General features: G+C 59.2%; 49 protein-coding genes, 1 tRNA gene, 1 other RNA gene and 1 pseudogene (2 of these 52 cut by a window edge). 25 read left to right on the top strand and 27 right to left on the bottom strand.

The window, feature by feature from the left end; all coding sequences use genetic code 11:
• From ACVW0B_RS03440 to ACVW0B_RS03430, 3 genes are all read right to left on the bottom strand, one after another.
• Positions 1–1176, bottom strand: the 5' portion of a protein-coding gene (locus ACVW0B_RS03440) for a DUF815 domain-containing protein (protein WP_457490952.1). The gene continues 75 nt to the left of window position 1, outside the view; 1176 of the gene's 1251 nt are visible here — the first part of the coding sequence; the start codon lies at positions 1174–1176; the stop codon falls past the left edge of the window.
• Between the two features lie 90 nt (positions 1177–1266).
• Positions 1267–1557 carry a hypothetical protein gene (locus tag ACVW0B_RS03435; protein WP_011433810.1) on the bottom strand — a complete coding sequence of 97 codons (291 nt, stop codon included), beginning with the start codon at positions 1555–1557 and terminating at the stop codon, positions 1267–1269.
• Between the two features lie 65 nt (positions 1558–1622).
• The gene (locus tag ACVW0B_RS03430; RefSeq protein ID WP_457490951.1) at positions 1623–3494 is read right to left on the bottom strand and encodes an FAD-dependent oxidoreductase; all 1872 of its coding nucleotides are present in this window, start codon (positions 3492–3494) and stop codon (positions 1623–1625) included.
• 87 nt (positions 3495–3581) lie between these two features.
• Here ACVW0B_RS03430 and metG point away from each other — a divergent pair, with 87 nt between their 5' ends.
• A complete protein-coding gene (gene metG, locus ACVW0B_RS03425; RefSeq protein WP_457490961.1) occupies positions 3582–5138 on the top strand; it encodes a methionine--tRNA ligase in 1557 nt (518 codons plus the stop codon).
• On the opposite strand, the gene ACVW0B_RS03420 is transcribed toward metG, so the two are convergent.
• The 4 genes from ACVW0B_RS03420 to ACVW0B_RS03405 all read right to left on the bottom strand — a co-directional run bounded on the left by ACVW0B_RS03420 (position 5135) and on the right by ACVW0B_RS03405 (position 9866).
• Entirely contained in the window at positions 5135–5683 is a 549-nt protein-coding gene (locus tag ACVW0B_RS03420; protein WP_011433807.1) for a hypothetical protein, read from the bottom strand. The two genes, metG and ACVW0B_RS03420, sit on opposite strands and share 4 nt — an antisense overlap.
• On the bottom strand, positions 5680–6051 hold the full coding sequence (locus ACVW0B_RS03415) for a YtxH domain-containing protein (RefSeq protein ID WP_011433806.1): 372 nt from the start codon (positions 6049–6051) through the stop codon (positions 5680–5682). The genes ACVW0B_RS03420 and ACVW0B_RS03415 overlap by 4 nt, the downstream gene beginning before the upstream one ends.
• A 99-nt stretch (positions 6052–6150) precedes the next feature.
• Positions 6151–8589, bottom strand: coding sequence for a primosomal protein N' (priA, locus tag ACVW0B_RS03410; RefSeq protein WP_457490950.1), 2439 nt, complete (start codon positions 8587–8589; stop codon positions 6151–6153).
• 8 nt (positions 8590–8597) lie between these two features.
• Positions 8598–9866, bottom strand: coding sequence for a hypothetical protein (locus ACVW0B_RS03405; RefSeq protein ID WP_457398004.1), 1269 nt, complete (start codon positions 9864–9866; stop codon positions 8598–8600).
• A 685-nt stretch (positions 9867–10551) separates the two neighbouring features.
• Here ACVW0B_RS03405 and ACVW0B_RS03400 point away from each other — a divergent pair.
• The gene (locus ACVW0B_RS03400) at positions 10552–12105 is read left to right on the top strand and encodes a TolC family protein (RefSeq protein ID WP_457490949.1); all 1554 of its coding nucleotides are present in this window, start codon (positions 10552–10554) and stop codon (positions 12103–12105) included.
• Positions 12106–12263: 158 nt separating this feature from the next.
• Here the strand turns inward: ACVW0B_RS03400 and atpC are convergent, their stop codons facing one another.
• A complete protein-coding gene (gene atpC, locus ACVW0B_RS03395) occupies positions 12264–12677 on the bottom strand; it encodes an ATP synthase F1 subunit epsilon (protein ID WP_011433800.1) in 414 nt (137 codons plus the stop codon).
• A gap of 304 nt (positions 12678–12981) precedes the next feature.
• Here atpC and ACVW0B_RS03390 point away from each other — a divergent pair, with 304 nt between their 5' ends.
• Entirely contained in the window at positions 12982–13620 is a 639-nt protein-coding gene (locus tag ACVW0B_RS03390; RefSeq protein WP_414342684.1) for a Crp/Fnr family transcriptional regulator, read from the top strand.
• Between the two features lie 80 nt (positions 13621–13700).
• On the opposite strand, the gene ssrA is transcribed toward ACVW0B_RS03390, so the two are convergent.
• Positions 13701–14102, bottom strand: a transfer-messenger RNA (tmRNA) gene (gene ssrA, locus ACVW0B_RS03385).
• 100 nt (positions 14103–14202) lie between these two features.
• Between ssrA and ACVW0B_RS03380 the strand changes: the two genes are divergently transcribed.
• A tRNA-Lys gene (locus ACVW0B_RS03380) sits at positions 14203–14274 on the top strand.
• A gap of 2 nt (positions 14275–14276) precedes the next feature.
• On the opposite strand, the gene gatC is transcribed toward ACVW0B_RS03380, so the two are convergent.
• The 3 genes from gatC to ACVW0B_RS03365 form a co-directional block, all read right to left on the bottom strand.
• The gene (gene gatC, locus ACVW0B_RS03375) at positions 14277–14570 is read right to left on the bottom strand and encodes an Asp-tRNA(Asn)/Glu-tRNA(Gln) amidotransferase subunit GatC (RefSeq protein WP_414400282.1); all 294 of its coding nucleotides are present in this window, start codon (positions 14568–14570) and stop codon (positions 14277–14279) included.
• A 97-nt stretch (positions 14571–14667) separates the two neighbouring features.
• Positions 14668–15189, bottom strand: a complete 522-nt coding sequence (locus ACVW0B_RS03370) for a photosystem I assembly protein Ycf3 (RefSeq protein ID WP_414350803.1) — start codon at positions 15187–15189, stop codon at positions 14668–14670.
• A 173-nt stretch (positions 15190–15362) separates the two neighbouring features.
• Positions 15363–15647 (bottom strand): chlororespiratory reduction protein 7, encoded by a 285-nt coding sequence (locus ACVW0B_RS03365; protein ID WP_414375195.1) that lies wholly within the window; start codon positions 15645–15647, stop codon positions 15363–15365.
• 123 nt (positions 15648–15770) lie between these two features.
• Here ACVW0B_RS03365 and trpS point away from each other — a divergent pair, with 123 nt between their 5' ends.
• Positions 15771–16766, top strand: coding sequence for a tryptophan--tRNA ligase (gene trpS / locus ACVW0B_RS03360; RefSeq protein WP_414375193.1), 996 nt, complete (start codon positions 15771–15773; stop codon positions 16764–16766).
• A 22-nt stretch (positions 16767–16788) separates the two neighbouring features.
• Here the strand turns inward: trpS and ACVW0B_RS03355 are convergent, their stop codons facing one another.
• The gene (locus ACVW0B_RS03355; protein ID WP_414399901.1) at positions 16789–17805 is read right to left on the bottom strand and encodes a DMT family transporter; all 1017 of its coding nucleotides are present in this window, start codon (positions 17803–17805) and stop codon (positions 16789–16791) included.
• A 77-nt stretch (positions 17806–17882) separates the two neighbouring features.
• Between ACVW0B_RS03355 and truB the strand changes: the two genes are divergently transcribed.
• Both truB and apcB read left to right on the top strand, forming a co-directional pair.
• On the top strand, positions 17883–18800 hold the full coding sequence (gene truB, locus ACVW0B_RS03350; RefSeq protein ID WP_457465677.1) for a tRNA pseudouridine(55) synthase TruB: 918 nt from the start codon (positions 17883–17885) through the stop codon (positions 18798–18800).
• A 239-nt stretch (positions 18801–19039) separates the two neighbouring features.
• Positions 19040–19543 carry an allophycocyanin subunit beta gene (gene apcB, locus ACVW0B_RS03345; protein WP_011433791.1) on the top strand — a complete coding sequence of 168 codons (504 nt, stop codon included), beginning with the start codon at positions 19040–19042 and terminating at the stop codon, positions 19541–19543.
• Between the two features lie 22 nt (positions 19544–19565).
• Here the strand turns inward: apcB and ACVW0B_RS03340 are convergent, their stop codons facing one another.
• Positions 19566–20330, bottom strand: coding sequence for a TIGR03943 family putative permease subunit (locus ACVW0B_RS03340; RefSeq protein WP_457465679.1), 765 nt, complete (start codon positions 20328–20330; stop codon positions 19566–19568).
• A gap of 461 nt (positions 20331–20791) precedes the next feature.
• On the opposite strand from ACVW0B_RS03340, the gene ACVW0B_RS03335 reads away from it, so the two are divergent.
• The gene (locus tag ACVW0B_RS03335; RefSeq protein ID WP_414355744.1) at positions 20792–21583 is read left to right on the top strand and encodes an ABC transporter permease; all 792 of its coding nucleotides are present in this window, start codon (positions 20792–20794) and stop codon (positions 21581–21583) included.
• Between the two features lie 324 nt (positions 21584–21907).
• On the opposite strand, the gene metH is transcribed toward ACVW0B_RS03335, so the two are convergent.
• Positions 21908–25582, bottom strand: a complete 3675-nt coding sequence (gene metH / locus ACVW0B_RS03330; RefSeq protein ID WP_457490948.1) for a methionine synthase — start codon at positions 25580–25582, stop codon at positions 21908–21910.
• A 648-nt stretch (positions 25583–26230) separates the two neighbouring features.
• Here metH and rpoD point away from each other — a divergent pair.
• The 4 genes from rpoD to ACVW0B_RS03310 all read left to right on the top strand — a co-directional run bounded on the left by rpoD (position 26231) and on the right by ACVW0B_RS03310 (position 29348).
• The gene (gene rpoD / locus ACVW0B_RS03325) at positions 26231–27442 is read left to right on the top strand and encodes an RNA polymerase sigma factor RpoD (protein ID WP_414417736.1); all 1212 of its coding nucleotides are present in this window, start codon (positions 26231–26233) and stop codon (positions 27440–27442) included.
• A gap of 84 nt (positions 27443–27526) precedes the next feature.
• A complete protein-coding gene (locus tag ACVW0B_RS03320) occupies positions 27527–27805 on the top strand; it encodes a hypothetical protein (protein WP_011433785.1) in 279 nt (92 codons plus the stop codon).
• Entirely contained in the window at positions 27802–28587 is a 786-nt protein-coding gene (locus ACVW0B_RS03315; protein ID WP_457490947.1) for an adenosylcobinamide-GDP ribazoletransferase, read from the top strand. The genes ACVW0B_RS03320 and ACVW0B_RS03315 overlap by 4 nt, the downstream gene beginning before the upstream one ends.
• Positions 28588–28889: 302 nt before the next feature.
• Positions 28890–29348, top strand: a complete 459-nt coding sequence (locus ACVW0B_RS03310; protein WP_457490946.1) for a molybdenum cofactor biosynthesis protein MoaE — start codon at positions 28890–28892, stop codon at positions 29346–29348.
• Positions 29349–29354: 6 nt separating this feature from the next.
• Here the strand turns inward: ACVW0B_RS03310 and ACVW0B_RS03305 are convergent, their stop codons facing one another.
• Both ACVW0B_RS03305 and ACVW0B_RS03300 read right to left on the bottom strand, forming a co-directional pair.
• Positions 29355–30287 carry a bifunctional riboflavin kinase/FAD synthetase gene (locus tag ACVW0B_RS03305; protein WP_414355748.1) on the bottom strand — a complete coding sequence of 311 codons (933 nt, stop codon included), beginning with the start codon at positions 30285–30287 and terminating at the stop codon, positions 29355–29357.
• 33 nt (positions 30288–30320) lie between these two features.
• Positions 30321–30806 (bottom strand): CGLD27 family protein, encoded by a 486-nt coding sequence (locus ACVW0B_RS03300; protein WP_011433781.1) that lies wholly within the window; start codon positions 30804–30806, stop codon positions 30321–30323.
• 184 nt (positions 30807–30990) lie between these two features.
• Between ACVW0B_RS03300 and ACVW0B_RS03295 the strand changes: the two genes are divergently transcribed.
• Positions 30991–32007, top strand: a complete 1017-nt coding sequence (locus tag ACVW0B_RS03295) for an FHA domain-containing protein (RefSeq protein WP_414355750.1) — start codon at positions 30991–30993, stop codon at positions 32005–32007.
• A gap of 107 nt (positions 32008–32114) precedes the next feature.
• Positions 32115–32552 carry an oxalurate catabolism protein HpxZ gene (hpxZ, locus tag ACVW0B_RS03290; RefSeq protein WP_457490945.1) on the top strand — a complete coding sequence of 146 codons (438 nt, stop codon included), beginning with the start codon at positions 32115–32117 and terminating at the stop codon, positions 32550–32552.
• Here hpxZ and ACVW0B_RS03285 read toward each other — a convergent pair.
• Entirely contained in the window at positions 32504–33616 is a 1113-nt protein-coding gene (locus tag ACVW0B_RS03285) for an ATP-dependent 6-phosphofructokinase (protein WP_414344504.1), read from the bottom strand. The two genes, hpxZ and ACVW0B_RS03285, sit on opposite strands and share 49 nt — an antisense overlap.
• 491 nt (positions 33617–34107) lie before the next feature.
• On the opposite strand from ACVW0B_RS03285, the gene ACVW0B_RS03280 reads away from it, so the two are divergent.
• Positions 34108–34467, top strand: a complete 360-nt coding sequence (locus ACVW0B_RS03280; RefSeq protein WP_414344503.1) for a pentapeptide repeat-containing protein — start codon at positions 34108–34110, stop codon at positions 34465–34467.
• Positions 34468–34496: 29 nt separating this feature from the next.
• Here ACVW0B_RS03280 and coaD read toward each other — a convergent pair whose 3' ends face one another.
• The 4 genes from coaD to bchB form a co-directional block, all read right to left on the bottom strand.
• Positions 34497–34976, bottom strand: a complete 480-nt coding sequence (coaD, locus tag ACVW0B_RS03275) for a pantetheine-phosphate adenylyltransferase (RefSeq protein ID WP_011433776.1) — start codon at positions 34974–34976, stop codon at positions 34497–34499.
• A 20-nt stretch (positions 34977–34996) separates the two neighbouring features.
• Positions 34997–35332 carry a divalent-cation tolerance protein CutA gene (gene cutA, locus ACVW0B_RS03270; RefSeq protein WP_414350043.1) on the bottom strand — a complete coding sequence of 112 codons (336 nt, stop codon included), beginning with the start codon at positions 35330–35332 and terminating at the stop codon, positions 34997–34999.
• Positions 35333–35393: 61 nt separating this feature from the next.
• Positions 35394–36398, bottom strand: a complete 1005-nt coding sequence (gene galE, locus ACVW0B_RS03265) for a UDP-glucose 4-epimerase GalE (protein WP_457490944.1) — start codon at positions 36396–36398, stop codon at positions 35394–35396.
• Between the two features lie 54 nt (positions 36399–36452).
• Entirely contained in the window at positions 36453–37985 is a 1533-nt protein-coding gene (gene bchB, locus ACVW0B_RS03260) for a ferredoxin:protochlorophyllide reductase (ATP-dependent) subunit B (RefSeq protein WP_457490943.1), read from the bottom strand.
• Between the two features lie 708 nt (positions 37986–38693).
• On the opposite strand from bchB, the pseudogene ACVW0B_RS03255 reads away from it, so the two are divergent.
• Positions 38694–38939, top strand: a pseudogene (locus ACVW0B_RS03255) (Mo-dependent nitrogenase C-terminal domain-containing protein); the annotation flags it as partial.
• An 80-nt stretch (positions 38940–39019) separates the two neighbouring features.
• Here the strand turns inward: ACVW0B_RS03255 and ACVW0B_RS03250 are convergent.
• The gene (locus ACVW0B_RS03250) at positions 39020–43852 is read right to left on the bottom strand and encodes a translocation/assembly module TamB domain-containing protein (protein WP_457490942.1); all 4833 of its coding nucleotides are present in this window, start codon (positions 43850–43852) and stop codon (positions 39020–39022) included.
• A gap of 296 nt (positions 43853–44148) precedes the next feature.
• Here ACVW0B_RS03250 and ACVW0B_RS03245 point away from each other — a divergent pair, with 296 nt between their 5' ends.
• From ACVW0B_RS03245 to ACVW0B_RS03225, 5 genes are all read left to right on the top strand, one after another.
• Complete coding sequence (locus tag ACVW0B_RS03245; RefSeq protein WP_011433770.1) at positions 44149–44562, top strand: STAS domain-containing protein; 414 nt, start codon at positions 44149–44151, stop codon at positions 44560–44562.
• 8 nt (positions 44563–44570) lie between these two features.
• Entirely contained in the window at positions 44571–45326 is a 756-nt protein-coding gene (locus ACVW0B_RS03240; protein ID WP_457490941.1) for a precorrin-2 C(20)-methyltransferase, read from the top strand.
• 826 nt (positions 45327–46152) lie between these two features.
• Positions 46153–46311: a hypothetical protein gene (locus tag ACVW0B_RS03235; protein WP_011433768.1), complete on the top strand. Its 159-nt coding sequence runs from the start codon at positions 46153–46155 to the stop codon at positions 46309–46311.
• Positions 46312–46637: 326 nt separating this feature from the next.
• Entirely contained in the window at positions 46638–47096 is a 459-nt protein-coding gene (locus tag ACVW0B_RS03230) for a GNAT family N-acetyltransferase (RefSeq protein ID WP_414344496.1), read from the top strand.
• A gap of 178 nt (positions 47097–47274) precedes the next feature.
• Entirely contained in the window at positions 47275–47796 is a 522-nt protein-coding gene (locus ACVW0B_RS03225; protein ID WP_457490940.1) for a peroxiredoxin, read from the top strand.
• 4 nt (positions 47797–47800) lie between these two features.
• On the opposite strand, the gene ACVW0B_RS03220 is transcribed toward ACVW0B_RS03225, so the two are convergent.
• Positions 47801–47986 carry a hypothetical protein gene (locus tag ACVW0B_RS03220; protein WP_011433765.1) on the bottom strand — a complete coding sequence of 62 codons (186 nt, stop codon included), beginning with the start codon at positions 47984–47986 and terminating at the stop codon, positions 47801–47803.
• 144 nt (positions 47987–48130) lie between these two features.
• Here ACVW0B_RS03220 and ACVW0B_RS03215 point away from each other — a divergent pair, with 144 nt between their 5' ends.
• Entirely contained in the window at positions 48131–48871 is a 741-nt protein-coding gene (locus ACVW0B_RS03215; protein ID WP_457490939.1) for a glycerophosphodiester phosphodiesterase, read from the top strand.
• On the opposite strand, the gene ACVW0B_RS03210 is transcribed toward ACVW0B_RS03215, so the two are convergent.
• Positions 48868–49602 carry a protein-L-isoaspartate(D-aspartate) O-methyltransferase gene (locus ACVW0B_RS03210; RefSeq protein WP_011433763.1) on the bottom strand — a complete coding sequence of 245 codons (735 nt, stop codon included), beginning with the start codon at positions 49600–49602 and terminating at the stop codon, positions 48868–48870. The genes ACVW0B_RS03215 and ACVW0B_RS03210 overlap by 4 nt on opposite strands.
• A gap of 643 nt (positions 49603–50245) precedes the next feature.
• On the opposite strand from ACVW0B_RS03210, the gene ACVW0B_RS03205 reads away from it, so the two are divergent.
• Positions 50246–52126, top strand: coding sequence for an AMP-dependent synthetase/ligase (locus tag ACVW0B_RS03205; RefSeq protein ID WP_414388956.1), 1881 nt, complete (start codon positions 50246–50248; stop codon positions 52124–52126).
• Between the two features lie 13 nt (positions 52127–52139).
• Here the strand turns inward: ACVW0B_RS03205 and ACVW0B_RS03200 are convergent, their stop codons facing one another.
• On the bottom strand, positions 52140–52454 hold the full coding sequence (locus tag ACVW0B_RS03200) for a hypothetical protein (protein WP_457490938.1): 315 nt from the start codon (positions 52452–52454) through the stop codon (positions 52140–52142).
• 261 nt (positions 52455–52715) lie between these two features.
• Between ACVW0B_RS03200 and ACVW0B_RS03195 the strand changes: the two genes are divergently transcribed.
• Positions 52716–54026 carry a (Fe-S)-binding protein gene (locus ACVW0B_RS03195; RefSeq protein ID WP_457490937.1) on the top strand — a complete coding sequence of 437 codons (1311 nt, stop codon included), beginning with the start codon at positions 52716–52718 and terminating at the stop codon, positions 54024–54026.
• A 115-nt stretch (positions 54027–54141) separates the two neighbouring features.
• Positions 54142–55347 carry an RNA-guided endonuclease InsQ/TnpB family protein gene (locus tag ACVW0B_RS03190; protein ID WP_457490936.1) on the top strand — a complete coding sequence of 402 codons (1206 nt, stop codon included), beginning with the start codon at positions 54142–54144 and terminating at the stop codon, positions 55345–55347.
• Between the two features lie 129 nt (positions 55348–55476).
• Here ACVW0B_RS03190 and ACVW0B_RS03185 read toward each other — a convergent pair whose 3' ends face one another.
• On the bottom strand, positions 55477–55958 hold the end of the coding sequence (locus ACVW0B_RS03185) for a cobyric acid synthase (RefSeq protein ID WP_457490960.1). The gene runs 1018 nt beyond the window's last position; only the last 482 of its 1500 coding nucleotides appear in the window; the start codon falls outside the window, past its right edge — the gene reads right to left on this strand; the stop codon is at positions 55477–55479.

Below are 55958 nucleotides of genomic sequence, written 5' to 3'. Positions count from 1 at the left end.
GCCGTTTTGCTGTTGGGCCCAGATTAAGGCCTGGCGGCGCAGGGCATCCAGAGATTGGGTGAAACCCAGCCGCTGGGCCAAGTGTTCTACGGTTGCCAGGTAATCTCCCTGGGTGAAGGGGGTGAAGGTGAGGGTGAGGCCGAAGCGATCCCGCAGCGACAGCTTTTCCTGGACCGTATCCCAGGCGTGGACTTCTTGATCTTGGGGATTGGGACGGTCGCCGAAAAACTCGCGGATGAGATGGCGGCGGTTGCTGGTGGCATAAAGGCGCACGTTGGGGGGCGGCGCAACGAGATCCCCCTCCAGGAGCACCTTGAGCTGCTTAAACTCGGTTTCCTCTGCCTCAAAGGAGAGATCGTCCACAAACAAGATGAAAGGCAACACCTGCGCCCGCAGCTCTGCCAAAATCTCCGGCAACTGAACCAAGTCAGTTCGTCGCAGCTCCAATAGGCGCAACCCCTGCGGGCCGTAGCGGCGCAACAACGCCTTCACCAGGGAAGACTTGCCCGTACCCCGCGCCCCGTAGAGCAACACATGCAAAGCCGGATCTCCCCGCAGCAGCGCTTCGGTGTTGGCCGCCAACTGCTGTTTCTGCCGTTCGTAGCCGTAGATCTCCTCCCAGTCAGACAGATCGGGAGCAGGGATCCCTTCTAGCCCTGCTGGCCCCCAGCGAAAGGCCCAGTAGCGACCACAGAGCCCTACCCCCCTTTGGCGATAGTGGGCAATCAAGTCCTCCAGGCTCAGGCCCCAATCGGCAAAAGAGCGGGGATCCCAGCCAGCGCTATCGGTTTCCCCATCGGGCCAGGGGATCCCCAACCCCAACGCCTGCATCTGCTCGGCAATGGTCTCCTGACTGTCCGCTAGGGTTTGCAGACAGCGCAGGTCGTGGCGGGCAGCCTGCATCAGAGGCTCTGGGATCCCTTGGGATCGCAGCGCCGCGCGGGAAAAGGGGTTATCTGCCCAGCGGATCTCCCGGATCAGCCATTGCCGCCAGCTCAGGCCCTGCCGGGCCAAAAGCTCAAACCAGCGCCCGTAGGCCGCCCAGCACGGCAGGGGATCCCCACTCATCAACTGCTGGATTAGCTCCTGCCAGGCTAGGGCTAGGGGGTGGGTGCAGATGTCCCGGAATACCAGCAGCTTGGCCGCTGCTTCTGCTGCTTCTTGGAGGGGGGTCATCGCTTGAAGCCGCTCTAACTTGGCGTTGCTTATCCGCTCCCTAGGGGAGGAGACTGGGGGTAGTTGCGTTAACAACACGGAGCGCTTGAGTTACCTGGCATTGTCCCGCCGGCCCAGTTCATAGAGGCCTCCGCCGACGCAGGCGATCAGGCCGCAGGAGACGGCCCAGCTTTTGCCCAAGGAGATCTCCGTCAGGGCTACCACCAAGCCTGCTGCCAGCAAAAAGGGAAGGGTGCTCAGCAAGGAAGCCAAAGCTCCACTGGGATCCCATAGCAATTGCTTTTCCCAGCTCTCCTGCAGCTTTTGATGCAGCGGCGAAAACCCCCACATTAGCCCTAAGCCCCACAGAGCCGTGGCGGCCCATAAAGAGGGGCGAAGCATCTCCCAGCCCACAAGTCCAACCCCAACGGGATCCACCGGTCAACTCCCAACCCTGCCTTTCTAGGCTAGCGGGATTGGGCCCAATCGGTGGCGGTAATGGTGGTGCCAGGAAATTGAATGGGGTTGCCCAAGCTCTGGATTTGGGCCTGGAGAGCCGGCAACAGCCGCAAATCCAAAAGCGGCTCCTCCACGATCTCTGCCGGGATCAGATCCCGCTCCAGGGCAAAGTGGGCCGTGTGGCCGGCGGCGGTGCCAATGGCCCATTCCACCGGATGCACCCGGTAGGAGGCACTGGCAATGCGGCTGGTGGCGATATTTTTGTTGCCGGCTAGCAGATTGTCAATGCGCTGGGGGATCAGAGCCCGCAGGGGGATCTGGTAAGGGTAGCTGGGGGCCTGCGCGTCTTTGTTGTTGCTGGGGGGCAGGGAAAAACCCGGCAGCAGGCAATCGTGAAAGTCGATGGGGTACTGGCCCACCCCCACCGAGTCGTAGAAGATGAAGGGCCGCCCGCGGTTTAGCTCCGATTCCCGTGTGGTGATGTCCGACTCGTAGATGGTAAATCCTTCTGGGTAGGAGAGGCTGGGCCGACCAATGATGCGCCGCGACTCGCGGATATAAGGGTACTTGGAGAGGCCGCTGGCAGTTCCCATGGGGGTATTGGGCCCCCGTAGGTAGGCATAGCGCAAGTAGAAGTCTTTTTGAAAGTTGGGATCCTCCTGCTGCAGGAGAAAATCCGTCCTTCCCGCCACCAGCCAGTAGAAAAAGCCCTTAGCATGCTGCTCAGCTCGCCGCAGGGCTTCCACCCGCAAGCCCCCCATCCAGCCGCCCGGCTGCAGTTGGCCTGAGGCCTGCAGTTGCTCGTGGGTAAGGATGAGGTTCATCTCCGGCCCTGTGATGCGCCAGTCGTTGCCCCAAGTCCAGTTTTGCATTGACTGATCCCCCACCCGAATGGCCTCTTCCCCAAAGCCGAACACCTGCCCCCGGATGCGGCGGTAGGTGAAGATCAGCGCAAAGTTGAAGCGAGGGTGTTCGTAACTGTAGTAGGGGCCGTGCAGGGGATCGTTGTAGAACTCCGGCTTGACCGGCACCTGCGGCACAGCAGAGCGCTCCAGGACAAAGGTGTAGGTGAAGCCCTGGGTACAGTAGGGATCCACGTAGGGCTTGGAGCTGGGTTCCCAGCGGCTTTGGCCATCAGTTCCCAGGCGGTAGGGCACCCGCGCCAAGGGCAGCAGCTCGCCGGTTTCAGTAGCGTCGATCACCACCCAGGGCAGGGTTTTGTCTTGGCGTTCTGGCGGCGGCTCAAAGCGCAGGATCTCCTTGTCCCAGTCCTCGGTGGGTTCTAGACGATAAAAATCGAGAAAGTAGCTGGAGAGATCCCCTCGATTCTCTGGCTGGACGCCGGCGTGTTTGGGGATGTTGCGGATGGCCTGCACGCTGCGGATTTGGTAATCCGCAATCTCCAAGTCTTTGACCACCGTCTCCGTAAATAGCCGCAACTGCCCCGACTGCAGATAGGGATCCAACATCTCCCGGATAACCTGATGGCCCACCTGAGGGGAAAAGCAGAGCACGCTCACCCAGCATTTGCCCGGATTGGGATCCCCGCCGTATTTTTCCCGTACCCGCCGGCGAAACTCGCTGTAGCCTTTGGGGAAGATGTCATTTTCTCGCTGCAGGGGTCGCTCGTCCAAAGCGGAGACTCCCTGGGCGCTCACCTGCCCCCCGATCCAATCGCTGATCTCCGTCATGCACACCTGCCGGCCCAGTTGCAGCGCGTCATAGGCCGCCGCCACCCCCCCCAGCCCACCCCCCGCGATGAAAATCTCACAGGGGATGCGGGTTTCCGGCAAGGGCTGGGCCAGAGCCGCTCCGGCGCCCAGGATCCCTGCTCCCAAGGCTACCCTGCTCCACCCCGGAAGGTTGACCTGAAGTTTCATCGAATGACCTCTCCACACCCACGCTACAGCTTGGCCTTTTGGACTTTCCCGCAACCTCTATCATGGGAGAAAGCCTTGGGGATGCTCATGCCGGATTCCACCTTTGTCATCACCACCCCCATCTACTACGTCAACGCCGCTCCCCACATCGGCAGCGCCTACACCACCCTGGTGGCGGATGCCATTGCCCGTTACCATCGCCTGCGGGGCAAGGATGTGCTGATGGTGACGGGAACCGACGAGCACGGCCAGAAGATCCAGCGTACCGCCGAAGAACGGGGCGTTCCGCCGCAGCAGCACTGTGACGAGATTGCGGCTCAGTTTGCCCAGCTTTGGCAGTTGCTAGACATCCGCTACGACCGCTTTATCCGCACCACCAACCCTCGCCACAAAGCCATTGTGCGGGAGTTTTTTCAGCGGGTTTGGGATCAGGGAGATATTTTCATTGGCCGGCAGCAGGGTTGGTACTGTGTGGCCTGCGAAGAGTTCAAAGACGAGGCCGAGCTGCTGGAGGGAGGATTTTGCCCCCTGCACCCCACCAAGACAGTGGAGTGGAAAGATGAAGAAAACTACTTTTTTCGCCTCTCCCGCTACCAGGAAAAGCTGGAAGCCCTCTATGCCGAGCAGCCGGAGTTTATCCAACCAGAAAGCCGCCGCAATGAGGTGATCAACTTTGTCAAGCAGGGCCTGCGGGATTTTTCCATTTCTCGCCCCAGCGTCTCCTGGGGGATCCCTTTTCCGGCGGATCCCGGCCAAACCCTTTATGTTTGGTTTGATGCCCTCATCAACTACATCAGTGCTGCTTTGGATCCTGACGACGAGCCCACCTTGGCAAATGCCCTACGCCGCTACTGGCCTGCGGATGTCCACCTGGTGGGCAAGGATATTGTCCGCTTCCACGCCATTTACTGGCCGGCCATGCTCATGTCCGCAGGTCTGCCTCTGCCCAAACAAATCTTTGGCCACGGCTTTCTCACCAAAGATGGCCTCAAGATGAGCAAAAGCTTGGGGAACACGGTGGATCCCTTTGAGCTGGTGCAGCAATACGGCGCCGATGCCGTGCGCTACTACTTTCTGACGGAAATCGAGCTGGGCAAGGATGGCGATTTCAGCGAGGGCCGCTTCGTTGACGTGCTCAACGCCGATCTGGCCAACGATCTGGGCAATCTGCTCAACCGCACCCTCAACATGCTCAGGAAATATCAATCCGACTACCGCGTTCCCGCCGTCGGGATCCCTGCAGATCACCCCCTCAAAACCCTGGCCGAGCGCCTTGCCCCGGCAGTGGCCGACGCCTACGAGCGGCTGGATCCCAGCTCTGCTGCCCGCAAAGCCCTCAGCTTAGCCCAGGCCAGCAACAAATACCTTGATGAGCAGGCTCCTTGGACGCTGCACAAGCAAGGGCAAAACGAACGGGTGGCCCAGATTCTCTACGCCGTTTTGGAAAGTGTGCGCTGGGTGGCAGTCCTGCTCTCCCCCCTCATTCCCGCTCTCAGCCTCAAGATCCTGCAGCAACTGGGGTTCTCCCTCACCGACACCCTGCAACTGCGCTGGGATCCCGATGCGACTTGGGGCCAGCTTCCCCCCGGGCAAGAGCCCCAGCCTCCTACGCCTGTCTTTCAGAAGATCCTGAGGAACGCCTAGGGATTGGCGATGTCCGGTCGGGAAGATTGGGCAGCGGCTTGGGATCCCTCTGGTGTGGCTCCGCCGGCAAAAGGGCGGTCACCTCCCAGGGGAAGTGTTGATGAAGCAGCGGAGAAAGAACGGTTGGATGGGTCGGATGGGCGCAGCCGCGGGTTGTGAATCGCGCCAGTGGTGGGGGGCACTTCGCCGGACAGCGTCTGCCAGGCTGCCCGTACCCCTGCCCAAAAGCTGCGGATATTGACTTGGGCGCCCTGGGCTTGGGTGCGTGCTCCTTCGATGGAGCGGTTGACCTGCTTCACCACTTGCCCAGCCCCTTTCACCCCTTCGTCGAGGCTGTCGGCAATCTCGCTCACTTCCAGGCTGGTCAGGCGCAGGGCCTCCAGCGTGGGCGGCAATTCCCGCAGCAGCGTGTCGAAAAAGCGCTCCACGCTCTGGGCAGCTCGACCCAGTTGAATGACGGCAGGTAGTAGGGTCAGGATCACTGCCAAAATGCCCACTGCTACCAGGCCTACCGAGAGGCCGAGCCAAAAGACCGGGTCGTTCATCCCGCCGCCTCCTCCCCATCCCGAGCTTCTAGGTCAGCTTCTTCCCCGCCAAAGGGACGCGAGTTCTGGGCTTGGAGCAGCTCCCTTCGCTTCTGCAACATGGCTTCTTTGCCCACCGCCACTGCCTGCTGCAGCCGCAGCAGAGCCTCATCCAAACTGCGTTGGGCAGCGTCGAACAACTTTTCCGATTGATATTGCAGACTGCTGGTCACATCTTCTGCCACCTCTGGCAGGGCCTCTGCCGATTTCTTCAGCAGTCGCCGCGTTTCCCGTCCGCTGCGGGGAGCCAAGAGCAGGCCGATGGCGGTGCCCACAGCAGTTCCCAGCAACAGCCCACCGATAAACGCACCAGTCCGGTTTTCAGCCATGCTTTGCCAGAGTTGAGTTGGATACGGGTGGCCCCGAAACTAGACTACCTTAAGATCTCGCGGGATCGGCGGGCTTGCCGCGCGCCGGGTCAACTGTTCCTAGAGAATCCGCAGGGGATCCACATCCAGGCTGACGCGGATCCCTTGGGGGGGATGGCCAATTGCGGCCTGGATCTGCGCAGCCAGCTTCGGGCGATCCCAATCTTGGTCGGGCAGTTGCTTCAGCAGGATCTGCCAGCGGTAGCGTCCGGCAACCCGCTCCACCTGGGCCGGCCCCGGCCCCAACACCTCTGCTGGGATCCCCTGTAGGCGTTCGGCCACCCGATGGCAGTAGCGCTCCAGGGCTTCCAGGCGGGTGCTGCTCAAGCGGATCAAAATCAAGGCTCGATGGGGAGGATAGCCCCCCTCTTGCCGTTGTTGCAGTTCTGCCCGCAAGAAGCCCTCGTAATCTTGGGCCAGCACCGCCCTCAAAATCGGGTGCTCCGGCAGATAGGTCTGGATAATCGCCTGTCCTGGCAGGGATCCCCGGCCCGAGCGCCCTGCCACCTGGGTGAGCAGTTGAAAGCTGCGCTCGCCGGCGCGATAGTCGGCTTGGTGCAACAGCCCATCGGCGGCCATCACGCCCACCAAGGTTACCTGGGGTATGTCCAGCCCTTTGGTGAGCATTTGCGTGCCCACCAGCACCTGGGCCTTGCCGCTGCGAAACTGCTCCAGCAAATCGCGATGGGATCCCTTGCGGCGGGTGGCGTCGCTGTCGTAGCGCAAAATCGAGAGCTGGGGCCAATGCTGGTGCAGCACTTCCACCACTTTTTGGGTGCCGGTGCCGAAGTGCTTCAGGTAGGGGGATCCACAGGCGGGGCAGCGCTGCGGATGGGGTTGGCGGGCGCCGCAGTAGTGGCAGCGCAGTTCTTGTCCGCCAAGATGGGCCAGGTGAAAGGTGAGAGAAACATCACAGTGCTCGCAGGTGAGGACAAACCCGCAGCTCCGGCACAAGACGAAGGTGCTGTGGCCGCGGCGGGGGACAAAGAGAATGGCCTGTTCCCCTCTGTCCAGCGTCTGCTGCAGGGCCTGGTGTAGACGGCAGCTGAGGATGCTGCGGTTGCCGGCTTGGAGCTCCTGGCGCATGTCCACCAGCTCCAGTTGGGGCAGGGTGGCCGGGATCCCAGCTTGGGGGATGCGCTGCGGCAGGGCCAGCCGGATCCACCGCTGCGGATCCTGCAGATGGGCGGCATAGGTTTCCACTGCTGGGGTTGCACTGCCCAGGACCAGGGGACAACCGGCCAGCTCGGCCCGCCACTCGGCCACCTGACGGGCGTGGTAGCAGGGCTGGGGCTGATCCTGCTTGAAGCTGTCGTCGTGCTCTTCGTCCAAGACGATCAGGCCCAGCTTGGACAAGGGGGCAAACACCGCCGAGCGGGTGCCGATCACCACTTGGGGGGTGGAGGACAGCATCTGCCGCCAGGTGTCGTAGCGCTCGCCTTCCGAGAGGCCGCTGTGGTAGGCCCACACCTGGGATCCCAGCCGCGCCCGAAACCGATCCATCAGTTGCGGGGTAAGGCCGATCTCGGGCACCAGCACCAGCGCCGACCGTCCTTGCTGCAGCACCTGGGCGATCACCTGCAGGTACACTTCCGTTTTCCCAGAACCGGTGACCCCGTGCAGTAAAAACCGCTGGAACCGGCCCAAAGCTTGCCGGATCGCCTCTACCGCCTGGGCCTGGGCGGCCGTCAAGGGCCTGGGCGGATCCCGCCACCCCGGCAGGCTGGCATCTCCCAGCCGCAGCAGTGGGCGCTCGTAGAGGTGGACACGGCCTTTGCGGGCCAACCCCTGCAGAACCGCTCGGCTCACTCCTGCCAGGCGCTCCCACTCGGCGAGCAGCAGCTCTCCCCCCTTCTGCTTGAGGATCTGCAGCGCCTTCTGCTGAGGGAGGCTCAGCCCCTCTGGGGAGTCGTCGGCCAGACTGGCGGCCAGCTGGGTTTTCACCCTGCCCCCCTGTTGCTCCTGCCAAAAGCTCTCCACCCAACCCCGTCGCTGCAGTTCCCGCAGGGCGAGGGCGGCAGTGGGCACCTGCTGTTGCACATAGCGCCAAGACAGCTCTCCCCCTTTGGCCTGAAGCAGCTGCAGCAGGGTTTGGGCAGCCGGCGAACATTCCTCCCCTTCGGCAGGGAGCCTGAGCAAGCGGACACGCCGCTGAGAACGGCTGAGCAAGCCGGGGGGCAATACCGTGCGCACCACCTGGGCCAGAGGGGTGAGGTAATAGTCGGCCACCCGCTGCAGCAGGGGCCAGAACTCCTTGGGCAGGATCCCTTTGGCCACCACCGCCTCGATCTCCCGCACCGACTGCGGATCCACCCCTGCCGGCAGCTCGGAGCGCCAACCCAAGGCCACTGCCCCCGCCATTTGCTGACCAAAGGGTACGCTGAGCAGGTCGCCCGCTTCTGGCGCGGATCCCTCTGGCACCCGATAGGTAAAGCAGCCCCCCAACTGGGGATGATCCACCCACACCTCCAGCCAGCGGGGAGGAACAGGCTGCAACACGGGATCCCTCACGGACGGGGCAGAAACCTCGGCAGATCGACCGCCCGCTTGCTTGCCCGAGACGGTAGAGGTTGGGCCAGGGGCTGAATTGTAGGCTTGGCAGCAGGGGTTGGAGACAGAGCCTGGCCAAGGGACTCTGTTCGCGTGAGGGCGCTGGAGGTATCGGCCCGAGGTGGGACATCCAAGCCTTTGCGTTCCAAAGCCGCCTTCAAGCTCAGCACATGCATCTGCTGCTGCTCGTATTTTTCTCGGAGAGAGCGGTTTTCTTCCCACAGGGCAGCACGCTCCCCTTGCAGGGCTTTGATCTGCTCTGCTTGCTTCTCCAGTTGCGTGGACAAGGTTGCAATTTCTTCTTGCAGATGGAGAATGGTTGCCTGCGCAGAGCGCAACTGTGGCTGCCAGTCGGGTTGGGCGGCCAACTGCTCCAAGGCAGCCTGCAACTGCCGCTCCATGGCGGAGAGATGCTGCTGGGCTTGGGCGTACTGTTCCTGCAGATGGCGGTGCTCTTGCTGCCAACGGGCAACTTCTGCTTGGGCTTGGGAGAGGGCCACTTGCAGCGCTTCGGCCTGGGCTTGCCACTGCTGTTGAAGCTGCTGCTGCTCCCGGGATCCCTGGCGCAGATGCTCCTGCTGAGCTTGCAAAGCCGCCAATTGAGCTTGGGCTTCGGCCAGGGCTGCTTCTAGCTCTTGCCGTTGTTCCCGCCAGCGCTGCTCGGCCTCGGCTTCCGTCTCGGCATAGCCCGCCAAACGGGCCTCGAGGTGTTCCCGTTGCTCCTGCCAGGCTGCCTGTTGGTCGCTGTACAAAGCCCGCAGGCTGCTCAGCTCCGCCTGAGTTTCGGCAATTTGAGTGCGGGCCAGAGAAAGCTCTGCCTTAAAGCGTTGCAGCATTTCCACCCGCTTTTCCGCCACATCCTGGGCTTCCAGCAGAGAGGCCTGCAGCTCCTGCTGGCGCTGTTCCCATTGACGGCGCTCCTGAGCGTGGGCCAAGCGTAGCTGCTCAATCTGCTCCTGCAGGGCCTCGATATCCTGCCGCTGCCGTTCATTTAAGCGTTGCCGAGCAGCAAGCTGAGCTTCCTGATCCGAGATCTGGACTTTCTGAGCCGCCAAAGTCTGCTGCAACTGTTGCAAGAGATGCTCCCGCTCCTGCAGCGCCTTCTCTTGTTCGGCCACCTTCTGGTGCAAAGCCTGCAGTTGTTCCTGAAGAACTCGCCGCTCTTGGAGCTCGGCTTCGGCTTTGAGCAGACGGCTCTCCAAGGGCTGTTGCTGCCTCAGGGCCAAATGGCGCTCCGTGCTGGGATCCGGTTCGGATGCTGAACAGCCCGCATGAGTCTCTGAAAGGATGGGATCCGAGTCACCTGAAGAGGGAGCACGCATAGATTGAAGGAGAGATGAAGAAGCGGGAGCAAATGATAAAGTTCCCTGCAGTATAGAGAGATTTTTGGGCGGGTTCAAGCCAGAAGGGTGATCTTGTAAAATCTCCTGCTGCTCCGCACGGCGCGGAGTGCTATCGGCCTGTTTTGGCCGCGCTCTTGCTTCTGAGGTTCCCAAATCCCCGGACTGGGCAGAAGGGCTTGGCTTACTTTTTTTCGGCCGCGAGGCCCGATCCCGACCGGAAGAGGTCTCCCCTTGCTTGGGCGTGCTCTGAGAGTCTGCCACCTTGCCCCCTTTCATCGCCCACAACACCCACCCCCGCCATCACGGACAGATGGCCCCACCATTCTAAACTGAGTCTAAATCTAAATCGACTCGGTCTCAATCCAAGCGTCTCTGCTGAGTGTAGAGGAGTCCCGCCCGTGCTCGGAGCTCCTGGCAGACGCAGGTCGGCCTCATCGTTGCAGGGGCAAATGCGAGGACTCGCTTCCACTGGCCCGAACAGGGCAGCCAGCGAGCCTGCGGAAAACCGTCTTATCTTTGTCCTTCATTTTGCGATACTGCTAGGGGTGATGTTGAGAATGACCGCACGATGGCGATGCAAAATGGAGCCAGGGATCCGCTTCAACTTCCTCAACAGCAGACGGGCTCGGCGGGATCCCAGTTGAACCTTGCCTGTTCTGCCCCCTGTGGCCTACTGTTGAGCCTGCTCTGGGCTGTCCCTGCTCTTGCTCAGCCAGAAGCTCCCAGCTCCGCTGCCTCTGCTCTGCCCAACAGCCGCGAAATCCTCACCCCCCCACCCCCCCCCACCCTATCGATTCTCCCCAACCCTGCTGACTCCACCCCTGCGGCTGACCTGACTCTAAAGGGGGCTTTGACGGCTGAAGAATTGGTGGTGCCCCAATCCCCCTTGCAGGTGCGCATCGAGCGAAGGGAGGGCTTGTCTTTGGAAGAAGCTCTGGAGATCGCCGTTGCCCAGAACCCGGCTGTGCAGCAGGCCAGACTGACTGTCGAGCGGGCCGAGGCCGGGGTAGCTCTAGCTCAAGCTGCCTTTGCTCCCACCCTCTCCAGCCGTGCCAACTACCAGTACAGTGAGGCTCCCTCTCCTGGTGGTGGGCCAAGGCGCGAATCCCACACCCTCTCGGCCAGTGTGGTGCGGGTGGAGTATACCGCTTTTGACAGTGGCCTCAGGGAGCAAAACCTGAAGCTGGCCCAGGAAGCTCTGCGCATCGCCCAACTGCAACTGGAGCAAACGCTGCAGACGGTCAAACAAGCTGTGGCCAACGCCTACTACGATCTGCAAAGCGCGGACGCCAGGGTCGCCATCAGCCAAGCTGCCATTGAAAGTTCCGAAGCCACCCTGCGGGATGCTCAAGCCCGAGAACGGGCCGGGCTGGGTACCCGCTTTGAGATTCTCCAGGCAGAGACGGAATTGGCCAACAATCGACAAACCTTGCTGGCGGCTCAAAACACCCAACAACTGAATCGCCGCCGCCTGGCCGAACTGCTGAATTTTCCCAGCCCCACCGACGTGTTGGCCAGCGACCGCATCGAGCCGATGGGAGAGTGGGATCTCAGCCTGGAAGAGACTATCATTGCTGCCTTTGCCCAACGACAGGAATTGGAGCGCCGACGCCGAGAATTGGAACAGGCCCAAAGCCGTGTGCGCCTAGCACAGGCCCGCAATGGCCCCCGAATTGGCTTATTCGCCAGCCTCGATGCCGTTAACGATTTCAACGCCAGCCGCGATAGCTTTGATGTTGGCTATTCGGTCGGAGCCAATTTCAGCTTGACTTGGTTCGATGGGGGAGAAGCGGCTGCCCAAGCCCGCCAAGCTCAGATCGACGGGCAGGTGGCCGTGAGCGATTTCGTCGGCACCCGCAACGAAATCCAGCGGGAGGTGGAAGAAGCCTTTCTGACCCTCAGCTCCAGCCGTGAACAGATCGACTCGGCCAAAGTGGCAATTGCCTCGGCAGAAGAGAGCCTGCGCTTGGCCCGGCTGCGCCTGCAAGCGGGGGTGGGCACCCAAACGGAGGTGATCAATGCTGAAGCTGCCCTCACCACTGCCCGTGGCAACCTTTCCAATGCTGTAATCGCCTACAATCGCGCCCTGGTACAACTGAAACGGGCCATTGGCAGCCTTTGACTTGAGCCTTTCTCCCTCACTCCCAGCCCTTCTTCCAAAAGGAGAGGGGTGCTATGGATACCGCGACGAAACAGTTCTATTCCAACTTGAGCTGTCGTGACATACTCCCGCACTCATGCTGACGCAAAGCGCTCCGCGCCGCTAGCGCGAAAAGAGGGTCAGCTTCCAGTCTTGCTGCCCATCTCGGCAGCTTGGATCAAGGCCCTGGCTCGCTGTTGATCCAACTTGGCTTGCAAGCGCTCTTGCTTGTCGCTGCTGGTATTCAAAACTTTGCTTGCTTCGTCCAAGAGGGCCTGAGCCGCTGCCTTATCCACTTTTTCACCCCGCTCTGCTCGGTTGACCAGGACGGTTACCTCGTTGTTTTCGACTTCTGCAAATCCGCCCATGACCGCAATGGCCAACCACTTTCCATCGGCTTTGACCCGCATAACGCCATTGCCGATGGCGGTCAAGAGGGGGGCGTGCCCAGTGAGAATGCCCAATTGGCCCGAAGTGGCAGGGAGGATCACTTCCTCGCTGGGGGCATCCCAAACCGTGCGGTCGGGGGTAATCACACGAACCATCAGCGTCACGACAGATCTCCTGAGGGCTTGAACACTTTCGCGTCGGCGGTGCGGAGCACCCTGCTTCCGATCCTACCGGATCCGGATCCCTGCAGCTTTGCCGGGTTCTCCTTTTGTCTCTTCTCTCGAGGCAGCCACACTTAACCTGTGCATAACTTTGCCTTTACCTCAGGCTGGAAGGCAAGCGCTAAGGTGTTGTCGGGAACACTTATCTCTCGCCCCCACCTCAGCATTGACGGCCAGACCATTGCTGTTGGTTTGTAGAAGGGAGCCCAACGACCGGTGCGCCCAGTTTCCCTAGCGGAGCCAGCTTATGCCTGAAGCAATGCCTAGCCATTTTGCTGCCGGCCTGTCCACACGGGAGCGCCAGCTGCTAGAAGACCTCTACCGAAGCCGCAGTTTATCCCCCTACACTCCTGGCCAGGTTATCCCTCTGTTTCCTGATGAATGGGTGATCGTCTGTCGGGGCGTGGTACAGTTGACCACCCTCTATCCCAATGGCGGTGAGGCGTTGTTGGGGTTTGCCGGCCCCTCCATGCCCCTGGGATCCCCTCTGACGATGCTGGATCCCTACCAAGCTAAGGCTTTGACGGCAGTTGATGTGCTGCGGCTGCCGGCAGCAGAGGTGGAAGCCTCAGAGATCCTGAGTCAAGGGCTGCTCAAGCAGGTGGTGCGTCGGCTGCGCCAAACCGAAGCATTGCTCGCCTTGGCCGGACGGCGGCGGGTAGAGGATCGGCTGCGCCAGTTGCTCTCCCTTTTGGCTGTGGAGCTGGGATCCCCGGTTGCAACAGGGGTGCGCCTGCAAGTGCGCCTTACCCACCAGGACTTGGCCAATGCCATCGGCACTACCCGGGTCACCATTACCCGTCTCCTAAACCGCTTTCGCCAGCAGGGCTGGGTTGCGGTGGACAAAAACCGGCACCTTGTCATCAAACTCGCCCACGCTCCGTAAAACCTTTAGAAACTGAGCAGGATCTGCTCCTAGGGCATGGCTGAAAGCTGGCAGTTTTTGGCTCGTAGTTAACTGCTGGGAGATGGAGCTGACGGGAGTCGAACCCGTGTCCGAGATGGGTACTGAGGGATCACTCATTCACAGGTTTAGCCTCTTTGACCCTCGAGGCGGGGATCGCCGTTTGGATCCCAGCGATGGGAGTTCTCCGCCTAATCTTAGTCTCTCCCTCGACGGAGCCAGAGTAGAGAGCTGCACCCGTTGGGGTTGTGATCCGCCCACTTAACGGGGTCGTGAGCAGATCCTCGAGCTCAGAGTAAGTTTTCGGTTACTGAGCCTTAGGCAGCCAAAGCAGCCGCTTTACGAGCAAAGGGTACGACGTTGTTCGCACGTACTTTTTTGAGCCTGGTGGTAACGGGATAAGCTCAATCCCGACCTGCCTCATGAACCCATGTTCGCCACCCCGTCGAAACCGTTACAGCCCCAGGGTTGACTTGAGTCCAGCATAGCAAGATTTTTGGGGATACGGCCAGAACCTTTGCGAATGTGACAGAAGCTTTGCTAATATGACAAAGCTGCAAACTTGGGTCGGTAGCTCAGCGGTAGAGCACTCGGCTTTTAACCGATTGGCCCAGGGTTCGAATCCCTGCCGACCCATGTCAGTCTTCTTCTTCCAAAATGCGGGGCACCTTGAAGAACATGTCAGCTCGATCAGGGGCGTTGGCCAGGATCCCTTCGATATCCGGGTAGGGCTCGACTTCATCGGGGCGAGTGGGCAGTTCCATGTCCAGGACGTGAAAGGTGGGCTCTACCCCCTCCGTGTCCAGCTCCTTCAGTTGCTCCACGTAGGCCAAGATGTCTGCTAGCTGCTCTGTGAACTGGATCTCTTCCTCCTCGGTCAGCTCCAGACGAGCCAAGTGAGCAACATGTTGGACTTCTTCCCGTTTCAGCATCCTCTCCTCCGGCTCCCAGATTATTGACTTGACTTAGCCCAGGGTAGCCGAGATCAACCGTTCGCGTTAACGGAACGGAGTCCTTCTGCAGGAAAGCTCAGTACACCTCCAGGTTGGCGCGCCCGGTGGTTTTCAGCCAGTTTTGGGCCTCGATGTAGTTGTTGGGCGCTATGCGAATGGCCCGAATCCAGTACTGGGCAGCCTCGTTGAACAGGGCCTCTGCTGTTTCCTCATCCCCGGCTTGCAGGCTCAGCTCGCCCTTGTGGTGCAGCAATACGGCAATGTTGTTCAGGGCAGAGCAAAGTCTTGGGTTTAACTCCAGAGCTTGGTGGTAGTGGTCGAGGGCTTTGTCAAGCTCGCCGTTGCTCTGGTAGATCAGGCCCATGTTGTAGAGAATGTAGCTGCGGTCTTCTTCCCCTTGCTCGAGGGCGAGGGCTTCTCTGTAGTTTTCTAGGGCCTCGGCATATTCTCCTTCGCTCTGAGCGGCCATGCCATCCCGGTAGTAGGCAAAGGCTTTCTTTTCCTCGGAACTCACCCCTGGCAGCAGTTTCAGAATTAGATCGGCCATGACGGTGAAGGTCTTGTCAATGAAGTTGTCGTTCTTCATGCTGCGCGGCATGGCTGACCTCTTTTAGAACTTAGAACTCAGGATTTCTTTCTTGCGTTGTATCACGCCCAAGGCGGGATCCGAAACACAACTCCATGAGGGCTCTGTCTCAGGCTACGGCAGGGGAACTGCAACGCTGTCGCGACGAGGCCACAAACGGCCTTGTCAAGGAACTTCCGAGCCTGTTAAGACCGTGTCGAGGAGCGCTTGCTCAGGCGCACAGGATGCCACTGCACGGTTTCGCCGGGGGAAACTTCGATCTCACAGGCGGTGTCGATCAGCCGCTGTGCCTGCGCTTGAGGGGTGGGATAGCGGGCCAGATCTGCATCCACCAAGTGGGGATGTTCCTGCAACAGCCGCACGAGAAACTCCTGCAATTCCTCGGGGCTGAGAAATTGCTCCGGCAAGCCCGGGATCAGCAGCACATAGTGGTTGGCAGCACGCAACAGTTCGGGTTCAGAGTCTGACATGGTGTGCGGTTGGGCATCTTCCTTCCATCATGAACCAACAGGTTGCGCCTCTCTTGATATCCTGAAAAAGACTTTCCTTGCTCTTGTCCTCCGTCTTGTTGGCGTTTGAGATCTGCTTTCCCTATGGCCAAGCCGCGCACCCTCTCTGGCATTCAGCCCTCTGGCGAACTGCATTTGGGCAACTACTTGGGGGCAATTAAAAACTGGGTGGCCGAGCAGGAGCACTACGAGAACTTTTTTTGCATCGTCGATCAACACGCCATCACCGTTCCTCAGGATCCTAAGCTGCTGAGGGAGCGAACCCGTTCGCTGTTTGCCCTTTATTTGGCCTGCGGTCTCAGCCTGGAGCATTGCGTGCTATTCGTCCAGTCCCACGTGCCTGCCCATACGGAGCTGGCCTGGCTGTTCAACACCATCACCCCCATGAACTGGGCGGAGCGCATGATCCAATACAAGGAGAAGAAAGAAAAACAGGGAGAGGAGACCAGCGTTGGCTTGTTCAGCTACCCGATTTTGCAGGCGGCGGATATTTTGCTCTACCAACCCAAGTATGTGCCAGTGGGGGAGGATCAGCGGCAGCATATTGAGCTGTGTCGGGACATCGCTCGCCGCTTCAATGACCGTTTTGGAGAGGTGTTTCTGATCCCGGAGGCCCTGATTCGTCCGGAGGGGGCGCGGGTAATGAGCTTGACCGATGGTACGCGCAAGATGTCCAAGTCGGATCCCTCGGATTTCAGCCGTATCCATCTGCTGGATGACCCAGATACCATCCGCAAGAAGATCCAAAAATGCAAGACCGATCCCATTCGGGGCATTGCCTTTGACGATCCGGCTCGTCCCGAAGCCCACAATTTGTTGACGATTTACATGCTCACCTCCGGCAAAAGCAAGGAGGTGGTGGCGGCTGAGTGTGCCGAGATGGGGTGGGGGCAGTTCAAGCCCCTCCTTGCCGACAGCATCATCGCTGCCCTGGAGCCCATTCAGCAGCGCTACCGGGAACTGTGGAGCAACCCCGACCACCTGCTCGTTCTGATTCGGGAGAATGCCGCTAAGGCCCGGGCCATCGCCGAGCAAACGCTACAAAGGGTGAGAGAGGCCATGGGGTTCTTGCCCCCCTAAGGGATCCCTGCCCAAGCTTTGATCAGTCGGGGTTGCCATCGCGGATCTCGACGGTGCTCAAGGCGCTCACCAGCCAGTCTAAACCCAGCTCCGAGAGGATCCCTTTCCAGCCTAGGCGCAGGCGCTCCTGCCATTCTTGCCGGTGGTTAATCAAATACACGCAGACCAGAGTGATGCCCACTCCCAGCCATTGCAGCCGCGTCAGCGATTCCCCCAGAAAGGTGCTGCCAAACAGCAGGGCAAAGATGGGGGTGAGGAAGGTCAGGGAGCTGAACTCGGTGAGGTTTTCCTGAGAGGCGAAATAGAAGAAGAGGGCATAGGCCAAGGCGCTCCCCATCACCGAAGCGTAGAGGAGGCCCAGCCAGTGGATCCCGCTCAGGTGTTGCCATTGCTGAGTCTCCGTCAGTCCCGACAGCAGGATCAAGGGCAGGCTGCCCAACACCATGTGCCAGCCCGTCGCCAGCACCGGATCCGCCACCTCCGCCACCTTGGGCATCATCACGGTGCCGATGGCCATCGACAGGGAGGCCATCAACATCCAAACGACGCCGGCCCCCAACTGCAGGGATCCCTCGCCGGATAGGCCGATGAGGCCAATGCCGAAAACTCCCAGCCCCAGGCTCAGCCAGCCTAGGGATCCCATCCGCTCGCGGTAAAACCAGGTGGCCATCAAAGCCACCGCCAGCGGCTGCGAGTCAATGAGCACGGATCCCAGGCCTGCCCCTGTCTCTTTCAGCCCTTGGGCCAAAAATCCCTGAAAACAAGTGCCGTCCACTAGCGCAAACGCCAACACCCATAGCCAGCCGCGCAGCCCTCTGGGATGCCAGGCGTGAGAGGCCGCAGAGCCCCGCCCCTGCCAGAGCCGAAAGGCCAGAACCAGGATCCCTGCCGGCAGCAACCGCAGAATGGCAATGAAGAGGGGGGTGGTCTCGGAGAGGGCATCTCGCATCACCACCATCGCCGAGCCCCACAGGAAAAAGGGGGCAATCATCAGGAGGCGTTGCCAGATAGGCTGAAAGAACAGGTCAGACTGAGCCATAGGTGCTTCAAACTTGGAGACGGAAGTTAACCCCATGTTAAGCGCTGGGGCAGCTCAGTTACAAATCTTAACTGTTGATGCATATTATGCCTGGCATGGGATCCCTGGAGGGCTTTCTCAACCTGGACAAGCCGGCGGGGCTCACCTCCCACGACTGTGTGGCAGTGGTGCGGCGGGTCTTGCGCACCCGCAAGGTGGGGCATGGGGGCACCTTGGATCCGGCGGCAACGGGGGTTTTGCCGATTGCGGTGGGACGGGCAACACGCTTTTTGTCGTTTTTGTCGGGGGATAAGGTGTATCAAGCAACCTTCCGATTGGGACAGCGCAGCGACACCGACGATGCCGAAGGGCAGATCCGGGTGGGATCCCCTTGTCCTGGGTTGAGTCGCGAGCAGGTAGAGCAGTGCTTGCGGGAGTTTACCGGCGAGATCTGGCAGGTGCCGCCCCTCTACAGCGCCCTTAAGCGCCAGGGGAAAAAGCTCTACCAGTTGGCCCGTGCCGGCGTGGAGGCTGCGGAACTCCAGTTGGAACCCCGACGGGTGGTCATTCGGCAACTGCGCATCCTGGGCTGGCGAGCCGGAGACTTTCCGGAAGTGGATCTAGAAATTGCCTGTGGCCCCGGCACTTATATCCGTGCCCTTGCCCGCGATGTGGGGGAAAAATTGGGCTGTGGAGGGCTGATGAGCCGGCTGCGACGGCTGCAAAGTGGCCCCTTTCGCATCGCAGAAAGCCTGCCCCTGGAGAAATGGCAGGGATCCGCGGATCCCGCTGCCGCCCTGTTGCCCATCGAGTGGGGATTTGCCGATTGGGGTGCGGTACAGCTCTCTTCCGCCGAAGCGAAGCAGTGGCTGCAGGGTCAGGCCATTCCCCTCGACCGGCCCATTATCGGTGCCCCTACTTTGCGGGTGCTGGATGAGGAGGGCAAGTTTTTGGGCTTGGGGTACGGTCAGGCAGGTCAGCTCAAGCCGCTGCGGGTGTTGTCGCCGGATCCCTAGAGTGTTGCAGAAAGGTTACATTTTTGTAACAACATTGGCCATTGTCTCAGAGGGAAGTGGGAAAGAAACCCCCGCATGCTAAACTTCTGAGGGCGAATGGGAGCCTGAAGCGTTGCCGTTGCCGGGCTCTGGTTCAATTCTCCAGGGCTGACCTTTGGATGTTGTCCGGCAAAATCTCTTCTCATTTTTTCATCTCAAGCTACTTTACAAAATAAAGTCACAAGAATGGAGCTGGGGATATGCGGGATGCCGTAACCACGCTGATCAAAACCTACGACCTGACGGGCCGCTACTTGGATCGGGAGGCAATGGATGCGCTCAAGGCTTTTTACGACTCGGGGCTGCGGCGCATCAAGGCCGTAAACGTGATCAATCTCAACTCAGTGGATATCGTCAAAACGGCTGCTGCGGCCATGTTCGCCCAGGTGCCGGATCTCATTCGTCCGGGAGGCAACGCCTACACCACCCGCCGCTACGCCACCTGTTTGCGGGATATGGACTACTTCTTGCGCTACGCTTCCTACGCGCTGGTGGCTGCCGACAACAGCATTTTGGATGAGCGAGTCTTGGCCGGCTTACGGGAGACCTACAACTCCCTCGGTGTGCCCATCGCCCCGACGGTGATTGGCATTCAAAACATGAAAACCCGCACCCTGGAGCTGCTTGGCTCTGGCGAAGACTACAGCTTTGTGGCCGAGCCCTTCGATTACCTGAGCGCTAAGCTGAGCGAAACCGATATCTAAACCGATATCTAAGCGCCTGCTCTTATTCGTCGGCATAGGGGTTTGGCGGCACCGGTATCGGCTCCACCTGCTCGGCAGCGATTACCAACTGAGATTGGCCATCCCGCTGCTCCACAGCCATGCGCCCCTCCAGACGCAGCCAACTGTCGGCAGTTAACTGTTCTGCCTCTGGCCAGCGCACCGGCAAGCCCACGGGGTAAGCATCGGCAGCACAGCAGCTAACCAAAAACCGAGCAATAACAAAGTGGTCGGGTCGCTCGTCAGGAATGACGAACCCCTGCACCCGCACCGGCTGGTCTTCATAGGTGTAGGGATCCGGGTAAACATCCAAGGTGCGCACCCAGTCCAGCAGAGTTCGCTGACGGGGGTCGAGCTTGGGGCGAAAAGCCTGCGGCTGGCTACGAGATACCCCCAGATAGGGAGATACCCCTCGGTTGAGGGCAGTTTGGCTGGAGAGTGGTCGTGGCTCGACCCAAAACCCCAGCAGTGCTGTCAGGATCAACAGTCCTGCGCCCAGCCGCGGCCCCAGTAGCGAGGAATGGACTTCAGAAGAAGGGACTTTGGCTCCTCGCCAACGGCCAATCCCCAAGCCCAACAGACACAGCCCGGCCAACAGCGCCACATTCACGTAGCCGGGATTGATCAACATCAGCAGGGTGCCCCGCCAGCGATAGACGATCAGCAGGATCCCTAGCAACATCAACCCAACCGCCTCCCAGTAGGCTGTATTGCCCCACCGCAACGGTTTGGACTCCGTCCCGCTGACGCGACCGACAGGCCGAGACATACCCTTGGTTTTCGCGTGCGGTTCCTCTGGATTTTGTTTTTCTCGAAGACGACCAGAACTGCTTTTGGGCATGGGTTGCAGCTTTTTCACACCACTCCGAGCCTAAGTTTAGCAATCCTCGCGGAAGTGCCCACTGCCGGCGTTGGGGAATGCCTGTGCTGCCAATTTCCCAGTCACAGGTATCGGGTTGCCCGAATAAGGCAAGGACTCCGTCCCCCTAACGCGAACAGCAAAACATTTCGTTTGGCTCACGTTCTTTGATTGCCGTCTTTACAGCTTCAGGGATCCCATCATCAATTCAACAAATCCAGCCACAGATAACCTCACATTGATATCCCATTGATAACAGACTTTAGCGTGATGGACAGGGTTGTAGGCGGGTGTATAAAGCCTAGGGAGTTGCTGCAATTTTGGCAGCCTGCTCTACAGTGGGATAGACGCAACTGAGATAGCACACGCGAATGTTGGCAAGGATACCTAGCTGGCTGCGGGGAGTCAGCTATGCCATCTATGGTTTTCTCTACCTGCCAATTCTGCTGATCGCCGTCTACTCATTTAACCGAGCCCGCTTTGGGCTGGCGTGGACAGGTTTTACCTTCGATTGGTACCTTTCCCTGTTTCAGAATGCCCTGGTCTGGCAGGCCACGCAAAATACCCTCGTCCTGGCGTTGGTCAGCACGCTGGTCAGCACGCTGCTGGGATCCCTGCTGGGCTATGGGCTGTATCGCTATCGCTTCCCCGGTAAAAAGATCCTGCAGGGGCTGATGCTGTTGCCGGTGATCGTCCCCGATATTGTGATGGCCATCGCGCTGCTGCTGTTCTACCAGTTTGTGCGCTTTTACACGGGCCTCTTTGAGCTGGGCTTGGGGACGATGATCTTGGCCCACATTACGTTTCAGATTGCTTTTGTGGCTATTGTGGTGCGCAGCCGTCTCCAACTTTTGGATCCTGCGTTGGAGGAAGCCGCCTATGACCTCTATGCAAACACCTGGCAAAAGCTACGCTATGTCACCTTGCCCTTGGCCATGCCAGGGATCCAAGCTGCCGCTTTGCTGGCTTTTACCCTTTCGATAGATGATTTTGTCATCTCCTTTTTTACCAGTGGGCCGGAGAGCCTGACCTTGCCAATTTTGATCTACAGCACGGCGCGACGAGGAGTTACCCCGGAAATCAATGCCCTCTCCACCTTGATCATTCTGGTTACCTTGATCTTGGTCGTGGGCTTCCCCCTGCGGAGTGCTCCGCACCGCTGACGCGAACAGCCGCTCCCGCCTGGGATCCCGCTAGCCGTTCTCGACAGTTCCCCCTCTTCCCCTGAGAGAGGTTGGAGATGAGGGCGTGACATACTCCCATCGCTGACCCTACGGGTACAGCGTGGGCTTCTCGCTTCATCGGGGAGCCTACGCAAGAACCCTCCACGAGCAGACACGGAATGCCCTACCGCGTAGTTGCACCAGATTCCGGCAAAAGCCGTTTTGTGCAAGTACTCCCATCATACACCATGTGGGGGTATCTGTATCCCGACACTGACTCTACGAGTACAGTGCGGGGCTTAGCTACCCCCACACCCCGACAAGCTAAGTGTTGAAGTAGCGGGCTGCCGGATGGTAAGCAACGATGGCGGTGGTGGACTGTTCCGGATCCAATTGATCGCTTTCGTCCATGGTCAGGCCGATGCGATCGGCCTGGAGCACCTGCAGCAGAACCCGTTGGTCGGCGATGTTGGGGCAGGCGGGATAGCCGAAGCTGTAGCGGGATCCCCGATAGCCCTGATGCAGGATCTTGCGGATGTCGGGGCTATCTTCGTGGCCAAACCCCAGCTCCCGCCGGATGCGCGCATGGCACCATTCCGCCAGGGCTTCCGCCAGGGTCACAGCCAGGCCGTGGAAATACAGGTAGTCGGTGTACTGGCCCTCGGCAAAGAGGCGCTGGGCATAGGCGGTGGCCTCTGGGCCCACCGTAACCGCCTGCATGGGGAAGACATCTACTAGGCCAGTGGAGCGATCGGCAAAGAAGTCAGCGATACAGTAGCGGTGGCCGGTTTTTTGGCGGGGGAAGGTGAAGCGGGCCAATTCCCGCACCCCTGGAGAGAGTTGCGGGCGCTCCACCGTGGGCAGTTGGAAGTAGGTGGTGGAGTCGGGCTCCAGGGCAAACAGCTCCGGGAAGCTGGCCGGGTCGAACAGGATTAGAGTATTTCCTTCTGCCTGGGCCGGGAAATAGCCGTAGACAATCTGGGGGTGCAGCAGATCTTCTGCCAGGATCCGATCTTTCCAGCGCTCGATCACCGGATCCACCTGGGTGGCGATAAACTCGGCAAACTCCTCTGCCGACTGGTCGCGGGGCTTGCGAATCTGCCATTGGCCGGCCACCAGGGCTTGCTTGTCGATGTAGAAGAAGACTTCCGGCCAAGGGATCTGATCTGAGGTGAGAACCTGGGATCCCCAGAAAGGCGGGATGGGTCGCTCGGTCTCCAGGGCAACGGCTTCAGAGCGGCGGGTGTCTTGGGACTCGGAGAGGGTGAGGGCGGGAGCAGCTCCCACGGTGGTCTCCGCAGGGGGCAGGCTGGGATCCGTTTCCTCTGGAACCCAAGAAGCCTCTTTCTGGCCATTGGCAGAGGGGGATCCCAGCTCTAGGTCGTCCAGAAAACCCAGCCGGTCATCCCAGCGGCCAGCAGCCTTGGCCTGCATTAGCCGATCCATAAAGTTCAGATCAGTAAAGGCATCGCGGCCATAGATCACCTGGCCTTTGTAGGTCTGGCGGCAGTCTTCTTCCACAAAGCGGCGGGTAAGGGCCGCCCCTCCTAGGATGACCGGCACGGTGATGCCCCGCTCGTTAAACACCTCCAAATTCTCTTTCATAAAGGCCGTGGATTTCACCAACAGGCCGCTCATGGCAATGCAGTCGGCCTTGCTCTTTTCATAGGCTTCGATGATGTTTTCCACCGGCTGCTTGATGCCCAAGTTAATTACCCTGTAGCCGTTGTTGGTGAGGATGATGTCCACCAAGTTTTTGCCAATATCGTGGACATCCCCCTTGACGGTGGCAATCAAAAGAGTGCCTTTGCACACTTCCCCTCCCACCTTTTCCATGAAGGGCTCCAGGTATTTCACCGCCGCTTTCATGGTTTCTGCCGACTGCAGCACAAAGGGCAGTTGCATTTTGCCAGCGCCGAAGAGCTCCCCCACCTCCTTCATGCCGTCCAGCAAAAAGGTGTTGATGATCTCCAGGGGAGGATATTTCTGCAGTGCCTCCGCCAGGGTCTCCTCCAGGCCAATCCGCTCCCCGTCAATGATGTGCCGCCGCAGGCGCTCCTCCAGAGGCAGCGTGGCCAGGGATCTGGCTGCCCGCAACTCTTGGCTGGAAACGCCCGCAAACAGCTCCGTCAGCCGCGTTAGAGGATCGTAGGTGCAAATGCCCGAGGACTCCGTCCCGCTAACGCGAACGGCGTTGAACGCTCGCCGATCCCAGATCAAATCCCGACACACCTGCTGCTGCTCTGCGGGGATCTTGTTCAGGGGCAGGATCTTGGCGGCACTGACGATAGCGGCATCCAGGCCGGCCTCGCGGCACTCGTGCAAAAACACCGAGTTCAACACCACGCGGGCTGCCGGCGAGAGCCCAAAGGAGATGTTGGAAATGCCCAAGAGAATGTGGGTCTCCGGGAAAGCCTGGCGGATACGGCGGATCCCTTCCAGGGTGGCTGCTCCGTTGCTACGGTCTTCCTCGATGCCGGTGGAAATGGGCAAGGCCAAAGGGTCAAAGAAAATCTCGTAGGGCGGGATCCCGTACTCAACCGCCTGGCGATAGGCCCGCTCGGCAATCTGGAACTTCTTGTCGGCGGTGCGGGCCATGCCCTCTTCGTCGATGGTGCCGATGACCACCCCGGCGCCGTAGGTTTTGGCCAGCTCCAGCACCTTTAGGAAACGTTCTTCCCCATCCTCGTAGTTGGTGGAGTTGAGCAGACATTTGCCTCCCGCCACCTTGAGGCCCGCTTCCATCTTTTGCCAATCGGTAGAATCCAGCATCAGGGGAATTGGGATTTGGGTGACCAGCCGCGAGACCAGCTCCCGCATATCCCGCACCCCATCCCGGCCCACATAGTCCACGTTGACATCCAACACATGGGATCCCTCCCGCACCTGCTCGCGGGCCAGGGCCACCAGGCCGTCCCAGTCTTCGGCGTTGAGCAGCTCCCGCATCTTTTTGGAGCCGCTGGCGTTGAGGCGCTCGCCGATGATTAAAAACGAGTTGTCCTGCAGGTAGGGCTGGGGCGTGTAGATCGAGGCAGCAGCCTGGATCCGTTCGATGCTACGACGTTTGGGCCGCAACCCCTGCACGGCTTCCACCAAGGCGGCGATGTGCTCCGGACGGGTGCCGCAACACCCTCCCACCACCGCTACCCCCAGATCCCGCACAAAATGCTCCAGGTGGAAGCGCAACTGCTCCGGGGTGAGCTTGTAGTGGGCTTTGCCGCCGATGTTTTCCGGCAGGCCAGCGTTGGGGATGCAGGAGATGGGGAAAGGAGAATGGCGGGACAGATAGCGGATGTGTTCGACCATCTTGTCTGGGCCAGTGGCACAGTTGAGGCCCAGCACATCGATGGGATAGGGCTCCAGGATGGCCAGGGCCGCCCCGATCTCCGTGCCCACCAGCATTGTCCCTTGTACCTCAAAGGTGAGGGACACCACCACCGGCAGGCGGATCCCGCGTCGGGCAAACTCCTGCTGCACGGCCACCAGAGCCGCCTTGGTCTGCAAAATGTCCTGGCAGGTCTCGATGATCAGCAGATCCGCCCCACCGTCAACTAGCCCCTGCACCTGCTCCTCGTAGGCAGCCCGCATCTCATCAAAGCTGATGTGCCCCAGGGTGGGCAGCTTGGTGGTGGGGCCAATGGAGCCGGCCACAAAACGGGGCTTTTCCGGCGTCGCAAACTCGGCTGCTACCCGCTTGGCCAGTCGCGCCGCCGCCACGTTCAGCTCGTAGGCTTTTTCCGGGATCCCATATTCGGCCAAAACGATGGAGGTGGCCCCAAAGGTATTGGTCTCAACAACGTCTGCCCCCACCTCCAGAAAGCCGCGGTGTACCCGCTTCACCGCCTCCGGCTTGGTCAGCACCAGCATCTCATTGCAGCCCTCCAGCTCCGGCCCACCAAAATCCGCTGCCGTCAGGTTCTGGGCCTGGAGGGAGGATCCCATCGCCCCATCGAAGACAATTACACGTTCCTGGAGACAGTGCAGGAAGGGATGGGTCATAGAAGTCAAAGACAGGCAGGGTGTCATCGACCTAGAGTCTGATTTAAGTTAGCATCGAGCCATTTGCTCGGACTAGGCCGAAGGATGGATCCCTGGCCAGGGCTTCCATTCTGGCCATTGTTGAGGCGAATTTAACATTTTCTTTGCCTGCCCCGTTGCTGTTTCCCCCAGGTCGGGCTAATTTAGGGAAGACGTTTTGGTGTGAACGGCTACAGTTGCTCGCAAGTGTTCCTCCCAGGGTCACTTGCCGCCTGCTGTAGAGCGATCTTCTCCTCGCGGGTTGGAGTGGTTGAGGTGCTGAATGTTCCGCCCCCCCAGTGAAGTGCCTCGCACCCCGTCGCAGGATTGGCGAAGAGAAAGATCCACCTCTCGCCATCTTGAGAGGTTCCGCCCACCAAGATGACGGGTCTTGCGCCAGTTCAGTTGAGCCCCATGAGCGATATCTGCTTCCAGATTGACCCGAGCAATCGGTTATCCAGAAGCGGGCAGGCTTGCCTAGGGCAACTCAGGCTTTGGCTTGCGGATATCGGCTCCCTCACTCTGGCGTTGTGGGATGCAGCAGGGCTGCAACTTGCTCCTCTCCCTTTGGCGTCTAAGCTCCCTTAGTCACCTTTAGTTGTCTGTGATTAGGATCACGAGGAACTCAGCATGGCTCAAGCAAAGGAATTGGTGAAATCTGGTCAAACAGCTCTTCTCGAATCGGATCTGGAAAATCCACCTTCTGGCACCCTGGAGTTGGACACGGAGACAGATACCCTCGAGAGCGAACTGGATACCGGTGACACTGATGCTTTTGATGAGGATGACGACGACGAAGAGGCAGCAGAGGAGGATGGAGAGACTGCCGCCGCCGGTGCCAAAGGTCGCTCAAAGCGCAAGGCGGCCAGTAAGAAAAAGCCCTACACCGATGACTCTATCCGGGTCTATTTGCAAGAAATTGGGCGTATCCGGCTGCTGCGGGCCGATGAAGAAATCGAGCTAGCCCGAAAAATTGCCGATCTGCTGGAGCTAGAGCGCGCTCGCGAGGCCGTTTTTCAGCGTATGGGCCTCTGGTCAGACCCAGAAGAGGTGCCGGACACCCTCTGGGCAGAAGAGGTCAAGATGTCCTTGCCGGAATTTCGGCGGCGGTTGCATCGGGGGCGGCGGGCCAAAGAAAAGATGGTGCAGTCTAATCTGCGTTTGGTGGTGTCCATCGCCAAAAAGTACATGAACCGGGGCCTGTCTTTTCAGGATTTGATTCAGGAGGGATCCCTGGGCCTGATTCGGGCAGCCGAGAAATTCGACCACGAGAAGGGCTACAAGTTCTCCACCTATGCGACGTGGTGGATTCGACAGGCCATCACACGCGCCATTGCCGACCAATCCCGCACCATTCGCCTGCCTGTCCACCTCTACGAGACGATCTCCCGCATCAAAAAGGTAACCAAGTTGCTTTCCCAGGAATTGGGCCGCAAGCCCACCGAAGAGGAGATCGCCACCCGCATGGAGATCACCATCGAGAAGTTGCGCTTTATCGCCAAGTCGGCCCAGCTCCCCATCTCTTTGGAAACCCCCATCGGCAAGGAAGAGGATTCTCGGCTGGGAGACTTTATCGAGTCGGATGGGGAGACGCCGGAGGATCGGGTGGCCAAAGTCTTGCTCAGAGAAGATCTGGAAAGCGTTTTGGAAACCCTCACCGCCCGCGAACGGGATGTGTTGAAGTTGCGCTACGGCTTGGATGATGGCCGCATGAAAACTCTGGAGGAAATCGGCCAGATCTTTAATGTCACCCGTGAGCGAATCCGGCAGATCGAGGCTAAGGCTCTGCGCAAGTTGCGCCACCCCAACCGCAACAGCGTGTTGAAGGAATACATCCGGTGACTCTGGGGCCCATTCCTTCTAGCTCTCAGGGAGAGCCGGGGCAAGGGATCCAAGAGAGTTCCCGGCCCCCTAAGGCAGACTGAGTTGGAACTGCCAACCCGCGCGATGGAGGATCTTCAGCATGAACTCGAACCAGACTCCGCGGATCCCAGTCTTTCTGAAAAAGCAGCCCTCTTTCTGGTGTTGGCCGCGGTGGGCGCCATCGGAGCTTTGGTGGCCAAGCTCACCATTGTCAAGCTCACCATTGTGGTGGGGCGCACCGTTCGCAAGGATTCCTATTTTCTCTCCCAGAGGGCTGGATTGGCGGATCCCTTTACACAGACTCAAGGACTGAGCGATTGCGGCGCTTCTGGGCAGCCTTGACTTTCTACACGGCCCTGCCTCTGGGGTGGGTCGGAGACTTGCCGTTTGAGGGCATTGCCGCCTGGCTGCCAGGGGTAGGTGTGTTGCTGGGCGGGATCCTCTCCCTGGCTGGGATCCTGCTGCAGATTTTCCCCAATCCGGTGCGGGCCGCTTTGCTCTTGGCCCTGTGGGTTCTCTTGACCGGTGGGCTGCACCTGGACGGGGTGGCCGATACTGCCGATGGCTTGGCGATCAATGTCCACAAGAATCCTTACAAAGGGGATCCGGAACGGTCAACTGAGGATGGGCAAAAATCTGACTTGCAGGGATCCCGTCGCCGTCTGCAGGTGATGAGCGATAGCCACACCGGGGCCTATGGGGTACTGGCCTTGGTGCTGCTGCTGCTGCTGAAATTTGCTGCCCTGAGCAGCGTTCGAGCTTGGCCCCTCTTGCTGCTGGTGCCCGCCTGGGGGCGTTGGGGCCAGCTGCTCGCCATTGCCCTGTACCCCTATCTGCGAGGGCAGGGATCCGCCCGCTTCCTCAAAGACTCCACTTCCCTGCCGGGATCCCTGTGGCCGGGCACTCTGCTTGTGCTGGCCATCACCGGGGGGTTGGGCTGGGCTGGGATCTTGGCTTGGCCCCCTTTGCTGCTCTGGACGCTGGGATCCGCCCTGGGGGCTTGGGCCGTGGGCTACTGGATCTACCGCCAGTTGGGAGGACACACGGGCGATACCTACGGAGCTACGGTGGAATGGTCAGAAGCGATAGCATTGCTGTGGGGATCCCTTATTGGGCCATCATGAATCTGATACATTTACGCTGAACACTGCTGAACATCACTGTTCAACTATGCAGCGATAGCATTCTGTTTGTTTCCATTCGCGTTAGCGGGACGGAGTCCAAACAGAATGGCGGTATCCCGCAAAGCTTTGAGTAGAATACCCAAAGCGCAGTTTCCGTGTCGTCTTACTACCAATTTTCTGCTTTGCTTTGGCTACCATGTTGGCAGACTCGAAAGTAAACAGAAAGATCAACTGGTAGTAATCCGTACTGAACATATTATACATTATTTTCAGTATAGTTGAGCTTATTATTGACTAGAGTCATGCTCCTGACCGTCCTGAAGACTTCCTTCCAGATCACCCTGGCTCCCCTGTCCATCGACCGTGTCCACCAAGAGGCCTCCCATCCGGGCAATGGAGCTGTGGTGGTGATGAGCGGTACCGTTCGAGACAACACCAATGGCCGCCCTGTCGATTACCTGGAATACCAAGCCTACGAGCCCATGGCTCTGAAGGTCTTCGCCGATATTGCCCGACAAATTCAGCATCGCTGGCCAGATGCCAACAGTGTGGTCATCCACCACCGCATCGGCAAGCTGCGCATTGGCGAGATCAGCGTCTTGGTGGCGGTGGGCACCCCTCATCGGGCCGAAGGGTTTGCTGCCTGCCAATTTGCCATCGACACCCTCAAGCACAACGCCCCCATCTGGAAAAAAGAATACTGGCGAGATGGCACCAGCGCCTGGGTGAGCATCGGTGCTTGCGAGCTCTCTTCGGCATAGATCCCCCTACACCATACCCACTTGCTCAGCCAAACCCAATTGCTGGCGGGCTGTTTGGCAATCTTGCTGAATTTGCTGAATCAAATCTGCCACCGTGGGAAATCTCCGCTCTGGGCGGATAAAGCCCCGTAGCGCCACCCGCACCTCTTGCCCGTAGAGATCTCCTGTCCAATCCAATAGATGCACCTCGACGGTGTGCTGTAAACCGGCAAACGTGGGCCGATGGCCAATGTTCATCACCCCAGGTAGAGCTGCCGCAGCAGCAGGCACATCCACCCAAACGCTGTACACCCCATCGCGGGGCAAAAACTTCTCCGGAGGCAAGCGGAGGTTGGCGGTGGGAAAGCCCAGTTGTCGGCCCCGCTGATCCCCTTGCACCACTTCTCCCGTTAGCCGGTAAGGACGACCCAAGAGCGCTTCGGCGGTGGACACCTCCCCGGTCGCCAAGGCAGCTCGAATGCGAGAGCTGCTCACCCGTTCCCCGTTCAGTTTCGCCTCCGGGATCACCTCCACCGGAATGCAGCGCTCGGATCCCCAAGCCTGGAGCGTTTGGGCGTTGCCGGAGCGACGGTGACCAAAGCAAAAATCCCAACCGACGCTGAGATGGCGAACGCGCAGGCCCTGTTCAAGTACCGTTTGGATAAACTCTTGGGGGGGCTGGCAGGCAAATGCAGGGGTGAAGGGGAGCAGTACCACCTGCTCAAAGCCCATTTGCGCCAACAGATCCAGCTTTTCGGCAGGGGGAGTGAGCAACAGCTGAGGCCGCCTCGTCAAGACTTCCTGGGGATGGGGATGAAAGGTGAGGACAGTACGTACCCCCTGAAGAGAATCTCGAATCGGCTGCAGCACCTTCTGATGGCCCAGATGCAAGCCATCGAAGTTCCCGATGGCCACAGCGGTGGGTCGCAAGGTTTGAGCCAGATCAGAAGTGATGTGCACTGTCCGGGATCCTAAAAACAGCCAACCAACTGCCTACCCCAGAGGCCACAGCAGGGCCACCAACCCACTCAAGCCCACTACGCCCCACAAGCTCCGTCGCAGGCGCTGCAACACAGGATCAATCTGATACCTGACAATCAGCCGATGCTGAGCCAGCTCCTCTTCTGACTTGGCATACATCGCCCCATCGTACCAGCCACTTTCTTCATAGGGAATCTGGGCTTGTACCAAGCGCCGCCGCACATAAGCCCATCCCAAGTAGAGATGGAGCAACACCAGGCCGAGCAAGACATTGGCCCCCAGCACCGACCCAGAGACAAAGTGGCCCCAATCTCCGGCAAAGCTGCTCCAAACCAGCGGGGAAACCGCCAGCACAACAGCTCCCCAAACCCCAAAGATTCGTTTTAAGTAAGGGATCCACCCCAAAGCAGGCCAGGAAAAAGGAAAGGCTTCCCTCAGCTCTGCATATTGCCGGAGCGGCTGTTGCTCAGCGGGAATGGGATGGGAGGGATCCAGCATAGACCTTAACGTATCTACACAAAATGATATCGGTCGGGTTGGCCCCCCGCCAAGCCCATCCTCAGACCTCCATCTCTCGACGAAGACAGCCTAGAAATCCAGCCCAGGCATCTTCCCGATCAACCGAAGGGGAGCGGGGTATCGTATTTATTAAAGTGTGGTCGCGTCTACAACTTATCCCATCATGAGCGTCACGAGCGAATCTGCCGCCACTGCCGCACCCTATGTAGTCTTAAAAGAGCCGGATGGCAGCCAAAGAAAACACGTTCTCTCGGGAGCGACCGCTTGGACCTTAGGCCGTGATGAGGACAACGCCATCGTCTTGAGCGATCCCAGCGTTTCCCGCCAACATGCCCTGCTGCAATACCTCGACAACAACAGCATCTATCTCATCGATCTGGGCAGCCGCAACGGCTCGTTTGTCAACAATCGCCGCGTCAGCATTCCCACCCTGCTGCAGGATGGGGATCACCTCACCCTTGGACAATCCCAGCTGGAGTTCCACAGCGGATCCCTGGCCAGCTCGGAACCCAGCCCTGCGGCCAAACCTTCGGACACCCTGGTTTTACAAACCCGCTGGCTGATCTCGGTGGCGGTGGTGGATGTGCGAGGTTACGGACAACTGACTCAACAACTGGACGAGCGCCTGCTTTCCCAGGTGATGGGCGATTGGTTCCGGCGGGGTGGGGATATCATTCAGCAGTACGGGGGCACTGTCGATAAATACATTGGCGATGCGATTATGGCCGTTTGGTTCCATGTGCCCCAAGCCAACACTGCTTCTCTGGGCACGGAAGTGCCGGGAATTCACCTCGATGTGAAGTCGGTTTTGCAGGCCATAGCGAAGCTGTTTCAAATGACCGAGCAGCTGAACGGTGAGTTTCCGCTGCCTTCTCCCATTCGTCTGGGGGCAGGGGTCAACACAGGCTCGGCAATCGTGCGCCAGGTGGGCAACAACACCCGCCAAGAATATACGGCTCTGGGAGATACGGTGAATTTGGCCTTTCGCATCGAGAGCGCTACCCGCACCCTCAACGCCGACTTGGCAGTCAGCCAGGACACCTACACCTGCTTGGCCAAACAACTGGGGCAGGCAGCCGCCTGCTTCTCCCATCAGGCCGTAGAGCTGAAGGGGTACGCCCACCGCCATCAGGTGTACTACTGCGATGTGCGGTCTTTGCAAGCCGTTCTCAGCCCCTAGATCCTAGAGATGTCTTGCCGCACGATGGGATCCCGCTGTTCTTCCAGAACCTCCTGCTGCTCCTGGAGCCGATAGGATCCCATTTCGATTGCACGAGAGCCCGGCCCATGAGTGTGGTGAATCGCCCCGAGGTGGTGGCAGAGCTAACCGAACTCTACCATCAGTACGAAGCTGCCCTGACGAGCAATGATGTGCCCACCCTGAACCGCCTGTTTTGGGATGGCCCCCCGGTGGTGCGCTTTGGTGTGGGGGAAAATCTCTACGGGGGAGACGAGATCAAGGCTTTTCGCCAACGGCGTCCTCCCACGAATTTGGCCCGCGAGATGCTGCGTTTGCAGGTAGTCACCTTTGGGGCGGATTGCGGCTCGGTCACCCTAGAGTTTCGCCGTCCGGTGAACGGGATCCCTCGCTTGGGCCGCCAAAGCCAGATGTGGTACAGGTTCCCCGATATCGGCTGGAAGATCGTCTCTGCCCACGTGTCCTTTTTGCCGGAAGATCAGGGGGAAATGCTGCGCAAAAGCTGCGGATCCACCTCGCCCACATAGGTATTCAGCCCAATGGCCGTGGCGATCAAAGCCCCATCCACCTCCACCCGCCGATACTGGGAGATGGCCTCTGCCAGGGGCACATCCACCACCCGCCGATTTTGCCAGGCCACCATGCGGTCGTATTTGCCTTGGGCGATCAAGTCCACAGCAGCCACCCCAAAGGCTGCTCCCAGCAGGCGATCCAGAGGAGAGGGCGTACCTCCCCGCTGCAGGTGGCCCAAAACCATAACCCGCGTCTCGATGCCGGTGCGCAGGGCGATCTCATTGCCGATGTAATGGCCGATGCCGCCGTAGAGAGACTGCCCCAGGCTGTTGGTGTAGGTCACCGGCTCCCCCGACTCGGTGCGAACTGCCTCCGCCACCACCACGATGCTGAAGTTATTGCCCCGCTCTTTGCGGTCGCGGATTCTTTTGCAGACATTCTCCAGCTTGTAGGGAATTTCCGGGATCAAAATCACATGCGCCCCCCCGGCAATGCCGGCGCTGATGGCAATGTGGCCAGCATCCCGCCCCATCACCTCCATGACCATGACTCGGCTGTGGCTGATGGCCGTGTAGGTGAGCTGATCTAGAGCTTCCACAGCCACGCTCAAAGCCGTGTTGAACCCCACCGAGTACTCGGTGGCACCGACATCGTTGTCGATGGTCTTGGGGATCCCGACAAAGTTCCAATCCCCCTGCAGAGCCAGTTGCCGGAGAATGGCCAAGCTGCCATCCCCCCCCACCCCAATGAGGGCATCCAACCCAAGCCGGTGGTAGCCGGTGATCACTTCTGCCGAGCGATCCACCAAGCTGCCATCGGGCATAGGGTAGGCGAAGGGGTTGCCTTTGTTCACGGTGCCCAAGATGGTGCCGCCGTAGCGCAAAATGCCGGAAACCCGCTTCACATCCAGCAGCTCCGCCTCCACCGGTCGAGCCATGAGCCCTGCCGTCGCATCTTTGATGCCATAAACTTCCATGTCGTAGTCGCGGGCCCGCCGCACCACCGCTCGAATCACGGCGTTGAGGCCGCCACAATCGCCGCCGCTGGTGAGGATCCCGATTCGCTTACGTTTGGGCATAGAGCTCTAGTTAAAGAAAGGTGAACATCCTGAACAGAGATAAGGGTCTATATCGCTTGCAGAGAATCCCTACTCAATCGCAAACTACGGATGTGATCCAGTCGATCATTGTCCCGATTATCTTGGTTCAATCAGCTCTGGAGAAACACCTTCTGGTTGGGGGAGTGCTGAAAAAGAAGAAATTGAGGGATCCATACAGCCCAGCAAGATCAGGTCAGCTTGCGCTCCCGGTGGGGCTTGGAGTTGGCGATCAAGCCCAGCCGCTAAGCATCCTTCACAAAAAGGATTAAGAAACATTGCTGCACAAGCTGCCGATTGGGAAAGCCTTCGATATCTCTGAGGATAGATCTTTTCAATCAAAAAGACTTGGGGGCAACGATCCACTCAAAAACTGAAATCATTTGTTAAGCAGGGATGATCAAAACCTGGTCAACCCGATGATAGGGATGAGGATAGAAATAAGGCATCCAGTCTGATTTGGGAGCAGTACCATGACTCAAACCATTGCCCAGTGTGCTCTACAAGGGGCCTCAGAGTTGCTCAGCCGCTACCAGCGGGGAGAGCGCCATTTTCCCCAGTCCTGCTTGGAGTATGCCTTTTTGAGGGGGGTCGATCTGCGAGGGGCCAATCTCGAGGGATCCGATTTGCATGGGGCCAACCTGCGCTACGCCAACCTGCGGGGCAGCAATCTGGCAAAGGCCGACCTGCGCTGTGCCGACCTGCGCTATGCCGACCTTGAGGGAGCCTGCTTGGAAGGGGCCAATTTGAGGGGATCCCTCTACAATCACAGCACCTGCTTCCCGGTGGGGTTTGATCCGGTGACGGCAGGGATGCAGCCCTTTGAATTTTGATTGGGGAAGGAGAGGGGATCCCTGAGCCCTCAGGCCAAGGGAAAGCGCTCCCGCAAATCTCGAATCACCGGAGCGGGCACCAGATGATCGATGGGGCCGCCCAGCTTGGCGACTTCCTTCACCAGGCTGCTGCTGACAAAACTGTGCTCGCTGGCGGTGGCAAGGAACAAGGTTTCCAGTTCGGGAGCCAGCAGCTTGTTGGTGTGGGCCATTTGCAGCTCCACATCGAAGTCCGACAAAACTCGCAAGCCGCGCACGATCACCTTTGCCCCCCGTTGGCGGGCATAGGCCACCGTCAGACCTGAAAACGTATCAACTTCAACATTTTTGAGATGGGCCGTGGACAGGCTAATCTGGGCTTGCCGCTGCTCTGGGCTGAACAGAGGGGTTTTGTTGGGGTTTTTCAAGACGGCGACGATTACCTTGGAAAAAAGACGGCTGGCCCGCTCGATAACATCGAGATGTCCAAGGGTAATGGGGTCAAAGCTGCCGGGGTAGAGGGCGATCATGGCCAACTGTGCACTATTCCCTAGCCTACCTGGTCGCGGGCCCACGCCAAATAGGTTGTGCTCACTTGAGTGGCTGCCAGAGCCAGGATCTCGGGCTCAGCGTAGGGGTGCAGCTCTCGCAGCCGTTGTTCCAGGCGGGGGTAGGCAGTTGCGGGCAATTTGAGCAGGATGAGGAACTCGGCATCGGCCTGCAGGGATCCCTGCCAGCGATAGTAGGACGTGATCCCGGGCAAGACCTGGGCACAGGCCACATAACGTTCGGCCACCAAGGTATGAGCCAAGCGATGGGCCTCGGCTTCGGATCCCACTGTGGTCATGACAACCGCGAGGGTATCGGGTGTGGTCTTATCGTCCATGCGGGGCAGTGGTTAACCAAGCGGTTCCTCCCTATCCTATCGCCCGCCAAGTTAGACGCTCCTAGCTCAACGGGGGCCTAGATTTGCCGAAATAGGGCCGCTTCTGGTGCCAGCGCCAGGCAGTTTGAATGATCTCGGCCAGGTCGGTGTAGAGAGGTTTCCAGTTGAGATCGCGAAGGATGGCGCCGGCATCGCCCACCAAGCGCGGGGGATCCCCAGGTCGACGTGCTCCCATTTGCACCGGGATCCGCTTTCCGGTCACGGCTGCTGCGGTGGCAATGACCTCTTTGACGGAAAAGCCTTGGCCATTGCCCAGGTTGTAGGCTGGTTGTATGGGTCGGCCAGAGGCCAGCGCTTCTACCGCCAACACGTGGGCTTGAGCCAGGTCGGTGACGTGAATGTAGTCGCGGATACAGGTGCCATCGGGGGTATCGTAGTCATCTCCAAAAACCGTGATGTGGGGACGTTGGCCGCCGGCGACCTCCAACACCAAGGGGATCAGGTGGGTTTCCGGGTCGTGGGCCTCCCCAATTTCGCCATCGGGATCGGCTCCGGCGGCATTGAAGTAGCGTAGGCTAATGGATCGGATCCCGTGGGCAACCTGGAAATCTTGCAAGATCTGCTCCACCATTAGCTTGCTCTGGCCGTAGGGGTTGATGGGACGTTGCGGATGACTTTCGGGAATGGGAATCCGCTCTGGCACCCCATAAGTGGCACAGGTGCTGGAGAACACCAGGTAAGGGATCCCGTGATCCCGCATGGCCTCCAACAAACTCAGGGATCCGGCCACATTGTTGCGGTAGTATTTGCCGGGATCCTTGACCGACTCGCCCACATAGGCATAGGCAGCAAAGTGAATCACCCCTTCCGGGCGATAGTGTTGGATGACTTGATCAAGCCGCTGGCGGTCGGCGAGATCCCCAATCTCCAACGGCCCCCAGCGAACTGCCCAGGGGTGCCCGTAAACCAAGTTGTCGTAAGTGATGGGCAGATGGCCAGAGGCCGCCAGAGCTTTGCAGGTGTGGCTGCCGATGTAGCCCGCCCCGCCGGTAACCAGGAGACGCATACGCCAGCTTAGATAGGGATCGCACCCAGGGTAAAGGTTGTCAACGGGATCCCTTCAAGCTCCAAAAGCTTCTTTGGCGGCGTACATGACCTCCACACCGATCTCGGTCAAGCCTCGTTCGCGGGCAAATTTTTCGGTGTTGCGTTTAACCTTGCCGCGCACAAAGCCGGGCACCTTGTTCAGTTCGGCTTGGGCTTCCCGCGTCCAGACGAGGTCGGAATCGGCGCTCAGGCTCTTGTGAATCACCTCCTTGGTGTCGTGGCCACCGAAGATCTCCAACAGGTGATCTTCCATGCCCAGGGTAAAGGAGTTGTAGATCAAGTCCACAATTTGGTTGGCGCCCTCGTAGCCCAAAAAGGGCCGGTAGCCGATAGGGAAATCCTGCACGTGGATGGGGGCCGAGATGACCCCACAAGGGATCCGCAGCCGTTTGCCCACATGCCGCTCCATCTGGGTGCCGAAAATCGCGGCAGGTTCCGCCTGGGCAATGGCGTCCGCCACGCGGGTGTGATCCTCCGTCATCAAGATCTGATCGCAATACCCTCCCACCTCTGCCTGGAACCACTCCCCATCGTAGGTGCAATAGCTGCCCGCCCACACCACGTGGATCCCCATCTCGCGGGCCAGGATTTTGGTGATGGCCGCCGCGTGGGTGGAATCCCCGAAGACCACCGCTTTTTTGCCGGTTAGGTTTTGGCAGTCGATGGAGCGGGAAAACCAGGCCGCTTGGGAAATGTGCAGCGTTTGCTCCTGGATGTAGGCTTCATAATCGACAGGGATCCCTTGCTCGTTTAGGATCTGCTGGATCTGGCGGATGAAGCGAGCCGTTTCCACCACCCCCATCGGGGTGATCTCAATGTAAGGCATGCCGAATTCCTGCTGCAGATAGCGAGCTGTCATCGGCCCCAGCTCCCGATAGGGCACCACATTAAACCAGGCCCGCCCCAGGTGTTTGAGATCGTGGACACTGGCCCCTTGCGGGATCACCAGGTTGAGCTGGATCCCCAGATCCCGCAGCAGCACCTTCAGCTCCCGCAGATCGTGGGCATTGTGAAACCCTAGGGTGGAAATGCCAAGGATGTTACAGGAAGGCCGCTCCGTCTTTTGGGGCAGGCCGTCTAACTCCCCGCTTTTGCGAGCTTTGGTGATATAGAACTCCACAATCTGCTGCAGGGTGCGATCCGCTGCCTGCAATTCGTTAACCCGGTAGTGGTTGACATCTGCCAGCACCACATCGCAGCGACTGGCCAACTGGGCCTGCCGGACAAAGTGATGCAGATCTTCCTGCAAAATGCTAGAGGTGCAGGTGGGGGTGACGACGATCAGATCCGGCTGCTCCTCGCCGTCTTTGCGGACGATGTTGCGAATCACCTTTTCGTCGGATCCCCGCGCCAACACCTGCCGGTCAACGACGCTGGTGGTTACCGGAGTAAAATCCCGCTCTCGCTCCAACATGGAACGCATCACGTTGAAATAGTCGTCTCCCAGAGGAGCGTGCATGATGCTGTGAACGTTTTTGAAGGAGCTGGCCACCCGCAGCGTGCCGATATGGGCAGGGCCAGCGTACATCCAATAGGCCAATTTCATGGGCAGCCTCTCAAGAAAGCCAGAGACAAAATCAAGGATCCCAACCCACCGCCGGATGTGCACCCGCTGGGAATCTCTCCTGGCATTGTAGAACGCTCAGCAGCCGGCATCCCTTGACCGTTATCGTCCTTAACTCCCAACCGAGACGCTCCCAAGCCAAACTCGATCAAAAGAAAAACAACCACGACAAGGCAACTGCAATTACGGGGATCCCTCTACTCCGCCCAAAGGGCTTGTTCCATCCTAGAAATAGGAGCGATGGATACCCATCTGGCCCCAAAGTTCAAGCTGAGGAACTTCAGGGATCCTGACAGGGAATCGGCTGGTGGACAAGAGCAGAGGAGTTTTTGTATTTTTCGTTACATGTTAACTTTTGGAGACAAAACATGTAGCTCTACAACGTTGAGCAGAGATTCTTGTTTACAGAAGCAAGCTTTCCGTTGGAGAAGGCAGACTAACAGAGGGAAGAGAGATGGCTAATGTTTCCCTGAATACAAGATCGACACAGAGAATTGTCGATGGCTAGTAATTTTGCGCGCCGTAACCGACCAAAGGCTGCTGCTTCTTCAAAGGTTGAGGTGAAAGCTTATGGGTTCCACAACGATTTCTTGGCAACGTGCTCGCAGAGCTCCTCAGGAGCTGACCGGTTCCATGACTTCCGTGCACTTCAAACCTACAACTCACCTGCGCGACTGGTTGCAGGCTCCATTGCGACCCATCCAATCGGCTATCGATAACTTCAGCATCCGCGATCCCCGCTTGGCCCACTTCCTTTGCTGGTGGATCCCGGCCCGCTGCCCCTTTGAGCGAGATGTGGTGCTGTTTGGCCATAAGGTGATGCACATTCCGCCCATGTGCAAACTTAACCCCTTCTACGACCAGGTGGTAGGGCTGCGCTTCCGGGCTTTGTCGTTTCTGGCGGAGCGAGGAGAAGACATTAGCCGTTACCTGTAAGGCAGCTTTTTCCACTAAATCTTTTTTCAAGGGATCCCTGGCCATCCAAAGCCTGCTGCCAAACTCCGGAGCGGATCCCATTAGAAGCGGGTCTCAAACTCGATGGAAATGACATTGTTGCCCTCGAGGTCGGTGCTGGCGCGGGTGAGGGTTTGCTCGTTGAGGCGGTAGCGGGCGCTGTAGCGGGTGGGCTGAAAGGGATCCGTTAGGTTGCGCTGCACCGAGATGGAAGTGGCTGGCCCCAGATCGCGGGCCACCTCCAGCGCTAGCCCTATCGAGGAGCGGTTGGCAGCGCGGGTATCGACCTGGGGGACGGGGCTAATGCGCACCTCGTCTAGGCCCAGGGTGTCCCGCAGCGTGTCCAGCACATCGTTGAGCAAGGCAGTTCCGGCCAGGCCGGCCACTCCCGCTTCGGGGTTGAGGCGGGCCAGAGCTGTGCCTCCCAGGAGGGCGACGATCTCTTCGGGGGAGCGGCTGGGGCTGCTGGAAAGGGCCAGAACCCCGTTGCGGGGATCCGCCTCAGCCAGCTGGCTGGCCCGCCCGTTGACCGTGGCGAAAATCTCGATGCTCTGCTGGGATCCCGGCAGGTTGCGGTTGGTGTCAAAGGGGGAGAGCTCTTGGGGAAAGCGATAGACCTCGATGGCCTGGGTCATCAAGCGCAGGTTCAGGAAGGGATCGAAGGGGTTGTCTAGGTCAAAAGTGGCGGTATTGGAGCGGGAGCGATCCAGGCGAAAGTTGGCAAGGGGCAGGTTGACGCGGCCTCGCTCTAGGGCAATGGTGCCCGCTGGGCGCAGATCCTGGGGAGTGCCAAACAGGCGCAAGGTGCCGGCAGCATTGAATTCAAACAGATTGGGACGCTGCACGCGGATCCCTGGCCCCAAGACCAGCTCCAGTCCGTTGAGCCGCGGCTGCCAGAAGGGATCCGGCGAAGTCGAGCCGGCGGCAGCTGTTGCGGCCTCAGGTTCTGCCCGGCGGGGGCTGACATCCACGATCCCTTGAGAAACCTCCAGCCGCCCCTCGAGCAAAGGTTGCAGAAGCAGCCCTCTGACAGCCACCTCGCCGTCCAGATGGCCAGTGTAGAGGCTGGGCAGGTTGAGCTGGATCCCTTGGAGTTGCAGAGTTAAGGGTGGCGAGGTTTCGTCCATCTGCAGGGCACCGCGAGAGTTGACGGGCAAAAAGCCTTCAGCCAAAAGGGATCCACCCCCCAACTGTCCCCGCAGCTCCTGGACTTGCAGCTGATTGAGGTTAAAGGCGATCTGGCCTGTGAGGTCGGTAATGGGCTCCGGCAGGGCTGCCAGCTTGAGGATCCCCGAGTTGACGCTCAAGTTCCCCTGCAGGCTGGGCTCTCGCAAGGTGCCGCGGATGGCCAGCTCCAGTTGGCTTTGGCCGCCTTCCCAGCGCACCTGGTCGGTGAAGAGGTTGATCAGGCGCAGACCGCCATGCTTGGCTTGCAGGGTGAGGTCGATCTGGTCGGATTCGGCCCGCACCTCGGCAAAGGGCAGGGTGTAGGGCACTAGGCCAAAGAGGCGAATGGGTTCGTCACCATTGGCCAGCAGGGCACCGTCCAGGCGCAGCTGCCCCCGCTGGTAGTCAAATTGTCCTCCCACCTCCCGCAGCGGCACCTGGTTGATCTGGGCGTTGACCACTGTCAGGGATCCGCGGGCATGGGGATCCCGCAGGTTGCCGGCCAGCTCCACGTCCAGGTTGAGATCCCCCTGCAGCTCCAGCTCCTCTGGCAGGAAGCGGTCCAGCAAAGCCAGAGGCAATCCTTGGATTTGCAAGGATCCCGACTGTTCCTCTAGGCCCAGCTTGCCCACAAAAAGGGCTTGACGTTCGCCACTGCGCAACCGCAGCGGCTCCAACACCACTGCATCTCCAGCCAGGCTGCCCCTGGCAGTAAGGCTTTCGATGCCAAACTCCTCTGCCTGCCAATTCTGGCCCTCAAGGTAAAAGCTGACGCTAGGCCGGTTGAGGCTGCCGACCAGGCTAACGCTGGCTTGGAATTCCCCTCGCAGACTTGTGGGCGGCGGGAAAGTGCTCCGCACCGCTGACGCGAACAGCGGATCCATGCGGCTGGCCAAGGTCTCCAGGTGGACGGCCAAGATCTGGGCATAGTACTCCAGCTGCTCCAGGAGAGGATGGTTGGGCAAACCAACCGGGTCGGTCTTTAACGCCGAGGCAGGGCCCAAGGGGGGCCGCCGGAAGCCGCGAGTGGTGATGTCTTGCCACTGCCGCCACTTAAAGGCAGAGACGATGTCTTCCAGGCGGCCCTGGCGGGTGCTGATCTCTAGGTTAATTTGAGGAACGGAAACCTCTGGAGTAGACTCCAAACCGCCCTGGAGGGGATCCGCCGGCAGCTCCAGGGTGCCGCTAGCGGTGTAGGTGCTCTCAAACAAATCCAGTTGAGCTTGGGCGATCTCTAGGCGAGGAGAACCATTACCAGCGTGGTAGTCGAAATCCACCGAAAAGCCCCGTACTTCGATCCCTCCCAACTGCAGATCCGCCACCGCAGCCCGTCCTTGGGCGGCGCCGCTTGCCAGGTCAACTGCCACCTCCCCCTCGAGGGTTCCCTGCAGACTGGCCCACGGCCCGGCAGCCACCCCCCCCAGCAAAGCCAGAGGCAACTGGTTCACTGCCACCTGGAGCTCCTCTTGCCGGCGTTGGCCGCGAATTTCCGCCTCGCCCCGCTGCACCTGAAACTGCAAAGGCTGAAACTGGGGATCCAACTGCAGCGCCAGTCGATCCCGCTTCCCCCGCAGATCCACTTCCGTCCCCTGAACAGACCCCTGAAAGGGCCCGGCCAAGTCTTCAAAGGCCACATCTCCCACCTGCAAGCCCCGCAACTGCACCTTGCCAGTCACCTGCAAGGTGTCCAGAGGTCCGCGGATCTGGCCGGATCCCTGCAGCACTCCTTTCACCAGCGGCGGCAGGCCGGGTACTTCTGCCAGCGTAATCCCGTCGGTGGTAAAGCTCAGATCCAGGGATCCCACCTGCAGCGTCTGGGGATCCAAGGGGATCTGCCCTTCGACCCTGGCCAGGCGAGTGCCACCTGCCAACACCTCCGCCTCCTGGATATGCAGTCCGGATCCCTCCCAAGTCACCTGGCCGCGGATGCCCTCAACCCACTGCCGTCCCCTCGCTCCCAAAGGCTGCAACAAAGCCAGCGACCCTTGCGCCCGCAACGCCCCCAGGAAGCCCACTTCTGCTGCCGCCGCCCTGTCCAGCTGCGCCGTCAGCTCGCCAGAGAGGGATCCCGGCCATTGGGGGTTGAAAAAGGCCAGCGGCACCTCCTGAGGAGCCAACTGCGTCTGGAGCTGTCCCCCCGCCCACCGCCCCGCCACCGCCACCCGGCCTCCGCCCACGTCCAGCACCGCCTGCGGCACCTGCACCACCCAGTCCCGACCCTCCGGCAAAACCTGCAGCTGCCCTCTTCCGGCAATCTCTCCCCCAAGACTTTCCCAGCTGGCCTCCGCCCGCGGTTGGGATCCCGTCAGCGCCACCTGCACTTGAGCGGAAACCGGCCCCACCCAAGGAAGAGCGCCCCGGCGGGGCAGGTTGAGGCCGTAAAGGGCCAGCACCTGCTCCACGTCGGCTCCGCTGACTTGAAGATCGAACTGGCCTGCCAAGCCGGCAGCCCATTGCAGCTGGCCGGAGCCTTGGATGCGACCCCCTGCAGTCTTGAGGTCAATTGCTTCCAAGGCCAAGGTTTGATCCGCAAAGTGGAAGCCAAAGGCATACTCCGACACCGGCAGGCGATCCACCCGCCCCGGCGAAAGCCCCCGCAACTGTCCCCGAATCTGTGGCCGATCCAAGGGGCCGGTGACCGTTACGGATCCCCCTACCACCCCCTCCACCGCCACCGGCAGGCCAAAGGCAAACGTCTCTTGGATCTGCTGCAGGCGGGCCGGCGCTACTTCCGCCTGCAAACCAAACCCCTGTCCTTGCTCCCAGACCACCGGGCCTTTTAGCTCGGCAAAGGAAAGCTGACCAAAGCGACCGCTCACCCCCTCCAGCTCCAACCCCTGCAAGGTAAAGCGAACGGAGCCCTTCACCTCTTCAAAAGGATGGGGCAACCTCTCCAGATCCAGCCGAGCCTGTTGAACCTGGGCCTGCCCCGTCAACTCCAGCGGTTGATCCCGCCGCCAGAGCACCTGGAGATCCAAGCCAGTTTCCCCCTGCACCTCCGCAAAAGGGGCCGCCGGCACCACACTGGGCAAGAGATCCAAAGGCAGACGAGCCGCAGAAAGCGTCACCGAACCGGAAGCCTGGGCAAAATCCGCCACCCCCCTGAGCTGCAGGGGGTACCCCCCCTCCCCCTCCCGAGGGAGCAACCGTGCCGTCGCCTGGAAACTGGCCCGCCCCCCGAAAAGATCCTCCTCTCCTGGCGGGGCATTGTGAGTCAGCCACACCTGCACCTGGCCCTGCAGCCGATCAAACTGGCGTCGCTCCCCCACCAAAGGGATGACCGTCAGGGATCCCTGGCGCAAGCGAATATTCAGCCCCTGGAAAGGCAGGGATCCCTCCCCTTCCGGCAGTTGAAACTGCACATCCGCCCAGCCGCGATCCAGCGTTTCCATCAGCAGCAGTTGCGGCTGGTTTAGGGTAACATTCAGCACCCACTGACCCGTCTGCAGCCAAGTCCAGAAATCGGGGCTGAGGTCGATGGAGCCGATGGTGGCCAAATGCTCAATGCGGCTTTCTCCCAAGCTCACCTGCCAAGGGGACAGAAACCTCACCTCCCCCAACTCCACGCGCCGGCGCATCGCTTGCGAGAGGGTTGCTTCCACCTGCGGCAGCACGTGATCTTGAAGGTAGATCCCTGTTCCCCAGGCGGCACCAAAGGCGGCAGCCGTCAAGCCCAAACCCACCCCAGCTAGAGTGATGGGGGAAAGGTTGAATCGTTGCTGCTGCATCTTTGGATCTTGGTGATCCTCTCCCAACCGCCTACCCCTTAAAAACCTGACAGGCTCCCAAAAGCCATTCGTGCACTGCGGGCCGACCTTGCCGGCACAGTTGCCCCCATCCTACCCAAGGACTCCTGGCTTGCCACGAGGGAACAGAAAGAAGAGATCCCTGCTCCCAGGCGTAATTCCCCCGAAGACCCCGCGGAAAAATACCGTCTCCCGCGGAGAACGGGGATGCTAAGCTATCTCCACACCCGAGATTGAACCCACCCTGGGGCCTCTCTCAGGTGTTCCCTTCTGTCGAGATGGTTGAAAGGAGAAGAGCCATTCCGGAACCCCTATCTCTGACGGTCAGCTTGCGCGGCAGCCGCGAGGCGCTGGAAAACTGCCAGGTCTTTCACCTGACTGGCCTTCTGGATGCCTTTTCCGAGCCGGTCTTTGTTAAGGTGGTCACCAAATACCTGGAAGAGGGATCCCCTAACCTGATCCTGGATTTGACAGGGATCGACTTCATCGACAGCTCTGGCGTCGGCGCCCTGGTGCAATTGGCCAAGCTGGTGCAGGGCCGCGCAGGTATCTTTCAGGTGGTGAGCAACCCCCGCATTACCCAAACGGTGAAACTGGTGCGCCTGGAGAAGTTCCTATCTTTGCGCAACTCCTTGCAGGAAGCCTTGGATCGCCTGAAGGAAGGAAGTACGGGCAGTACAGAGACCGCCTGATACACAGTATGGGTCTGGGAACCTTTTGGGGGATCAGTGCTGGAGCAGGGGATCCCGACTGGATCACGGTCAAAGCAGCCCGCATCCTCAGCACGGTCAACTGGGTGGCCTGTCCCCAAAATGCTGCCGGCCAGCCGGGCTTGGCCTACCAAATTGTGCGCCCTTGGCTGCGACCGGAACAAACCCTGCTGCCTCTTCATCTGCCGTTTGTCACCCGGTCGGAAGTCCTGCAAGCTGCCTGGCAAGCGGCTGCCCAGCAACTGGCCCCACTCCTAGAAAGGGGAGAAGATGTTGCCTTTATCTGTGAGGGAGACGTGGGCCTCTACAGCACCTTCGCCTACGTGGCCCAAGCCCTGCGGCAGCGGATCCCCGCCTTGCCCATCCAGGCCATACCGGGGGTGTGCTCTCCCTTAGCCGCTGCTGCTGCCCTGGGATCCCCCTTGGTGCTCGGCTCCGAGAAATTGGCGATTTTACCGGCTCTGTTTGCCCTCTCGGAACTGGAGCAGGCTTGTGCCTGGGCTGAGGTAGTCGTCCTCATGAAAGTGGCCTCTGTCTACCCTCAGGTTTGGCAGTGGCTGGCCGAAAGAGGTTGGCTGCAACAAGCCAGCTTGGTGGTCTGGGCCGGCTGGCCCCAGCAAACCCTCTTCCCCACCCTGGAAGGACTGGCCGACTACCAGCCCCCCTACTTTTCCCTGCTGATCCTGCGTTCTCGGCCCCGAAATCAAGATTCTCTTAACCTGGAAAACGAGCTACAGCTGGAATGAGTTTTCTAGGATAGGGAATGAGTTCCTTCCAGCGATTAAGCCCGAAGCAGGGGTTGGTCGGTATTTTTTTGCGTGTGTTTCCATTGAGCTTAAGGCTCGCGCCGAGCCAGCTTGTTTCCCCAAAAAATCAGGTGTCCTGTGACGGAAAGAGGCTGAGGAATCCGAATCCAGAATGCTGGGATCCCTCATTGACCTGAACCAAAAAGAGATGAAAAGACCAAGTTAAAGGAATGATCCAGCCTGTTAAGAATGGTTGCCGCCCTTGGTGGAGAGATCGGCTATAGGTTAGATTATGAATGTAGTGATTCAGGCGAGGAGGATAATATCTCATCCCCATCTCAAATGCGAGGCACCGCTTCTCGATTGAATCAAATCCAAAATTCAAGTCCAAAATTCTCTGTCGGTCAACGCTTTGATCCAAGCTTCCGATCCGTTGCTTCGGCAGACTCTCCTGAGAAGTGGTTGTCTCGCTCAGCAGAGCACCTGTTACCTACGACAGGTTTTCCTCAAAGCAGAACAAGGGAGTTAGGCAGATAGCAGTTGGGCTTGCTGCACAAGCCACTGGGAAAGTGAGAGAGCGCTCTAGGTGTTCCTCAAATAATCCTCAAATAAAAGTGGTTTTGCCAGATCAACAAGCTCAGCCGGCTATTTTGAGTCTCCATTCATGAGCGAGTCAGGGTGGGAAAATCGGTGATCAGGTTCAGGTGCTCTCAACCTGCAAGCTCTGGCAACTTGGAACCAGCGCTCAGTGGGACAAGGACTGCGGGCTTTAGCAATTCGAGGTTCTCTCAGTTCATAGTTTCACTCTCACTTTCAGGAGGTTGCTATGTTTACCTTTCTCTCAAAGATTGCTAGAGCAATTATCCGCATATTTGCTCCTGCCAAGTCCGATCTGGTGGAAGTGGGTTACCAGCCCATCACGGATGATATCTATCGCATCAACGGCTCAGCCTGCCGTTTTAGCGATCTGGAGATCTCATCGTAAACCTCAGAGTCGGATTCTGGTGTCGGAGCGGCCACTGGCGCTGGCCTAGAAATTGGAAACTAGAAATTGGAAAGCTACAAGTTAAGACAACTGAATAAGTCTTAGTTAAGTCTTGGATGCGGTTAGTCCGCGTCGGCAGGGGTGGTTTTCCTCCCTGTGGCCAAGTTCTACCGGTTCAGTGGTGGCTCCCCGTGGGGGTCACCACTTATTGTTTTGTTGTTTGCAAGTTGTTTGGGAAAATAAGGAGAATGCTTGCGGTTGCCCTATCTCAACCTGTGTTGCCTTCCCCCGTAGTTTACCCAGCTACATCGAATGATCTGGATCCCTTGGCCGAAGTTCTAGCCCAGGTTTTTCATCCCCCCTCAGGTCTGCAACGCTGGATCTACCCAATTCGCAAGCTGGGCATTCGCGAAGAGTTGCGCCTCAGGCTGGCCGCAAGGGATCCCCACTACTGCTGTCTGGCAGCTGCGGTGGGATCCGAAGTGGTGGGCACTGCCGAGATCTCTTTGCGGGTCACAGCCCACGGGAAGTATCCCTACCTCTCCAACTTGGCGGTGCTGCCCGGCTGGCGGCGGCGAGGAATTGCTCGTCTGCTTTTGCTCAGTGCTGAAGGGGTGGCGAAAGGGTGGGGCTACCGCTGTTTGCATCTGCACGTATTGGAAGACAATCTCCCCGCGCGGCAACTGTACGCTCAACTGCGCTATACCCCCATCGAACGCACCTCTCAACTCTGGCGATGGTTGGGGATCCCTCCGCAGCTTTTGCTCTGCAAGTGGTTACCTTGAATCGGCCCATCGGCAACATTGAGCTGGCAGATTCCCACCCCGCCGGCTTGCTTCATGGTGGTGAGACGAGGTCCTGGACTCAGCTTTTATAAAGTTATGTAAACTAGAAATCGGGTTTTAGAGAGGTCCTAGAGTGGCAGTGAAGGAAGTGGGCAGAGTTTGGCGCTGGTTAAACCTCATGAGATTGGTTGTGGGCCTGCTTGTGGGCTTTGGGATGACTCAGCCTGCCTGGGCCCAGTGGGGGACTACCCCTCTCCCGCCGATAGGTTCTCCTGCGCCGGAGTTCGCATTGCCAGATCAATCCGGGCAAATACGGCGGCTGGCGGATTTTCGGGGGGAGTGGGTGGTGTTGTATTTTTACCCCCGCGACTTCACTTCCGGCTGTACGATTGAGGCCCGCCGCTTTCAGCAAGATTTGCCCAAGTTCCGGGCCATGGGGGCACAGGTTGTGGGCGTGAGCGCTGACTCGGTGGACTCTCACAGGCGCTTTTGCTCGGCAGAGGGGCTACAGTTTCCTTTGCTGTCGGATCCCGACGGCACGGTCAGTCGAGCTTACGGATCCTGGATGGGCGATGTTGCCCTGCGCAATACGTTCTTGATCGACCCGGAGGGGATTTTGCGAGAAATCGACCCAATCGTGAACCCCAGCCGCCACAGTGCTGAGGTTCTGGCCCAGTTGCAACGGCTTGTCGGTAGCTAGCCCTCTAGCTTTCCGGGCCAAAAGTCTGCTCGAACTCGTGGAGCAACTCGTCGATCTCCTCCAGCGCTTGGTTGACATCCACGCGCAAGCTGCCCAAGTCTGGCTTTTCCAACAGCTTGGCTACCGCTGGCCGGCGTTCGCGGATTAGCTTGATGCGCTCTTTCAAGGCGGCAATTTCGGCGGCGTCCATAGCTTCAGAGACCTAATTGACTCTCCTAGCTTATCGCTTCCGCTGGGGGAGTGTCGCCTGCTGGGATCCCTTTCTGAACCACCGAGAGCCAATCATAATAGAGCTGCGCAACCTGGCACTCAACCCCGCTTCAGAGGTGCTGACATGCTCCCCTACACCCAGATTGTCGCCCACCGTGGGGAGCACACCCACGCCGAGGAAAATACCCTGGCCGCTTTTGCTGCTGCTGTTGAAGTGGGGGCCGAGCAAATTGAGCTGGATGTGCGCCGCAGCCGAGATGGGATCCCACTGGTTGTTCACGATGCCGATTTGGATGGACAGCCTTTGGCCGCATTAACTTGGGCCGAGATTCGGGCCCGCAAACCCACGATTCCCACTCTTGAAGAGACCCTGTCACATATCAAGGGCAAAATCACCCTCGATATCGAACTCAAAGAAGCAGGCTATGAGGAACAAGTCCTTGCCCTCGTTAGCGATATTTTGACCCCCGAAGAATTTGTGATCACCTCTTTTTTGCCTCAGGTGGTGAAGCGGGTTAAAACGCTTTTGTCCCCGCAACCCAAGGTTGGCCTGTTGATCGAGGCAAAGGCTGAGGAGCAAGCCAAGGGATCTTTACTTACCCGTTGCCGGGAGTTGGGAGCGGATTTTCTGGCCCCCCACTACAGTTGGGTGAACTTGCAGTTCTTGGCTGAAGCTGAACAGGCCGGGATCCCTCTGTACGTTTGGACGGTGAACGATCCTGAAGTGATGAAGTTGTGCTTGCAGCCATTTGCCGGCTCAGTAGGACAAAATCCCGTTGTTCAAGGGTTGATCACCGACCGTCCCCAATTGGCTTTGCAAATTCGCGCCCATCTTTTGGCAGAAATAGAGGGGGCAAAACCCTAGACCATGGGCACAAACTGCACCGGAAAAGCCCCTTTTTGAACCCATCCTTGGGCTGTTTTGCAGAGGATCAGCAAGGACTGGGATCCCTGGGCACCGGAGTCCGAAGGGCTTTCTCCCACCGGCACCACCAAGGTGCCCCCCACCGCCAGTTGATCCAGCAGCACCATGGGCACAGTTGGGGGCGCTGCCGTCACCAGAATGGCATCGTAGGGAGCATGCTCTGGCCAACCTTGGTAGCCATCCCCCTGACGCACTTCCACGTTGCGATAGCCCAGGGCAGCGAGGGTTTGTTGAGCTTGAGCAGCCAATGGGGACAGACGCTCCAGGCTATACACTTGCCGGGCCAGCTCTGCCAAAACGGCCGCCTGATAGCCGGAGCCGGTGCCGATTTCCAACACCACCGATTCAGGCGTGAGGCGAGCAGCTTCTGTCATAAAAGCAACAATATAGGGCTGAGAAATGGTCTGGCCATAGCCGATGGGCAGAGGGCAATCCCTGTAGGCCCGATCCCGCAGATCAGAGGGGACAAAAAGGTGACGCGGCACTTTTCCCATGGCTTCCAGTACCCGTGGATCTCGGATCCCTCGTTTGATGAGCTGTTTCTTGACCATCTGCTCCCGTTGGGAAGCAAAAGGATCGGAAGCGTCTGGGGGCTGAGGTTCAACTTCTGGGATCCCAGCTGGAGAGCGAGAAGAATGTCTCCACCGGAAGGATGAGAATGGGTTGATCACCGGCGTACAACCTCCAGGAACGATGAGCCGCTCAGATTTTTCTCCGCTACAACTGCTGGGCTGTGAGGTCATTGCTCAATAGCACTGAAGCTGTTCACTTTATGGGGTTGAGGATTCCAGCCTCTCTTCTCCCCCCTTGCAAGAAAGGCCGGAGATGATTGCTGCATATTACGAGTTAACCCAATTTCTAGCATTGAATGGGGAGGCAGGAGTGAGGGGGAAAATGCCCGTAGAGTCCTATTCCAATCCTGACTTACTTTCGGTAAGACTTCACCACTTGATGAAGAGATTGTTGCCAAACTGGAAGATGAGAAAATCAAACAGAATCCCCAAGAGCCTCTGTCCTGACCCTGTTTGACCTTCTTGAACCTCATTTGAACCTCAGGTGAGGCTCGCAGCCGGGATCCCCATGGGAGATATGGGATCCGGTTTGATCAAAATTGTAAAGTTTTGTGCGCAATCTGCCGGGGCGAGCAATCACCACCCTGGTTCTGCCAGCGCAAGATTTTATAGTGTTGATCCCTACCTTTTCCCCGCAAGGGGAAGATGGTGAATGGGGTGACAGGCTGGGAACTGTCCTAGCGACACCTGGGGAGAGAGGCTGGGTTTAATAGACTGTAAACGTAATTTACGGTACAGATCTATGACAACTGCTGCCGCTTCTGCTACTCCCACTGCCCCTGAGACGACGCTGCTGAACGTTTGGCAAGTGCTGGCGGAAGAGTTTGCCGGTCAGGTTGCCCTACGGGATCCCCACGCGCAGCCAGTTTTCGAGATGTCTTATGGAGAGCTGTTTCGCCGCATTCAAACCCTGGCGGCTGGCCTGCAGGCTTTGGGCATTTGCCCGGGGGATCGGGTGGCCATTTTTGCCGATAACTCCCCCCGCTGGCTGATGGCCGATCTGGCCACGATGTTCACGGGAGCTGTGAATGTGCCCCGCAGCGCTGTGGCGGATCCCAGTGAGCTGGGCTACATCTTGCGCCACTCCGGTAGCACGGCCCTGATTGCTCAGGATCTGAAGACCCTGAGGCGGATCCGGCCGGATGTGCAGGAGCTGGGCCTGGAACGGCTGCTGTTGCTTTCCGATGAGCAGGAAGCAGGGGTGCTGAACTTTTCCCAATGGCTGCAAAAGGGTCGGGAACACACCTACCAACCCCCAAAGCTGGAGCGATCCCAACTGGCCACCATCATCTACACCTCCGGCACCTCCGGTCGGCCCAAGGGGGTGATGCTCAGCCACGGCAACCTGATGCACCAGGTGGAGAACTTGGGCGTGGTCGTACAGCCACAACCGGGGAATAAGGTGCTGACCATTCTGCCCACTTGGCACTCTTATGAGCGGGCTTGCGAGTATTTTCTCCTCAGCCGTGCCTGCATGCTGGTCTATACCAGCCCTCGCTTTATCAAACAAGATTTCCAACAGGAGCACCCCCATTTTCTGGTGGCAGTGCCGCGGATTTGGGAAACCGTTTATGAAGGGATCCAACGGCAATTCAAAGAGAAAAGCCCCCTGATGCAGCGGCTGATCCGCGCTCTGATGGCCGTGAGTGAGAGCCATGTGCTCTCTGGACGGATAGCTCGCAACCAGTCGATTTTGCATTACGGAGTCAGCCCCTGGGTGCGCCTGCAGGCTCGCCTGCAACATTGGCTGCTCTGGCCCCTGCACCGATTGGCCGATGTGCTGATCTACCGCAAGGTGCGACGGGCGTTGGGCCCCAATTTTCAACATGCCATCAGCGGCGGTGGATCCCTGCCTGCCTACTTGGATCTGTTCTACGAGGTGGTGGGCATTTCCATCTTGAATGGCTACGGCCTCACCGAAACTTCGCCGGTGTTGTGCGCGCGGCGTCCAGACAACAATGTGCGCGGTACGGCTGGCCCCCCTCTGCCGGGGACGGAGTTTCGCATTGTGGATCCTGAAACTCGACAGCCGCTGCCCCCTGGAGAAAAAGGACTAATCCTGGCCCGTGGCCCGCAGGTGATGATGGGCTACTACAACAACCCGGAAGCCACTGCCAAGGTGCTCAGCTCCGACGGCTGGTTTGAAACCGGGGATCTGGGCTGGCTCACCCCCGACGGGCAACTGGTGATCACCGGCAGAGCCAAGGATGTCATTGTCCTACTCAATGGGGAGAACATCGAGCCCCAGCCGCTGGAAGATGCTTGTCTGCAGTCTCCTTACATCAGTCAGATCGTGATCGTCGGGCAAGACCAAAAGAAATTGGCTGCACTCATCTACCCCAACCTCGATGCCCTCAAAGCCTGGGCTGCCGAGCAAGGGATCCCGGCTGAGGATGCCGAGCTGCTGGCCCAGCCCCAGACCCGCACCTTGATTTTGCAGGAGGTGCGCCGCCGCATCCAAGAACGCCCTGGCTACCGGCCCGACGAGCAGGTCAGCGACTTTCGCTTCTTGCCGGAGCCGCTGAGCGTGGAAAACGGCCTTATGACCCAGACCCTGAAGATCAAGCGCAACCCGGTGGCTGAGCGCTATGCCCACCTCATCCAGGAGATGTATCCGGCTTGAGGTGCAGGCCCACCTAAGTTTGGGATCCCCGTTGTTGCTCCAAGTAGCGCCGGAATTGCTCCGGTGGAATGGCCCCTCGGTAGGCTCCACAGTAGTAGAGGGTAAGCACTGCCTTGTAGGCCCAATCGCTTGGCACCACATCCGGGAAAGGGCTGGGCAAAGTATCTGCTTGGTTGTTGGCGCAGGCTTGCAAAATTTGCTCTGTGGTTAGCTGTTCTGCCAGGTCTGGAGGGAGTTCCCGCAGGTTGGCTTGGGCCAGAGCGGCGGTGGGCAGGCTCAAACTGGAGAGGGCTGCGCCCACAAGAGCTGAGGTGAAGAGGTGTTGCACTTTCGTAGCACTCCGTGCTGTGCAGAGCACAGACAACTCGAAGAGGGTTAACGAGGGATCGATTGAGAGGGAATCCGTCCGGGGAGTCCCTTCTTCAGGGTAGTACGGACGAAAGGAGCGTCTGGATCTGGATAGAACGCCTCAGCCGCTTTGTTCCCGGATTAAGATGCAGGAAACGGGGGCACCTCCAAAACCCCAAAACAAGCCAAAAGGCAAGATTGAGTCTGTACAGCAGGCTTTTGTGCTGAGAGCTAGAGGCCGATGAACGTATCCAAAGGGCCAAGTTTTGACGGCGTGGATCCCCCGGATCCGAAGCTGATCGATGCCTGTGTGCATTGCGGGTTTTGCCTGACCACCTGCCCCAGCTACCGTGTCATCGGCAAAGAGACGGACTCGCCGCGGGGGCGGATCTATCAGATGGATGCCCTCAACCAGGGGCAGATCGCCCTTTCTGCGGCTACGGTTTCCCACTTCGACAGTTGCTTGGGCTGTTTGGCCTGTGTTACGGCCTGTCCATCGGGGGTGCAATATGACCGCTTAATTGCCGCCACCCGCCCGCAAATCGAACGCAACTACCCACGTAGCCTTTGGGATCGGCTTTACCGCCAGTTCATCTTCTCGGTGTTTCCTTACCCGGAGCGGCTGCAACCGCTGCTGTGGCCTCTCTGGCTGTACCAAAAAATGGGGATCGGCGCTTGGATCCGAAAGGGTCTGGAAAAGGTCTCCCCGCGTTTGGCGGCCATGGAATCCCTGATGCCCCCCCTGGAGGTGGAGCAACTGCTGCCCAAGCGTTACCCTGAGCGGATCCCGGCGGTGGGAGAACGCCGTTTTCGGGTGGGGCTCATTTTGGGCTGTGTGCAGCGCCTGTTTGCCCCACAGGTAAATGAGGCCAGCATTCGCGTCTTGACCCACAACGGCTGTGAGGTGGTGATCCCGCCCGTCCAGGGCTGTTGCGCGGCCTTGCCCCACCATCAAGGGCAACTGCGCCAGGCGGAAACCCTGGCCCGCCAGATGATCGATGCCTTTGCCGATTACGAGTTGGATGCCATTCTGATCAACGCTTCCGGCTGCGGGCATACCCTGAAAGACTATGGCCACCTATTGGCCAGGGATCCCGACTACAAAGAGAAGGCAGCCCGATTTGCCGCCCAGGTCAAGGACATTCAGGAGTTTCTCGCCCAGGTGGGGTTAACGGCTCCCCTACATCCGCTACAGCCGGAACCCCTGGTGCTGGTCTACCAGGATGCCTGTCACATGCTGCATGGGCAGCGGCTCAGCCAGGAACCCCGACACCTGCTGCGGCAAATCCCAGGGCTGGAGCTGCGGGATCCCGTCGATGCGGCCCTCTGCTGTGGTAGCTCCGGCGTCTACAACCTGTTGCAACCCCAGGTGGCGGATGAGCTGGGATCCCAGAAGGTAAAGAACTTGCTTAACACCGGTGCTCAGGGGATCGTCTCCGCCAATATCGGCTGCCGCCTACAAATCCAGAAACATCTGCGCCTACAGGGCAAAGCCGGGATCCCCATCTATCACCCGATGGAATTGTTGGATCGCGCCCTTACCGCTGCGTGACGCTTTCGCGAACAAGCTACAGGGGCTGCCTCTAGTCCCCGATCTGCTGAACAATTGGTTACTTTGCGGAACCGAAATAGCCATTAAACTAAGCATGTTGGCCGCGGCTATCTGAATGCTGCTTGGATTCCGCACCCGCTTAGAGCTGAATAACCGGCAGAAGACCCTAGCCGCTCAGCACGCTGGGGTAGCCCGTCACGCCTACAACTGGGGCCTGGCCATCTGTCGGCAAGCCCTGGAGAACCGGCAGAAACTCCCCACCGCCATTGACCTGCACAAGCGCCTGGTAGCCGAGGTTAAGAAGGAAAACCCCTGGTACTACCAGGTCTCCAAATGCGCTCCTCAGCAGGCATTACGCAACTTGGAGCAAGCCTTTAAGCGCTGGCGGGGTGGGTTGGGGAAGTTCCCCCGCTTCAAACGCAAGGGAGTGCGAGACAGCTTTTACCTAGAAGGCAGCATCCGCATTTCTGGCGACCGCATCAAGGTGCCTATCTTCGGTTGGCTGCGCTGTGCAGAGTTACTTCCGGCGACCACACCCAAGAACGTGGTCATTAGTCTTCGCGCCGGACATTGGTATATCTCCTTCAAATATGAAGCTCCAGCGCCTCAGGTGGAGAAGACCGGGGAAGTTGTGGGAGTGGACTTAGGTATCCATCACCTGGCCACCTGTTCCGACGGGAAAGTATTCGAGAGTCCAAAACCCTACCGCAAGGCGAGGAAGCGTCTGGCCAGACTGCAACGGCGGCTGAGTCGCAAGCAGAAGGGATCCGCTAACCGTAAGAAGGCGGTGGTGCAGTTAGGCAAGGCCCATAAGCGGGTGGCAGACATTCGGCAAGACAATCTGCACAAGCTAACGACTTACCTGGCCAAGAAGTATCGGGTGGTGGTGATTGAGGGCTTGCAGGTGAAGAACCTGCTCAAGAACCGCAAGCTGGCAGGAGCGCTGTCAGACTGTGGGTTCTACGAGTTTCGGCGACAGCTAGAGTATAAGGCCCGGCTCTACGGCTGTCAGGTGGTGGTGGCGGATAGGTTTTATCCGTCCAGCCAACTGTGTTCAGGGTGTGGGCACCGACAGAAGATGCCACTGCAGGAAAGGGTGTTTCGCTGCGAGAGGTGCGGCCTGGAGCTAGACCGCGACTTGAATGCAGCCATCAACCTAGCCCAGTGGTATCTAACTACCTGCAGCTCGCGGGGAAGTCACGCCTGTGGAGATCCCTCTGGCGGGGTGGTGGGGGTGAACTCTGCCGCCAGTCATGGGTCGCTGAAGCAGGAAGAAAGCAGCGATGCTGGGCAAAGTTCTGTTTTGTTCAGCGTTGCATAAGTCTTTCGGAGCGGTCAGGCAGAGGTAGCCGAGGCAACCGGTTGAGTGGATCCTGGATTTCCGGTCGCGCTGGCGTAACCTGGCGCAACATAGCCTCCCACCCCACTTCTCTCCCCCATCGCCGATGGGCTATTCCATCAACAGGCCCAAGTCCAGGTGAGGCTGCCACAGATCGGCCAGGCGCTCCAGCAATTGCTCCCGCTGCTGAGCATAGTGGCCCTCCAGATCCGGCAAGGGATCCCAGCCTTTTTGTCGGCGCAGCCAGTTCAGCCATTGTCGCCGCCACAGGTGGTTGTCAAACAGGCCATGCAGATAGCTGCCCCAAATCCGACCCGTGGGATCCCGCCAGCCCAGGTTCTCTCGGTCGAACACCGGCAGACAGCCAGAGGGATCCGCCTGGGTGGATCCCTGATGAATTTCGTACCCCTGGATGGGGGCCAGGGCAGGCCATCGGCTTTGGGTCTGCACCTGCTGGGTGACCTTGGTGGGTTGTAAAACGGTGGTCAAAGGGAGAAAGCCCAGCCCTGGGTAGGTGCCGGCGATCCCCTCCCAGCCTTCGGGATCGGCGATGGTTTCTCCCAACATTTGCAGTCCGCCGCAAATGCCGACGA

The sequence above is a fragment of the Thermostichus sp. MS-CIW-23 genome, from assembly GCF_054059455.1.
Note: the sequence above shows the minus strand (reverse complement) of the source record. Positions and strands in the feature narration are given on the sequence as shown.

What these genes read in the sequence shown, in the direction of transcription:
- cutA (WP_414350043.1), bottom strand. Translation starts at nt 35,332, where the DNA reads ATGGACGATAAGACCACACCCGATACCCTCGCGGTTGTCATGACCACA.
- ACVW0B_RS03205 (WP_414388956.1), top strand. Translation starts at nt 50,246, where the DNA reads ATGACAACTGCTGCCGCTTCTGCTACTCCCACTGCCCCTGAGACGACG.
- ACVW0B_RS03370 (WP_414350803.1), bottom strand. Translation starts at nt 15,189, where the DNA reads ATGCCGCGCAGCATGAAGAACGACAACTTCATTGACAAGACCTTCACC.
- metH (WP_457490948.1), bottom strand. Translation starts at nt 25,582, where the DNA reads ATGACCCATCCCTTCCTGCACTGTCTCCAGGAACGTGTAATTGTCTTC.
- ACVW0B_RS03400 (WP_457490949.1), top strand. Translation starts at nt 10,552, where the DNA reads ATGGCGATGCAAAATGGAGCCAGGGATCCGCTTCAACTTCCTCAACAG.
- ACVW0B_RS03295 (WP_414355750.1), top strand. Translation starts at nt 30,991, where the DNA reads ATGAGCGTCACGAGCGAATCTGCCGCCACTGCCGCACCCTATGTAGTC.
- coaD (WP_011433776.1), bottom strand. Translation starts at nt 34,976, where the DNA reads ATGATCGCCCTCTACCCCGGCAGCTTTGACCCCATTACCCTTGGACAT.
- ACVW0B_RS03240 (WP_457490941.1), top strand. Translation starts at nt 44,571, where the DNA reads ATGGGTCTGGGAACCTTTTGGGGGATCAGTGCTGGAGCAGGGGATCCC.
- truB (WP_457465677.1), top strand. Translation starts at nt 17,883, where the DNA reads ATGCATATTATGCCTGGCATGGGATCCCTGGAGGGCTTTCTCAACCTG.
- ACVW0B_RS03300 (WP_011433781.1), bottom strand. Translation starts at nt 30,806, where the DNA reads ATGCTGGATCCCTCCCATCCCATTCCCGCTGAGCAACAGCCGCTCCGG.
- apcB (WP_011433791.1), top strand. Translation starts at nt 19,040, where the DNA reads ATGCGGGATGCCGTAACCACGCTGATCAAAACCTACGACCTGACGGGC.
- ACVW0B_RS03280 (WP_414344503.1), top strand. Translation starts at nt 34,108, where the DNA reads ATGACTCAAACCATTGCCCAGTGTGCTCTACAAGGGGCCTCAGAGTTG.
- bchB (WP_457490943.1), bottom strand. Translation starts at nt 37,985, where the DNA reads ATGAAATTGGCCTATTGGATGTACGCTGGCCCTGCCCATATCGGCACG.
- ACVW0B_RS03435 (WP_011433810.1), bottom strand. Translation starts at nt 1,557, where the DNA reads ATGCTTCGCCCCTCTTTATGGGCCGCCACGGCTCTGTGGGGCTTAGGG.
- ACVW0B_RS03225 (WP_457490940.1), top strand. Translation starts at nt 47,275, where the DNA reads ATGAGATTGGTTGTGGGCCTGCTTGTGGGCTTTGGGATGACTCAGCCT.
- ACVW0B_RS03390 (WP_414342684.1), top strand. Translation starts at nt 12,982, where the DNA reads ATGCCTGAAGCAATGCCTAGCCATTTTGCTGCCGGCCTGTCCACACGG.
- metG (WP_457490961.1), top strand. Translation starts at nt 3,582, where the DNA reads ATGCCGGATTCCACCTTTGTCATCACCACCCCCATCTACTACGTCAAC.
- hpxZ (WP_457490945.1), top strand. Translation starts at nt 32,115, where the DNA reads ATGAGTGTGGTGAATCGCCCCGAGGTGGTGGCAGAGCTAACCGAACTC.
- galE (WP_457490944.1), bottom strand. Translation starts at nt 36,398, where the DNA reads ATGCGTCTCCTGGTTACCGGCGGGGCGGGCTACATCGGCAGCCACACC.
- ACVW0B_RS03195 (WP_457490937.1), top strand. Translation starts at nt 52,716, where the DNA reads ATGAACGTATCCAAAGGGCCAAGTTTTGACGGCGTGGATCCCCCGGAT.
- ACVW0B_RS03430 (WP_457490951.1), bottom strand. Translation starts at nt 3,494, where the DNA reads ATGAAACTTCAGGTCAACCTTCCGGGGTGGAGCAGGGTAGCCTTGGGA.
- ACVW0B_RS03190 (WP_457490936.1), top strand. Translation starts at nt 54,142, where the DNA reads ATGCTGCTTGGATTCCGCACCCGCTTAGAGCTGAATAACCGGCAGAAG.
- ACVW0B_RS03340 (WP_457465679.1), bottom strand. Translation starts at nt 20,330, where the DNA reads ATGTCTCGGCCTGTCGGTCGCGTCAGCGGGACGGAGTCCAAACCGTTG.
- ACVW0B_RS03365 (WP_414375195.1), bottom strand. Translation starts at nt 15,647, where the DNA reads ATGTCAGACTCTGAACCCGAACTGTTGCGTGCTGCCAACCACTATGTG.
- ACVW0B_RS03355 (WP_414399901.1), bottom strand. Translation starts at nt 17,805, where the DNA reads ATGGCTCAGTCTGACCTGTTCTTTCAGCCTATCTGGCAACGCCTCCTG.
- ACVW0B_RS03220 (WP_011433765.1), bottom strand. Translation starts at nt 47,986, where the DNA reads ATGGACGCCGCCGAAATTGCCGCCTTGAAAGAGCGCATCAAGCTAATC.
- rpoD (WP_414417736.1), top strand. Translation starts at nt 26,231, where the DNA reads ATGGCTCAAGCAAAGGAATTGGTGAAATCTGGTCAAACAGCTCTTCTC.
- ACVW0B_RS03310 (WP_457490946.1), top strand. Translation starts at nt 28,890, where the DNA reads ATGCTCCTGACCGTCCTGAAGACTTCCTTCCAGATCACCCTGGCTCCC.
- ACVW0B_RS03245 (WP_011433770.1), top strand. Translation starts at nt 44,149, where the DNA reads ATGGTTGAAAGGAGAAGAGCCATTCCGGAACCCCTATCTCTGACGGTC.
- gatC (WP_414400282.1), bottom strand. Translation starts at nt 14,570, where the DNA reads ATGCTGAAACGGGAAGAAGTCCAACATGTTGCTCACTTGGCTCGTCTG.
- trpS (WP_414375193.1), top strand. Translation starts at nt 15,771, where the DNA reads ATGGCCAAGCCGCGCACCCTCTCTGGCATTCAGCCCTCTGGCGAACTG.
- ACVW0B_RS03215 (WP_457490939.1), top strand. Translation starts at nt 48,131, where the DNA reads ATGCTCCCCTACACCCAGATTGTCGCCCACCGTGGGGAGCACACCCAC.
- ACVW0B_RS03285 (WP_414344504.1), bottom strand. Translation starts at nt 33,616, where the DNA reads ATGCCCAAACGTAAGCGAATCGGGATCCTCACCAGCGGCGGCGATTGT.
- ACVW0B_RS03335 (WP_414355744.1), top strand. Translation starts at nt 20,792, where the DNA reads ATGTTGGCAAGGATACCTAGCTGGCTGCGGGGAGTCAGCTATGCCATC.
- ACVW0B_RS03415 (WP_011433806.1), bottom strand. Translation starts at nt 6,051, where the DNA reads ATGGCTGAAAACCGGACTGGTGCGTTTATCGGTGGGCTGTTGCTGGGA.
- ACVW0B_RS03235 (WP_011433768.1), top strand. Translation starts at nt 46,153, where the DNA reads ATGTTTACCTTTCTCTCAAAGATTGCTAGAGCAATTATCCGCATATTT.
- ACVW0B_RS03420 (WP_011433807.1), bottom strand. Translation starts at nt 5,683, where the DNA reads ATGAACGACCCGGTCTTTTGGCTCGGCCTCTCGGTAGGCCTGGTAGCA.
- ACVW0B_RS03250 (WP_457490942.1), bottom strand. Translation starts at nt 43,852, where the DNA reads ATGCAGCAGCAACGATTCAACCTTTCCCCCATCACTCTAGCTGGGGTG.